We start from the raw sequence: 56,554 nt of genomic DNA, 5'->3' as shown, positions 1-56,554 counted from the left end.
TTCACCTCGAAGTCCGCTGGATGAGGAGTTGCCCTCTTACGGTCGCCCGGTTCCCACTGAGCGATCCCGGAGGTCCGCGTGTCCTCGTCCACCGATCGGGGCAGGCGCCTGTTGCCCCTGCTGCCCAACCACCCCCTCGGGCGGTCGGCGATCACCTGCAAGTACCGCTGTGGCGACGCGTGCGCGCACGAGGCGCCCAACACGTCCGCCAACTCCTACTTCGGTGACGTCGTCAGCGAGGTCGTGCGTCGGCGCGGCCTGCTCAAGGCGGGCGCCGTGCTCGCCGTCGCGGGCGCGGGTGTCGGGCTCGTCGGTGCCGGCACGGCCGCCGCCAAGCCCGCGGTCGAGATCGACGTCGACCTCGGCGGCGGCCGTCGCCGGGACGGCCTGAACTTCGCCGCCGTCGCGCCCAACACCGAGGACCGCCTGGTCGCGCCCGAGGGCTACGACCAGGGCGTCGTGCTGCGCTGGGGCGACCCGGTGGTGCCCGGCGCGCCCGCGTTCGACTTCGACCGGCAGACCGCGGCGGCGCAGGCGAAGCAGTTCGGCTACAACTGCGACTTCCTCGGCCTGGTGCCGCTCGGCGGCCACGACGAGTGGCTGCTCGTGGCCAACCACGAGTACACGACCGAGGAGTTCCTGTTCAAGGACTGGAACCCCGACAACCCCACCCGCGAGCAGGTCGAGATCGCGTGGGCCGCGCACGGCCTGTCCGTCGTGCGGGTGGAGCGCGACCGGCGCAGCGGCAAGCTGCAGCCGAAGCAGGACCGGCGCTACAACCGCCGCATCACGGCGACGTCGGAGTTCAAGGTCACCGGCCCGGCGGCGGGCTCGGACCTGCTCAAGACCTCCGCCGACCGCACCGGCACGCGGGTGCTCGGCACGCTCAACAACTGCGCGGGCGGCGTCACGCCGTGGGGCACGATCCTGTCCGGCGAGGAGAACTTCAACCAGTACTTCGCCAACGCGGGCTCGGTCACCGACCCGGTGGTGAAGGCGCGGCTGTCCCGCTACGGCCTGTCCGGCGCGGCGTCCACCCGCAAGTGGGAGCGGTTCGACAAGCGCTTCGACGTGGCGCAGGAGCCCAACGAGGTCAACCGGTTCGGTTGGGTCGTCGAGATCGACCCCCTCGACCCGGACTCGACCCCGGTCAAGCACACCGCGCTGGGCCGGTTCAAGCACGAGGGCGCGAACGTGATCGTCGCCCGCGACGGCCGCGTGGTCGCGTACATGGGCGACGACGAGCGCTTCGACTACATGTACAAGTTCGTGTCCGACGAGAAGGTCAAGCCGGGCAACAGCAAGCACGCGCGTGAGCACAACAAGAAGCTGCTCGACAAGGGCACGCTGTACGTCGCGCGCTTCACCGGCGACAGCCCGGCCGCCGAGATCGACGGCACCGGCACGCTGCCCGCCGACGGCGAGTTCGACGGCTCGGGCGAGTGGATCCCGCTGGCGAGCGGCAACCGGTCGTTCGTGCCCGGCTTCACCGCCGAGGAGGTCTACATCTTCACCCGGCTCGCGGCGGACAAGGTCGGCGCGACCAAGATGGACCGCCCGGAGGACGTCGAGCCGAACCCGCGCAACCGCCGGGTGTACGCGGCGCTGACCAACAACACCGACCGCGGCAAGGCGGGCAAGGAGGGCGCGACCGAGCCCAACCCGCGGCTGAACAACCGGCACGGGCACGTGCTGGAGCTGGAGGAGCGCCGCGGCGACAACACCGCCACGTCGTTCTCCTGGAAGCTGCTGCTGGTGTGCGGCGACCCGACGTCGCCCGACACGTACTTCGGCGGCTACGACAAGACCCAGGTCTCGCCGATCTCGTGCCCGGACAACGTGGCGTTCGACTCGCGGGGCAACCTGTGGATCTCCACCGACGGCAACGCGCTGAAGTCCAACGACGGCCTCTTCGCGGTGCCGGTCGAGGGGCCGTACCGCGGTCGGGTGAAGCAGTTCCTCACCGTGCCGCGGGGCGCGGAGACGTGCGGCCCGGTGATCGAGGACGACTTCGTGCTCGTGGCCGTGCAGCACCCCGGCGAGATCGACGGCGCGTCGGCCGCCAACCCGCTGTCGCACTGGCCGGACGGCGGCGCCTCCCAGCCGCGCCCGTCCGTCGTCGCGGTGTGGAAGAAGGACAAGGGCCGCATCTGCGGCTGACCCGAGGTGGAGGGCTCGCGCCACCGCCGAGCCCTCCACACCTCGTGAGTCCAACCTTCAGAACGCGAGAGTCCAACGTTCGGAGCGCGAGAGTCCAACGTTCGGAGACCCTGAGTTCAACGCTCACGGCGAGCGGCAGGTGCCTGAGCGTTGAACTCACAGGTCGTGGAGGTTGGACTCACGCGCCGTGGAGGTTGGACTCTCGCGGCTCCGGGGTTGGGCTCACGCGGCGTGGGGGTAGGGCTCACGGGGATAGGGTCGGGGTATGAGTCGACCCGTCGCCCTGGTCACCGGTGCCTCGCGCGGCATCGGCGCGGCCGTCGCACGTGCCCTCGCGCCGACGCACGACCTGCTGCTCGGCGGGCGGGACGAGGCCGCGCTGGCCGGGCTCGCCGAGTCGCTCGGCTCCGCCCGGCCCTGGCCGGTGGAGCTGACCGACACCACCGCCCTGGCCGCCGCCGCGGCCGACCTCACCCGCCTGGACGTGCTCGTGCACAGCGCGGGCATCGCCGAACTCGGCCCCCTCGCCGAAGCCGACGCCGACGTCTGGCGCCGCACGCTCGACCTCAACGTCGTCGCCGTCGCCGAGCTGACCCGCCTGACCCTGCCGCTGCTGCGCGCCGCCCGCGGCCACGTGGTGCTGATCAACTCGGGCGCGGGCCTGCGCGCGAACGCCGACTGGGGCGTCTACGCCGCGAGCAAGTTCGCCCTCCGCGCCTACGCCGACGTCCTGCGCGCCGAGGAAGAGGACCTGCGCGTCACGTCCGTCCACCCCGGACGCGTCGACACGGACATGCAGCGCGGCGTCCGCGCCCAGGAGAGCGGCGACTACCAGCCGCACCTCTACCTGACCGCGGACTCCGTCGCCCGCGCCGTCGCCACCGCCGTGCACGCCGACGACGACGCCCACGTCACCGAGGTCGTCGTGCGCCCGAGGCCCCGACCGGTCCCGTGAAGGTGAACCCCAACGGGTGACGCCGGCGCGCTACCGGAGCCGCGCCGCCGCCTCCCGGACCCCGGCCTGGGCCTCACGCCGGTCCACGTTCGTGGTCTCGCCGTCGGCCACGACCTGCCTGCCCGCCACCCACACGTCCTTGACCCGCCGCGTGCCCGACGCCCACACCAGGTTGGCCAGCACCTGCTCGTCCGGCGCGTCCAACCCGGTGGCGAACGCCGGGTCGTCCACGTCCACGTGCACCACGTCGGCCCACCGACCGGGCTCCAGCGCGCCCAGGTCGTCCCGGCCCAACGCCGCCGCACCGCCGCGCGTGGCCAGCAGCAGCGCGTCCGCCGCCCGCAGCGCGGTCGCGTCGCCCGAGGTCACCCGCGCGAGCAGGGCCGCCAACCGGGCCTCCTCGAACAGGTCCAGGTCGTCGTTGGACGCCGGGCCGTCCGTGCCCAACCCGACCCGCACGCCCGCGTCCAGGTAGGACCGCAGCGGCGCGATGCCGGAGGCCAGCTTGGTGTTCGAGCCGGGGCAGTGCGCCACACCGACGCCGTGCCGGGCGTAGATCGCCACGTCCTCGGGCGACAGGTGCACGGAGTGCGCGGACAGCACCCGACCGCCCAGCACACCGGCCCGCTCCAGCAGCTTCGGCACGGACCCGTGCGACGCGCGCTGCTCCAGGTCCTCCTCCGCCGACTCGGCGACGTGCACCTGCACCAACGCGCCCCGGTCCCGCGCCTCGCCCGCGACCTCGCCCAGCGCCTCCGGCGACAGGATGTACGCCGAGTGCGGCCCGTAGCCCAGCTCGACCCGCTCGTCCGGCCCGAACCGCAGCCCGTCGGCGTCGATCCACCGGGTGATCTCGTCGGTCATCGGCCGCCACGGCATGCCGGGCAGGTCCATGATCGCCGCGCCGAACAGCACCCGCGACCCGGCCGCCAGCACCGCGTCCGCGAGCTGCTCGCCGTGGAAGTACATCTCCGCGCTCGTGGTCACGCCGTTGCGCAGCATCTCCACCGCGCCGAGCAGCATGCCGACGCGGATGTCCTCGGGCTTCATCTTCGCCTCGGCGGGCCACATCGCCTCGCGCAGCCAGCGCAGCAGCGGCAGGTCGCCGCCCATGCCGCGCAGGAGCACCATCGGGCTGTGCGCGTGCGCGTTCACCAGACCGGGTAGCAGGATCCCGCTCAACCGGCGGACCTCGCCGGTGAACTCCGGCGCGTCGGCCGCCGGGCCGACGTGCGTCACGCGGCCGTCGACCACGTCGACCACGGCGTCGCGCAGGACGGCGCAGGTGGGATCGCAGGGCAGGACCACTGGGGCGTGCAGGCGGAGCGACATGGGCCCGATCCTGCCGCACTCGTTCGAGCTACACACAACGTGGCGGCACTCGCCTGGCGAGGTAACCCGAACAGTGGGTTTGACCTTTTCGGGCGGTGTTCACCCGCCGAACGGACGTAATCTCCGGAACGTTGGGAGAGGTGGTCGTCCCGCTGATCCGGCGAAGGAGTGACTGGTGGCTCGTAACGGTGGAAGTGGTGGTCAATCCGGCGAACGGCGCGGCAAGGGTCAGCCCGCGGTGGCGGTCCTGCGCTCCGAGGCGGATTTCTCCGATCCGGGCCTGTCCCGGCAACGTCGTTGGCTCGCCCTGTTCCTGCTGGTGCACCTGGTCGACGAGCACGGCCGGATGGGCACCGCGTACCGGCGGGTGCTGCGCCGGGCGGCCCGAACACCCGGGCACTGGGCGCACGGGCGCTCGCTCGGCGCGGTGCGCGCCGAGCTGAACCGGTGGATCGGCCAGCACGCCCGGACCGAGAGCGTGCCGCCGTGGGAGCGGATCGCCGACCTGGTCCACGACGCCGTGCACCCGAAGCACGCGGCGCAGGTGCTGGCCACGGCGCGCCACCTGCACGGCCTGGTCACCGGCGAGGAGACCGGCGAACCGGCCCCGGCCTGGCTCGACCCGTCGGTGGACGACATCACCACCACGATGATCGGCGGCCCGGAATGGGCCCGCGGGCACGGCCTGCCCGTCCCGGAGGACACCCCCGCGGCCGACGACGCGACGCCCGACGCCGACGAGCGCGACCCGGAGTCGAGCGCGTACGAGATGCTGTGGACGATCGTCCGGGTGCACCGCGACGCGGAGGCGCGGATCGCCGAGCTGGAGCACCAGGTCCGCGAGCTGCACGCGGAGAACGCGCGGCTCTCCGGCGACGTCACCACCTGGCTCGGCGACTACCGGCCGAGCATCCCGGACCAGGACCGGGGCGCGCGCCCCCGGCGGCCCGTGGCCGACCGCCACCTCGCGCTGGAGGACCCGGCGCAGGCCTTCACCTACCCGCTGCCCGCGGAGCTGCCCGCGGCACGGCCCACCACGGGCTGACGCGTCACCGCACCACGGGCAGGGCGGCGCGCACCTCCCAACCGCCGCCGGCCCGGGTGCCGGCGTGGAACTCGCCGCCGAGCAGCTCGACCCGCTCGCGCATGCCCACCAACCCGTACCCGCCGGACCCGCCGACCGGCGCGGCCCGCTGCCGCCCGTCGTCGGCCACCACGACGTGCACCACGCCGTCGGACACCGACACCGACACGTCCACCGAGGACACGCCCTCGGCGTGCTTCCGCGCGTTGGTCAACGACTCCTGCACCAGCCGGAGCACGGAACGGCCCAGCGACGGCGGCACGGGCGCGGGCAGGTCGACGTGCAGCCGCACGGGCTGACCGGACCGCTCGACCACGCCGCGGACGTCGTCGGCCAGGTCGCTGGACGCGGTCGGCGCGTCCGCCTCGGCGCCGCGCAGCGTGCCGACCAGGCGGCGCATCTCGGCCAACGCCTCGTTGCCGCTGCGCACGATGACCGGCAGCGCCTCGCCCGCCGCCGCGGGCACGGCCTGGGCCGCCTGCGCGTGCACCACCATCCCGGTCACGTAGTGCGCGATCACGTCGTGCAGCTCGCGCGCCAGCGCCATGCGCTCGGCGTGCTGCGCCGCCGCGACCTCCGCCCGCACGGCGGTCGCGCGTTCCCGGTCGCGGGCGCGGAAGTACAACCCGGTGCCGACCGACAGCGCCAGCAGCACCGACCCGCCGAGGGCCTGCTGCCACGGACCCGGCCCGTCGTAGGTCCCCGGCCAGTACCGCGACCAGTAGTCCGGGCGCACGGCCTGCGAGACCCCGGCCACCACGACGAGCACGACCACCGCCACCGCGGCGCGCACCAGCGGCGCCTGCCGCACCACCACCGCGACGACCGCCATCACGGCCGCCGTCTCGGAGATCACCAGGCCGCTGACCAGCGGCACCACCGGCGCGACGTCCACCACCCGCAGCACCACCGAACTCGCGGCCACCGCCGTGGCGGCGGTCAGCGCGGCGTCGAACGGGCGCCTGGGCGCGAGCACGGCCAGCGCGCACACGACGGCCGAGCCGGGGAGCTGCCACCAGCGGGCCTCATCGAGCAGCTCGCCGCCGAGGAGGAAGAGCAGGGCGCAGGCCAGCGGCCACTGGCGGCGGAGCAGGGGCCGCCAGCCGAGGTGAGTGCTGTCCACGGGACCTCACCGTAGGTGCTCGGTGCGGCGCGCGCGTCCGACCCCGGTCGGGTGGGAGGTCAACCGACAGGCTGACCCGAACGCCTACCGAAACACACCAGTGGCCGATGTCGGATGACGAATTCGCGGGTGACTCTGGAGTGGCGAGTCGGGGAACAGGAGGAACGCCATGTTCGGAGTGGTCGCGACGTGGGCGGGCGCGGTGCTGGGCCTGCTGGTGCTGGTTTTGATGGCGTTGGCGGGTGTGCTGGTGGATTCGCAGCGCTGATCGGGCGGTTCCGGTTCAGCGTTCGACGCCTTCGACGCGCCGCCGGAGCAGTTCGGCGAGCCGTCCGGGCGAATGGGGTTGCGTCGTTTCCCCGGGGCCGGGGGAAAAGCGGCCGGGGCCGCCCGCGCGGGCACGTCGGGCGGCCCCGGGATCGAGTCGGAACGCGGGTCGGTTGCCGGCGTGGCGTTGGCGCGAGCGCAGCCACGACAACCGGTGCAGCGATTCGGCGTGGTGGTCGGTGATGGTGACGGCGGCGCGGTCGAACGAGTGCAGCACGGCGCGGTTCAGCTCCACCACGGCGCGGTCGCGCCACAGCGAGCGCTCGGTGGACGTGTCCAGGCCCAGGGCCTCGGCGACGGGGCGGGCCGCGCCGTAGGCGTTCTCGTCGGCCAGGCTCCGCGCGCCGATCTCGGAGCCGACGAACCACGAGTTGAACGGCGCGGCGGGGTAGGTGACGCCGCCGATGACCAGCCGCATGTTCGTGATCACGGGCACCGCGTGCCAGCGCAGGCCCAGCTCGCCGAACCACGGCAGGTCCGGGTGCTCGAGGCGCACCTCCTGCACCACGTCCGGCGGCACGGTGAACAGCTTCACGCCCTCGTGCGCGGTCTCCACCACCAGCGGCAGCAGGTCGAAGCGGCCCGGCGGCGCGGGCGGGCGCCAGCCCATGCCGCGCACGGCCTCGGTGAACTCGCGGTAGCGGCGGTCGCCGGAGCCGTCGCCGTAGCCCGCGTACCGGACCAGCTGCTCGTTCCAGACGCACGGGCCGGGCGCGGTCGGGGTGTCCGGCGCGAACACCGTGACCAGCGGCCGGATCTCGCCGCCGTTGGTGGCGAGCCGCAGGTGCTCGACGCACTCGGCCGCCACCGCGGCCGCGTTGCGGAACCCGCGCAGGTCGCGCACCTTGAGCCGGCGCCACGGCACGCCGCTGGTGCACCAGCCGGAGTCCCGCAGCGCGATCCGCGCGCCGTAGGCCAGCTCCTCGGTGGTGTGGCGGTAGGCGCCGGTGTCGGCGATCTCCTCCCGGACCCGCGCCAGGCGCGGCCCGACCGGTCCCGCCTCGGGGTGGGCGATGTGGAACATGCGGAGGAAGCCCTCCGCCGCGTCCACGTCGAACGTTATCGTTCCGTTGTCGACAAGGGTCACGGGCGGCAACCGTAGTTGCGCACCCGCGTCACTCGTCACTGCCAGACGGGGCACATCGGGTGATCGACAAACTGCACTCGATCCGGTGACGAAACCACTGGCAGTCGCCGCGTCGTCCGCGCGGAGCCGCGACTTTATGCCACGGTCAGGTGAGGTCGATCCGCTCGAACATCAGGTCGTGGCTGACCCGGTCCTCCTCGACCGCCCGCTGCTCGAACTTGGTCACCGGCCGCCAGTCCGGGCGCGGCGCCCACCCGTCGTACCGGTTGCGGAGCAGGGGCTCGGCGGAGCACACGCGCAGCATCTGCTCGGCGTACTCCTCCCAGTCGGTCGCCAGGTGCAGCGTGCCGCCGGGGCGCAGGCGCGTCGCGACCAGCCGCACGAACTCCGGTTGCACGAGCCGCCGCTTGTGGTGCTTCTTCTTCGGCCACGGGTCCGGGAAGTAGATGCGGACCTCGGCCAGCGAGTCCGGCTCGACGTGCCCGGAGAGCAGGTCGACCGCGTCACCGCGCAGGACCCGCAGGTTGGTCACGTCGAGCGCCTCGGCGCGCAGCAGCAGCTGCGCCAGGCCGGGCTTGTAGACCTCGACGGCCACGTAGTTGACGTCGGGGGCGGCGGCCACCAGCTGCGAGGTGGTCTCGCCCATCCCGGAACCGATCTCCAGCACCACGGGGGCCTCGCGGCCGAACCACTCCGCGAAGTGCACGGGACCGGCCGGGAGCGCCTTGACCTCTTGGCCCAAGCGCTCCCAGTGGCGGTCCCATGCGCGCTGCTGACCCACGGTCATCCGTTCGCCGCGTTGCACGTAGCTGACGACGGAACGGTGGTGCGGCGGTCGCTGGTGGCTGGACGTCACGGGCGTACAGCCTAGGTGGTGGGCTAGGCGATGTTCTCCAGGTCCTCGATCTGCTCGCGCAGCTCGGCGGGGGTGAACTCGATGGGTTGGCGCAGGCCGGCGCCGCGGTGCGCGGGGAGCAGGTCCACGAACCCGGCGTGCCGGTCGGTGAACTGCACCGTGGTCGGCTCCGCGGGCCCGTACACGCCGCTCTCCGACGGCACGAACTCCCAGTAGCCGACCTCGCCCTCGGTCGCCCACGGGACGAAGACCCAGCCCGGGCGGCTGCCCAGCAGCCCGGTCACCTCGTCCTCCAGGGCGAACGCGTCCGCGCGCGAGGCGATCTTCCCCCGGTCCAGCGCCCTGAGCCACCAGGGCGCGGGAGCCTCGGGCCCCACCGCGCGGAACAGGGCGAGCACCTGTTGCTCGTCGGCCTTGTGGATCCAGGCCCGACGGGTCTGGGCGGGTGAGTCGGCGAGGCCGACCCCTCCCGCGGGTTCGATCGCGTGCGACCATTCCAACGCCAACATCGGTTCGACGCGAAGGGCGTGGTCGCGTTGCCTGGGCAGGATCTTCCTGGGCGGCTCCTTCGAACCGGTGGCCGAGTGGTCGGCGTTCAGGTCCGGATCAAGCACCGTCACGGGTTCACCTCCGGGGGGTTCCTTGACGGGGGGTATCCGAATTCGCGTGCGGGCAGGCGCCCACCTCACGATTCGCGCTTTCCATCTGACCCGTTTCAGAAGCGCTTGTCATGGGGCTGTGCCGGAGTTCACGACGTCTTAACGAACGTCTTACTCCGGTTGTCGGAATCCAGATCTGTGAAACATGATTGACTTGGAATATTTGTGATCCCGAACACAGGGGGGAATTGGGTGACGGGGAGAGCCGCGGTCGCCGCGGTCCTGATCGCGATGTTCCTGCCGGGCACCGCCCGCGCGCAGACGATCGAGGAGCAGCAGTGGCACCTGGCCGCCCTGGGCGTCCACGCCGCGCACGCCACCAGCCGGGGTGACGGCGTGGTGGTCGCGGTCGTCGACTCGGGCGTGGACGACACCCGACCGGACCTCGCCGGCGCGCTGCTGCCCGGCGCGGGGTTCGGCTCGGCGAGCGGGACCGACGGCACGGAGGACAACGACGGCCACGGCACCGCGATGGCGACGTTGATCGCCGGCCGGGCGGTGGACGGCGGCGCGCTCGGCGTGGCCCCGGCCGCGATGATCCTGCCGGTGTCCGTCGGCGCGGACGGCGACAAGTTCACCACCGCGTCCGTCGCCGAGGGCGTGACCTGGGCGGTCGACCAGGGCGCCGACGTCATCAACCTGTCCCTGACCTCGGTCGCGACGCTCACGCCGGACCTGCTGCGCGCGGTCAACTACGCGTTCGACAACGACGCCGTGGTGGTCGCCGGCACGGGCAACGACGGCGAGGAGCACGTGGGCGCGCCGGCCAACATCAAGGGCGTCATCGCGGTCTCCGGCACGGTGCCGGGCAACGGGCCGTGGCCGGAGTCGAACACGGGCCCGGAGACGGTGCTGGCCGCGCCCGCCCGGAAGATCGTCACCGCCGTGCCGGCCGCGGTCGTGGACACCGGCTACGCCGAGGTCGACGGCACGAGCGCGGCGACGGCGCTGGTCTCGGGCGTGGCGGCGCTGGTGCGGTCCCGCTTCCCGGACCTGGACGCGGGCAACGTGGTCAACCGGCTCGTCACCACCGCGACCGACCTGCTGGCGCCGGGCCGCGACCACGCGACCGGGTTCGGCCAGGTCGACGCGGTCGCCGCGCTGACCGCCGACGTGCCGCGGGTGGAGCGCAACCCGCTGGCGCCGCCCCCGCGCCCGTCGTCCACCGCGGCCACCACGTCGGTGGGGGCACTGCCCTCGCCGCCGCCGGTCGAGGCGGACCGCACCCGGATCGTGCTCGCGGTCGGCGGCCTGGTCCTGCTCGGGCTCCTGGTGGCGGTGGTCGTCCTGCTGCTGGTCCGGCGGGCCCGCGCGCGCCGCGCGCCGGCCCCGGTCGTGATGGAGATCCCGCCGCCGGACGACGACTTCTGGCGGACGGGCCGGTTGTGACCCGGGACGGGCGGGGGTCGAATGCGTATTCGATTCCCGCCCGCCGCGGCGGAGCGGCGGTCAGTCGGCCGCGTGGTATTCCACCGATTCCTTCGTGAGTTGCATGAACGCCTCCTCCAGCGAACCGAGTTGAGGGCTCAGCTCGTGCAGGGTGATCCCGTTCGACGCGGCCAGCTCACCGATGAACGCCGGTTCCACCCCGTGCACGACGAGCGCGCCGTCGGGCGCCGCGGCCTCGGTCACCCGGGCGCGCCCGGCGAGCAGCTCGCGCAGCCGGTCCAGGTGCGGCGAGCGGACCCGCACAGTGTCCTCGGTGGCGTCCTTGATGAACTGCTCGGTGCTGGTCTGGGCGATGAGCCGGCCCCGGCCGATCACGATGAGGTCCTGCGCGGTCTGGGCCATCTCCGACAGCAGGTGGCTCGACACGAACACGGTGCGGCCCTCGTCGGCGAGCCGGTGCATGAACTGCCGGATCCAGAGGATGCCCTCGGGGTCGAGGCCGTTGACCGGCTCGTCGAACATGAGGACCTTCGGGTCGCCCAGCAGCGCGCCCGCGATGCCGAGGCGCTGCGACATGCCGAGCGAGAAGCCGCCCGCGCGGCGCTTGGCGACCTGGGTCAGGCCGACCAGGTCGAGCACCTCGTCCACGCGCTTGTCCGGGATCCGGTTGGACCGGGCGAGCCACTGCAGGTGGGCGCGGGCGGAGCGGTTGGGGTGCACCCACTTGGCGTCCAGCAGCGCCCCGACGACGCGCAGCGGCTGCCGCAGCGACCGGTAGTCCCGGCCGTCGATGGTGACCCGGCCGCGGGTCGGGTTGTCCAGCCCCAGGACCATGCGCATGGTGGTGGACTTGCCCGCGCCGTTCGGGCCGAGGAAGCCGGTCACCCGGCCGGCGCGGACGGTGAACGACAGGTCGTCGACGGCCACCGTCCGGCCGTAGTGCTTGGTGAGGCCGGTCGCTTCGATCATGACTTCTCCCGTCCGATCAACGCTTGTGGCGAAACCTAGGGCAAACGAGCTCGGGCCACCCCCCGAAGGTGACCCGAGCTCCCCCTTTCCCCCGATGCCCGCGCGCCGGCCCCCGATGCCGGCGGCGCGGGCCTCCCCGCTACGCGTCCCGCCGCTTCACCACGACGAGCGAGATGATGTAGACGGCCAGCGCGATGCCGGCGAAGTACGCGAACGAGCCCCACGGGCTCAGCTCGCCGATCGCGGGCGGCCCGGCCCCCTCCGGGAGCGCGCTCGGGTCCGGGTCGCCGAAGATGAACTTGCTGGCCACGGTGAACGGCATCCACTTCTGGATGTCGTCGCCGATGTTCGGGATGAACCCGACCACGCTCTCCACCACCAGCGCGAACACCAGGATGATCGACACCGCGCCCGCGGTCTGCCGCACCAGCGCGCCGACGCCCAGGGCGAGCAGCGCGCCCGCCGCGAACACCAGGCCGACGCCCGCGACGTGCCGCCAGTCGTTGGCGGTGGTCAGCGCGAGGTCCGAGTTGTCCTCGGCCAGCACCCAGCTCAGGCCCCAGGAGCCGAACGCGGCGGCCAGGCCGACCAGGCCCGACAGCAGCACCACCACGACCGCCTTGGCGATCAGCGGCGAGATGCGGTCCGGCACCGCCTGGAACGTCGACTTGATGGTGCCGAAGCGGTACTCGGTGGTGACCGCCAGCGCGGCCATCACCATGATCACGTAGAGGCCGAACGTGTGGGTGAACACCGTGCCGAGCACGGGCATCGGGGAGCCGTCCCAGTTCGCCGCGATGATCGCGGTGATCCCGACGGTCAACCCGAGCGCGAGCAGCATGCACCACCACGGCGAGCGGGTGGAGAAGAGCTTGATCCGTTCAACGGCGAGCAGAGTCATCGGTGGTCACTTCCCCGTCTCGGCGAGTTCGGCGTGGTACTCGACGGAATCGCCCGTGAGCTGCATGAATGCCTGTTCGAGTGAACCGCGTTGCGGGCTCAGCTCGTGCAACACCACGCCGCTCGCCGCCGCGATGTCCCCGATCTCGTCGCTGAGCGCACCCGACACGGTGAGCGAGCCGTCCGAGTCCTCACGGACGGTGAAGCCCTTGTCGATCAGCATCGCCCCCAGCTTGTCCGCGTGCGGGCTGCGCACCCGGACGGTGTTCTCGGTCGACCGCTCCACGAACTCGGTGGTGGTGGACTGCGAGATGAGCTTGCCGCGCCCGATGACCACGAGGTCCTGGGCGGTCAGCGCCATCTCCGACAGCAGGTGGCTGGACACCAGCACGGTGCGGCCCTCGGCGGCCAGGCCCTGCATGAACTGGCGGATCCAGAGGATGCCCTCCGGGTCCAGGCCGTTGACCGGCTCGTCGAACAGCAGCACCTTCGGGTCGCCGAGCAGGGCGCCCGCGATGCCGAGCCGCTGCGACATGCCCAGGGAGAAGCCCCCGGCGCGGCGCTTGGCGACCTTGGTCAGGCCGACCAGGTCGAGCACCTCGTCCACCCGGCGGGCGGGCAGGCCGTTCGACTTGGCCAGCCACTGCAGGTGCGCCCGCGCGGAGCGGTTGGGGTGCACCCACTTGGCGTCGAGCAGCGCGCCGACGGTGCGCAGCGGGCGGTCGAGCCGCGCGTACGGCTTGCCGTCGATCAGGACCTTGCCCGCGCTCGGCCGGTCGAGGCCGAGGATCATGCGCATGGTGGTGGACTTGCCCGCGCCGTTGGGACCGAGGAACCCGGTGACCCGACCGGGCCGGACGGTGAACGACAGGTTGTCCACCGCCACCGTCTTCCCGTAGCGCTTGGTGAGGCCGACAGCCTCGATCATGGTTTCTCCCCTGGACGACACATCTCCCCCGGACCGCTGACAACCTTGCCGCAGCCGGGGAGCACGCACATCGGTCTGTAGTTGACTCGTCGGTGCGACTTCAGTCTTATCGTGACGGCTACCTCGGTTGTAGTAATCCGTGTTCACCCTGAGTTGTCCCCTAGGCGTTCACCGGGTCGTTCTCAGGGATGGGATGGCCCTACGGTGTGCGGTCATGGGTTACACCGACGCACCCGAGGGCTGGTGGCGGGAGTTCGTGGCGTCCGCGCCGGCCCGGACCGCGAAGCTCGCGATCGTCCGCGCCGACGGGTCGCCGCACGTCACGCCGATCTGGGTGGACCTCGACGGGGGCACGCTCGTGTTCACCACGTACCTGGACTCGATCAAGGGCAAGGCGATCCGGCGGGACGGCCGGGTGTCGATCTGCCTGGACGACGAGCGGCCGCCGTTCGCGTTCGTCACCGTGTCCGGCCGGGCCGAGATCGACGACGACCGCGAGCAGGTGCGCTACTGGGCGGGCCGCATCGGCGCCCGCTACATGGGCGCGGACCGGGCCGACGAGTTCGCCGAGCGCAACGGCAGGCCGGGCGAGGTGGTCGTCCGCGTCCGCGACGCCAAGGTCGTCGCCAAACAGGACATCACCGCCTGACCCGCGCGTGTCCTACGTCCAGAACGCGCGTGTCCTACGTTCGGAACGCGCGTGTCCTACGTTGAGGATCCCTGAGTTCAACGCTCAGGACGGTCGCTAAGCGCCGAAGTACCGGTCCAGCACGGCCGCCGCGCCGTCCTCGACCACCGTCCCGGTGACCTCGTCCGCCGCCTCCTGCACGACGACCGGCGCCTGCCCCATGGCCACGCCGCGGGCGGCCCACCGCAGCATCTCCACGTCGTTGGAGCCGTCGCCGATGGCCAGCGTGTCCTCCCGCGCCACGCCGAGCGCGGCCCGCAGCTCCTCCAGCGCCGCGCCCTTGGTCACGCCGGGCGGCGACAGCGTGAGCCACGGCTCGTTGTGGTCGCACGACGCCGTCACGCCGGGCAGCTCCACGTCCATCACCCGCAGCGCCAGCTCCTCGGGCGTGCGCCCCACCCAGCGCATGACCAGCCGGGACGTCGGCGTGCCCACCAGCTCCCGGTACCCGACCTCGCGCACCTCGCCCCACAGGTCGCCGTCGGGGAACCGGCCGAGCGACAGGTTCCCCACCCCGGTCAGCTCGACCGCGAACACCGCCCCGGGCAGCGCGGCGCGCAGGCGCTCGACCGCCGGGCCGGGATCGAATTCCACCTTCCGGGTGACGGCACGGGCGTCGGTGTCCCACCAGACCGCGCCGTTGGAGCAGAGCGCGGTGGTGCCGCGCAGGCCCAGGTCGTCCAGGACGGGCCGGGTGCCGACGAGGCTGCGGCCGGTGGAGAGCACCACGTGCGCCCCGTGGTCGACGGCCCGCCCGATGGCCGCCCGCACGGCCGGCGAGACGTCCTCGCGGCCCACGGGGGTGATCGTGCCGTCGATGTCCAGGGCGATGAGGCGAGGTCTCCAGGTCACTGTCGTCACCCTACTGGGCGATAGTTTCTGAACTGTGGTTCAATAACCGCGTGGCACGACCGAAGACGATCACGGACGAGCGGTTGCTGGCCGCGGCGGCGGAGGTGATCGGCCGCAAGGGGCCGGGGTTCACCGTCGCCGACGTGGCCGAGCGGGCGGGCGTCTCGGTGGGCACGGTGGCCGGTCGGTTCGGCTCGAAGAGCGGCCTGCTCCAGGCCCTGACCAGGCAGACCGCGGACGCGAACGTGCGGCGGATGCGGGAGGCGGCGGCCGCGGCGGCCGATCCGGCGGACGGGTTGCGGGCGGCCCTGCTGACCTGGTTCGAGGACGTCGTCGACCCGGCCGAGGCGCAGAACCACCTGGCCCAGCTCGGGGTCGACCTGATCGACCCGGAGCTGCGGGCGCTGCTCGCCGAGCTGTACGCGGTGACCGAGCGGACCCTGGCGGAACTCACCCGACGGGTGGACCTCCCGCACGGCCCGCCGCCCGACCACGCGGCCCGCGTGCTCACGGGGTTGCTCCACGGCGTGTCGATGGACTGGTCCGTCCGACCGCGCGGCGAGCTGGCCGACCGGCTGGCACAGGACGTCGACGCGGTGCTGGACGCGTGGAAGGGGAGACGATGAAGGCGTTGGACGGCAAGGTCGCGGCGGTCACGGGGGCGACGCGGGGCGCGGGGCGCGCCATCGCGGTGGAGCTCGGCGCGGCGGGCGCGACGGTGTTCGTCGGCGGTCGGTCGACGCGCGAGCGGAAGTCGCCGATCGGCCGGGACGAGACGATCGAGGAGACGGCGGAGCTGGTCACGGCGGCGGGCGGCCGGGGCGTCCCGGTGCGGTGCGACTTCACCGTGCAGTCCGACGTGGACGCGTTCCGCGACCGCATCGAGTCCGAAGTGGACGGCCGGCTGGACGTCCTGGTGGACGACGTGTGGGGCGGCGAGGCGGACACCGAGTTCAAGGTGTTCTGGGAGCAGGACCTGGACCGGCAGCTCCGGATGTGGCGCAACAGCCTGGAGGCGCACTTCGTCGCCCTGCACCGGCTGCTGCCGCTGCTGGTCCGGCGGCCGGGCGGGCTGCTGGTCGAGGTGACCGACGGCGACAGCGACGAGTTCTACAGCGGGTCGCTGGCCTACGACTCGGTGAAGGTCGCGATCCGCCGCATGGGCACGGTGATGGCGAAGGAGCTGGAGGCGTTCGGCGCCACGTCCGTCGCCGTCACCCCCGGCTTCCTGCGGTCGGAGCAGATGCTGGAGCACTTCGGCGTGACCGAGGAGAACTGGCGCGACGCGATCGCCAAGGAACCGCACTACGCGATGTCCGAGACGCCGCACTACGTGGGCCGCGGCGTGGCGGCGCTGGCCGCCGACCCGGACCGCCACCGGTTCACCGGCAAGGCGCTCGCGTCGTGGACGCTCATGCGCGAGTACGGCTTCACCGACCTGGACGGCTCGCGGCCGGACTGGGGCCGCTGGTACGAGGAGGTCTACAAGGCGGGCGTCGACCCGGCGACCGCGGACGCGTCGAAGTACCGCTGACGCGCGGCGAGTCCGGCCCGGTCAGACGTCGCCGGGCCGGACGAGCCCCGTCTCGTACGCCAGCACCACGGCCTGCACCCGGTCCCGCAGCTCCAGCTTGGCCAGGATGCGCCCCACGTGCGTCTTCACCGTCGCCTCGGACAGGAACAGCTTCCGCGCGATCTCCGTGTTCGACAGCCCCTTGGCGATCAGCACCAGCACCTCGCGCTCGCGCTCGGTCAGCGCCTCCAGCACCGCCGCGTCGCGCAGCTCGCCGCCGCCCTCGCCGAGGAACCGGCTCAGCAGCCGCTTGGTCACCGACGGCGACACCACCGCGTCGCCGCTGGCCACCGCGCGCAGCGCCGACACCAGGTCGCCCGGCGGCGTGTCCTTCAGCAGGAACCCGGACGCGCCGTTGCGCAACGCCGACAGCGCGTACTCGTCCAGGTCGAACGTGGTCATCACGAGCACCTTCGCGGTGCCCGCCTCGGCGATCCGCTTGGTCGCCTCGACCCCGTCGAGCACCGGCATGCGCACGTCCATCAGCACCACGTCCGGCCGCAGCCGGTCGGCCAGCTGCACGGCGTCGAGCCCGTTGGCCGCCTCGCCGACCACGTCGACGTCCTCCTGCGCGCCGAGCACCATCCGGAAGCCCATCCGCATGAGTTCCTGGTCGTCCACGAGAAGTACCCGGATCACACTGTCACCTTTCATAGGACGACCGGCACCCTATGACGGGACGAGCGGCAGCACGGCGCGGACCCGCCACCCACCGCCCGGGTTGGGGCCCGCCTCCAGCGTGCCGCCGAGCACGCCGGCGCGTTCGCGCATACCGATCAGGCCGTTGCCGCCGGACACCGCCACCAGGTCGTGCGGCGTGCCGAACCCGTCGTCGGCCACCAGCACCTCCACGTGATCACCCGCCTGGGTGACGCGGACGGTCGCCGACGCGCCCGAGCCCGCGTGCTTCAACGTGTTGGTCAACGCCTCCTGCACGATCCGGTAGATGCCGAGCCCGAGGCCCGCCGGCAGCGCATCCATGTCGCCCAGCGTCTCCAACCGCACCGGCAGCCCGGCGGCCCGGCACGTCTCGGCCAGCTCGTGCAGGTCGCCCGCGTCCGGCTGGGGCACCCACTGGGTGCCCGACTGGTCCTCCGACCGCAGCACGCCCAGCAGCCGCCGCAGCTCGGTCAACGCCTGCCTGCCGGTCTCGGCGATGGTGCGCACCGCGGCCTCGGCCAGCTCCGGGTTGGTCTTGATCGCGTAGCCCGCGCCGTCGGCCTGCACCACCATCACGCTCACCGCGTGCGCGACCACGTCGTGCAGCTCCCGCGCGATCCGCGACCGCTCCTCGCCCACCGCGATCCGGGCCTGCTGGTCGCGTTCGGTCTCCAGCAGCTTGAGCCGCTGCTCCAGCTCGCGGTGGTAGGCGCGGCGCGCCCCGACGAACTCGCCCATCGCCCAGCTGAACCCGAAGATCACCGCGATCACGAAGACGATGAACGCGGCCTCGACGCCCGCGCCCATGGGCCACACCGCCCACACGAACGTGCCCAGCGCCAGCCAGACCGCGTAGAGCAGCCCTTGCCGCCTGCCGACGTAGGCCACCATCGTGTAGAGCGCGATCGCGAGCGCGAAGTCGGCCAGCCGCACCGGCATCCCGGTGGCGAGGTCGCCGTGGGTGAGGAGCTGGACCGCGCCGCCGAACAGGATGACGTAGGACGAGCCGAGCGGGTGCTTGCGGCGGAACACCACCGGCACGACCAGGATCGCGCCGACGAACAGCAGCGTGGAGCCCGGCACCGTCGAGCGGTTGGCCCCCAGCACGCCGAGGTCGAAGACGGCGAGCAACCCGGCCATCAGGGAATCCCCGAAGACCGGGTGCGCTCGCATCCACAGGCTCAGCCGCCGCACGTGACCAGGTTAGGTACGGGCCGGCGCGACGCGCGTCGCGCCACGGGCTGACCCCCGCTAGTCCTCCAGGCGGATGGCCGCCGGCTCAGCGGACCGTCTTGATCTGGGTCGGGTCGAGCTTGTCCTCGACCCTCGGCGCGGGCGCGCCGGCCACCGGCTCCACCCGCGTCTGCGGCGGCACCGCCCGCTGCTGCTCGTACTGGCGGTGCTCCTCGGCCATCTCGTCGGCCAGCTGCTGCTGGAGCTGCCGGTCGCGGATGCGGCCCAGGATCATCATGGTCAACGCGTGGACCAGCGCCAGGACCAGGAGCATGACGCCGAGCTTGACCACGACGTCCTTGACCGGGTCGCCGGTGTTGACCGAGATGATCGACACGATGGCGAGCAGCCCGAGCACGACGAGGTGGAAGAGCACCGTCGCCAGGCGGGTCATCGACCTGGCCGCCTCCGGGTCGCCGTACGCGCGGCTCATGTACCCCTTGCCGCTGCGGTAGATCAGTTGGCCGTCGATGAGCACCAGCACCACGCCGAGCAGCAGGAACACCGTATATCCCTGTTCCATGGCGGACCTCCCTCGTCGGTCGCGGAAATACCCCGGTCGCCCCGTTCGCAAACCGCGCGTCACCCCCACGTGGCACGATCTCCGGCGTGACGACGCAGGCCAAGCAGCTCGCCGGTCCGCTCTCGGCGGCGGTCGCGAACCTGTGCGTCGGGCTCCAGCCGCAGGTGTCGCCCGCGACCGCGGCGGGGTTCCGGGAGGTGCTGCGCCGGCTGTCCGCGCCGCTGCAGGTCGCCGTCGCGGGCCGGATCAAGTCCGGCAAGTCGACGCTCGTCAACGCGTTGATCGGACGCCGGGTCGCGCCGACCGACGTGGGCGAGTGCACACGGCTCGTGACGCGGTTCCAGTACGGCACGGTGGACCGGGTCGAGGTGGTGTTCACCGACGGCCGCAAGCAGGTGCTGCCGTTCGAGGCGAACGGCTCCATCCCGCGCGACCTCGGCGTGGACGTCGACGAGGTGTCCCACATCGAGGCGTACCTGACCAACGCGGTGCTGCGGGACCTGACCGTGATCGACACCCCGGGCCTGGGGTCGCTCGACGCCGCGTCGGTGGCCCGCACCGAGTCGCTGCTGGGCGCGGGGATCGACCCCGACGGGCTCGACCCGGTGTCGCGCAACGCGGTGGCCGGCGCGGAGGCCGTGCTGTACGTCGTGACGCAGGGCGTGCGCGCGGACGACCAGCAGGCGTTGGCCGCGTTCACCGCGGCGACGGCGAGCCGCGAGGCGGGTCCGGTGAACGCGATCGCGGTGCTCAACAAGGCCGACACGATCGCCGCCGAGACCGTGGAGGGCTCCCACGGCGACACCTGGCAGGCGGCGGTGCTCCTCGCCGAACGGCAGGCGCTCACGCTCAAGCCGCGCGTCGCGGACGTGCTGCCGGTGATCGGCCTGGTCGCCGAGTCCACCGAGACCGGCGGCTTCACCTCGGCCGACGCGGACGCGCTGCGCAAGCTCGCCGAGCTGGACGAGGCCACCCGCGAGACCCTGCTCGTCTCGGCCGACCTGTTCGTGGGCTGGGAGTGCGACGTGCCGGTCGGCACCCGCACCCGGCTGCTGGAGAAGCTCGACCTGTACGGCGTCCGCAAGGCGCTGGAGGCCGTGGACGCCGAGCCGACCATCACGGCGGGCGCGCTGCGCCGCAAGCTGCTGGACGCCTCCGGCCTGCACGGCGTGCGCGCGAAGCTCAACGCGGTGTTCCGGTCCCGCGCGGACGGCATCAAGGCCGCCGCCGCGCTCGCCTCGGTGACGTCGCTGGCCGCCGCGTCGGGCGACCCGAACGAGCGGCAGCGCGTGCACGACGCCATCGAGGTCCTGCTGGCCAAGCCCGAGGCGCACCAGCTGAGGCTGCTGGAGGCGTTGACCCTGGTCGCGTCCGGGGCCGTGGCCATGCCGCACGACCTGGTCGAAGAGGTGCTGCGGTTCGGCAGCTCGCCCGACGTGTCCGAGCAGCTCGGGATGCGCGGCCGGCCGCCGCACGAGCTGATGGCCTACGCCCTGGAGCGGGCGGGCTGGTGGCGTTCGTTCGCGTCGTTCGGCGCGACACCGGCGCAGAGCCGGGTGGCCCACGTGGTGCACCGGGCGTACTTCCTGATCTGGCAACAACTGCGGGGACGGCGATGAGCGGAACGGAACGGGGCGGCGCGGCGTCCGAGCACGCTGTGGAGAGCACGCTGGGGACGACCATCGCCGACGAACTGCTCGACCAGGCGTTGGCGGAGCGGCGCGCGCTGGTGCAGCTGTGCCTGTACGCGCTGGACCGCGCCCGCAGCGCCGGGGTCGTGGAGCGGATCGAGGAGGGCCTCGCGGCCATCGGCGTGACCGCGCTGCGGCCCGACGGCGAGCGGTTCGACCCGTCGCGGCACGAGGCGGGCGGCACCGTGCCGACGCGGGACGCGTCGCTGGACGGCGTGGTGGCCGAGACCGAGGTGGTCGGCTTCGCCGATCGCGGCCGGACGCTGCGCGCCCCGATCGTCACCGTCTACACCGCCCGATGACCGGCCTGCCGCAGCTCGTCCGGCAGACCAGGGAGAAGCTGACGACCCTGGTCCGGTCGCTGGACCCGTCGGCCGCGTCGTTCGTGGAGACCCGCCGGTCCGGCCCGGCGTCGGTGGTGGTCGTCGGCGAGACGAACCGGGGCAAGAGCTCGCTGGTCAACGCCCTGCTGGCGACACCGGGCCTGTCGCCGGTGGACGCCGAGGTGGCGACCGCGACCTACCTGGTGTTCCGGCACGGGTCGGAGTGGTCGGCCCGCGCCTGCTACGCCGGGTCGATGTCGCCGGTGCCGTTCGACCGGTCGGAGATCGTGAACTGGGTGTCGGCGGCGCACGAGCTGCCGGAGGGCATGCTGCCGCCCCGGTACGTGGAGGTCGAAGCGCCGATCCCGCTGCTGGAGCGGCTGTCCGTGGTGGACACGCCGGGGGTCGGCGGGCTCGACTCGGTGCACGGCGAGCTGGCCGCCGAGGCCGCCGCGACCGCGACCGCGCTGCTGTTCGTGGTCGACGCCTCGGCCCCGTTCACGCGCGGTGAGCTGGACTTCCTCCGCACGGTCGGGGAACGCGTCGAGACCGTGGTGTTCGCGTTGACCAAGGTCGACCAGTACCGGGGCTGGCGGCAGGTGCTGGAGGCCGACCAGGCGCTGCTGGCCGAGCACGCGCCGAGGTTCCGCGGCGCGACGTTCCACCCGGTGTCGTCGCGGATGTTCGAGCTGGCGGCCAAGGCCCCGAACCCGGACGCGGCGGGGATGCTGCGCGAGCGGTCGGGGATCGGGGCGTTGCAGGAGGCGTTGCAGGAGCTGGTGGTCGGCCGGGCCGCGATGCTCGGCGAGGCCAACGGCCTGCGCGCGCTGGCGACCGTGCTGGACGAGCTGATCGCGCGCAACGAGGCGGACAAGCGCGCGCTGTCGTCGGGCGAGGAGGAGGCCGAGACGCTGCGCGCGCGGCGCGACGAGCTGAACTCGCAACGCCGCTCGTCGACGCGCAGCTGGCAGGTGCGGCTGCGCGGCGAGGTGCAGCGGGCCCGGGTGGAGGGATCGCACGAGGTCAGCAGGCAGATGCGGGACGTGCAGACGTGGTTCCGCACGGCGATCGACTCGGCCGACCGGGAGCGGCTGGCCGCGTTGCCGCAGGAGGTGGACACCGCGTTGCAGGTGGTGTCCGGCCGGATCAGCGCCGGCTTGGCCACGCGGCTGTCCCGCGTCGCCGACGCCGCGCTGGCCGACCTGTTCTCGCCCGAGGAGCTGGCCGTGATCCGGGGCCAGTTCGCCCGCGGCGCGACCCCGCCGGTGGTGCTGCGGCCGCCGGAGAAGCGCACGCCGACCGCCGAGGACAAGCTGCTCGTGTTCATGGGCGTGTCCGGCGGGTTGGGCGCGGGCCGGCTGGCCGCGTTGCCGCTGGCCGGGCTCGGGGTGGCGGCGCTGAACCCGATCGTGCTGCCGGTGACCATCGCGCTCGGGCTGGGCGCGGGCTGGTGGATGGCGCGGACCCGGAAGCACTCGGCCGACAAGCAGCACCTCAAGCAGTGGCTGTCGGACGCGATCGCGGACGCCCGGTCCACCGTCGACCAGCTCGTCGCGGAGCAGCTGATCGAGGCCGAGCAGCAGTTGTCGCTGGCGTTGGACGACGCGCTGGGCAAACGGGTCGACGCGATCGAGGCGGAGCTGCGCGAGGTCGACAAGGCCCTGCGGATGGAGGCGGGGGAACGCGCCAAGGCGCTGCAGTCCGTCACGCGCCGCCTGGCCGAGCTGACCGCCGGCCGCACGAAGGTGGACGACCTGCTGTCCCGCATCCGAGCCGTCCGCGACCGCGCCTGACCGGTGCGCCGGAACTTCCCCAACGGAACCGAACAGGCATAACGTGAGTCCAAGCGGTACAGGACGCAGGAGGGTGGGAAACGGTGTACATCGACGAAACAGGCGCGACCGACGGCGAGCTGAAGGTCACGGTCGGTGACGAGGAGTACACCGCCGAGGCGACCTACGACCTCGACCAGGACGGGGTCGACGAGAGCGCGGTCGTGGAGACCGGCGACGGTGGGCACCTCGCGTTCAGCGACACCGACGGCGACGGCGACGCCGACCTGATGAGCACGTTCGACGCCGACGGCGAGCTGACCGGCCAGGCCGAGTTCGACGAGGACTCCGGCGAGTGGATCGCCGTGGACCCCTCGGACGACGACAGCCGGCAGACCAACACCAACACCGGCCGGGACATCGTGGTGGACATGGAGGAGGGCGGCGACCAGAACGTCGGCCCCGCCACCGAGGACACCGACGGCGACGGCCGCGCCGACACCGCGGTCGTCAAGGACGAGGACGGCGACACCTGGCTGTTCACCGACGCCGACGGCGACGGCACCGCCGACCTGGCCACCGAGATCACCCAGGACGGCGAGGTCACGGTCTCCCGGCACACCGGCGAGGACGAGTGGACCGAGGTCGAGCACGGCCGCATCGGCGAGGACGGCAAGTACACGCCCGACAGCGACGAGGCGTGGTCCGGCGAGAAGGTCACGGTGTCCGGCGTGGTGCGCATCGACTCCGTCACCGGCCAGTGGATCAGCCCGAACTGACCCGCGACGCCGACGCGCCGCCCCGGGCGAGGCGGCGCGCCGGCCCGGCGGTCACGACCTGACGAAGCTCGCGATGTCGGACAGCACGAGCGTGTCGGCCAGGAAGCCGAGGTGCGTCTGGCACAGCACGTAGTTGTTCGTCGCCCCGCTCAGCGGGGTGCTGGTGTAGGGCAGGATCACCCCGTCGCACGGCGAGTACCACGTCGCGTAACGGGTGCTGCCGGGCGTCTCGTCGCCGCTGCTGATCTGGGCGATGAACGACGAGCCCGGGTACATCTGCTGGCACGTGACGAAGACCAGGCACGCCCCGGCCGCCGTGGTGCCGTGGTTCGCGCCCGCGATCGACGCGAGGTGGCTGACGCTGGTGTTGCCGCCCAGGACCTTCAGGTAGTACTGGCTGACCAGGCCGCCCATGGAGTGGTTGACGATCGCCACCTTCGACTGGCCGGTCTGCGACTTCACCCGCTCCACGAACGTGGCCAGGCCGCGGGCGTTGGCGACGTTGTCGCCGTAGGAGTTGTACTCGTAGGCGAACAGCCGGCTGCTCGACCACCCGGCGGCGCGGAACACCGACTGGGCCGTGACCCAGTTCGACGCGCTGCCGGTGTAGCCGTGGACGAAGACGACTGGGGTGCTGGTCGCGGCGTTCGCCGCGGGGACGGGCGCGAGCAGGGCCAAACCGAGTGCCGCCAAGACTCCGATGACTCGACGCACGTGGTCACCTCCGGTGCAGGGGAAATCCTCTGCGGAGGAGCTTGACGCGTTATCGACCGCCCGACATCGGTGTAATCACTTGTCGAGCGAGAGCAGGAACGCCCGCCAAGCGCCCTTCCGGACATTCAGGGCGGGACCGTCGGCGTTCTTCGAATCCCGGACGCCCACCGTCGCTTCGCGGAACCGCACTTCGACGCACGCATTGCTGCCGCCGGAACTGCGACTGCTCTTGACCCACCCCGTGTCGCGCGCGGTCACGTGCCCTCCTTGATCCGCTCGATCAGCAGCGCCCGGGTGTCCGCCCGGCTCAGCGCCAGTTCCCTGACCCGGTCGAAGATCCGCTGCATCGGCTCGACGTCCTCGGGTTGATCGTAGTAGGGCGCGGGACCGTGCAGGCTGGTCGCGAAGCTCACCGGTGTGGACTGGGCGAAGTCGAGGACCACCAAGCCGCCGCCCAACGCCGGGTTGTCCGCGGTGCCCGCCGGCACCACACCGATGTCGAGGTCGGGATAGCTCTCCAGGAGTTGGAGCAGGTGCAGAACCTGCCCGCGCATCACCGACCCGTCACCGATCACGTGGTCCAGCGAGTCCTCGGTGAAGACGATCTCGATCCGCTTCGGGGCACCGGTCTCGAACACCCGGCGCTGGTGGTCGAGGCGGAACGCGGTGCGCTCGGCGGTCTCCGTCTCCGAATCGGGCCAGTAGATCGAGTTGGACAACGCCATGATCGCCCGGACGTAGTCCTTGGACTGGACCAGGCCCGGAATCACCCCGCACTCGTACCAGCGGATCCCGGTGGCCGCAGCCTGCAACTCGGCCAAGCGCTGGAAGGGCTCCGGCAGGTTGTCGACATATCCCCGGCGTGGCGCTCGTCGCCTGGCAGCGGCACCGAGGGCGAGGATGGTCTCGCGCTCCCGGCCCTGCGCGCCGTAGAGGTCGAGGAGCTTGGTCAGCTCGTCGACGCCGAGCCCGCCCTTGCCGTTCTCGACCTGGCTGATCCTGCCCGCGGTGCGGCCGATCGCCGCGCCGGCCTCGCCCTGGGACCTCTTCGCCTGGGTGCGCAGCCGCGTGAGGGCAAGCCCCAGTTGGAGGCGCTCGATGGTCTGCCGCGCCAGCGCCATGTGTCCACTCCATCGGGTTATCGCTAACGGGCTATCGGAACCCTAATCTATAGGGGTTACTCGGGGTGTCCGGTGACATACAACCAGCTAGGAGGAGCGGTATGGCGCAGAGGGTGATCCGCAAGGACCGGGAGCGGCGGGAGTGGTTGCTCCGGTGCCAGGACGACCAGGGTGAAGCGGCCGTGTGCACGATCAACGTGAACAACGGCGTCCTGGAACTCCTCGGCCCTGGCGACGAGTTCTGCTTCCAGCTCGAAGACACCTCGATCGCGGACTTCCGGGCGGCCCTCGACGCGGCCATCGCCCGCGCCGAGGCGGACCTGACCGCGAACCCCGGTGCGGAGGTCCTGCCCCTGTCGCGGTGACGTCGTGCGCCGGGACGACGCGACAGCCGTGTGGGTGGTCGACCGGCCGGGCCGTATGCGGTCCGGGTCGGAACGGCGGGATCCACATGCTGGCCGTCGACACTGGAGCACCCGGCCGCGTTCGCCGAATCCCTTGTGGCACAGGCGGAAGAGTCGTGGAGCGCGCTGCCGGGAACGCCGGCGCGCCCGTTCCTGAAACGGTTGAGAAATCCGGTCATTTTGACGCGGCAATTTTTGCGTCACGCCATGAGAGCGCTCTCACCGTCACCTTGGTTCAGTCACTTGAACGTGTGGCGATCGACGCACCGGTCACCCCTTGCATTCCACCGACTAAAGCCCAGGTCACACCCGGATTTGTGGTGATCGGGTGCTGAATCGATTCCAGAATCGGTTTTGTGAGGCAGGCGACAGGTCGGATGTGCGTTACCCGGGATTAACCCGGCTAACCTCCGTCTATCCCTTAAACGGCACGCCCTCCACGGGGCGGGCGGAGCCATTCGCAGAGGACGTCCCACCGGGACAACGGCGTCCACCGTGGGCTGGCGCTCAGCTAGGAGACGAGACGAGATGACGGCAGTGACCATTCCCGGTCTCGACCAGGCACCCACCGACCACGCTCGCCTGCTGTCCTGGGTGCGCGAGGTCGCCGAGCTGACCTGCCCCGACGAAGTGGTGTGGGCGGACGGCTCGCAGGACGAGTGGAACCGGCTGACTGCCAAACTCGTGGACGCCGGCACCTTCGTTCCGCTGAAGAAGAAACCCAACTCGTTCTGGGCGGCCTCGGATCCGACCGACGTGGCGCGGGTCGAGGAGCGCACCTTCATCTGTTCGGTGGATCCGCAGGACGCGGGCCCGACGAACAACTGGATGGATCCCGCCGAGATGAAGGGGATCATGACCGAGCTGTACCGCGGGTGCATGCGCGGTCGGACGATGTACGTCATCCCCTTCTGCATGGGCCCGCTCGACGCCGAGAAGCCGATGCTGGGCGTGGAGATCACCGACTCCGAGTACGTCGTGGTCTCGATGCACATCATGACCCGCATGGGCACGAAGGCGTTGGCGCGATTCGGCGAGGACGCCGACTTCGTCCAGGCGTTGCACTCGATCGGCGCGCCGCTGGAGCCGGGCCAGGCCGACGTGCCGTGGCCGTGCAACGAGACGAAGTACATCACGCAGTTCCCCGAGGAGCGGATGATCTGGTCGTTCGGCTCCGGTTACGGCGGCAACGCGCTGCTCGGCAAGAAGTGCTACTCGCTGCGCATCGCCTCGGTGATGGCGCGCGACGAGGGCTGGCTGGCCGAGCACATGCTGATCCTCAAGCTCACCTCGCCCGAGCAGAAGGCCTACTACATCGCGGCCGCGTTCCCCAGCGCCTGCGGCAAGACCAACCTCGCCATGCTGGAGCCGACCATCCCCGGCTGGAAGGTCGAGACCCTGGGCGACGACATCGCGTGGATGCGGTTCGGCGACGACGGCCGGCTGTACGCGGTGAACCCGGAGAACGGCTTCTTCGGCGTCGCCCCCGGCACCGACTACCACACCAACCCCAACGCGATGCGCACCATCGAGAAGGGGAACTCGCTGTTCACCAACGTCGCGCTGACCGACGACGGCGACGTGTGGTGGGAGGGCATGGGCGAGCCGCCCGCGCACCTCACCTCGTGGAAGAAGCAGGACTGGACGCCCGACAGCGAGGAGCTGTCGTCGCACCCGAACTCCCGCTACTGCACGCCGATCGCCCAGTGCGACATCAAGGCCCCCGAGTGGGAGGACCCGAAGGGCGTGCCGATCTCGGCGATCTTCTTCGGCGGCCGGCGCGCCACCACGATCCCGCTGATCACCGAGTCGCGCGACTGGCAGCACGGCGTGTTCATGGGCGCGACGCTGTCCAGCGAGACGACCGCCGCGGCCGTCGGCAAGACCGGCGTCGTGCGCCGCGACCCGATGGCGATGCTGCCGTTCATCGGCTACCACGCCGGCGACTACTTCCAGCACTGGATCGACACCGGCAAGTCGGCCGACGCGGACAAGCTGCCCAAGATCTTCTACGTGAACTGGTTCCGCCGGGGCGAGGACAAGCGGTTCCTGTGGCCCGGGTTCGGCGAGAACTCGCGCGTGCTGAAGTGGGCCGTCGAGCGCATCGAGGGCAAGGCCGCCGCGGTGGAGACGCCGATCGGCCACGTCCCGACCGCGGCCGAGCTGGACCTGGAGGGCCTCGACGCGCCGCGCGAGGACGTCGAGGCGGCGCTCGCGTTCGACGCCGACGAGTGGCGGGCCGAGATCCCGATGATCGAGGAGTGGTTCGCCAAGATCGGTGACAAGGTGCCGACCTCGCTGCGCGACGAGCTGGAGGCGCTGAAGCTCCGCCTCGGCTGAGCCCGCACCCCCCGAGACGTTCCCGGCGCGAGACCCGGTGGCCAACGGCGTCCACCGGGTCTCTTTTTGATCACCCACCGTGATTTCCGGTTCGTCCGGAGGTACCAAGGAGGAGTGACCCAGCGGGACGATTTCCTGGGCGGACTGCACTTCGACCGGGTGCCGGAGGCGGAGGGCGGGCCGAGCTCGGGAGTCGTGCGGCGCCACCCGGTCGGGCCGCCCGCCCGGCCGCGGGTGTCGGCGTGGTGGCACGTGGCCGGCTTCGTGCTCGGGGCGTTCGCCGCCTGCCTCGGGGCGCTCGCGTGGGGCTATGCGCTGGACCAGTTCGACGAGGTGCGGTGGCGCGGGCTGGTGGCGTTGGGACTTGCGGGACTGCTGGTGGGGTTGGTGTCGCTGGGGAAGCTGTCCCCAGCCGCTCCACTGACGGTCGGGGTCGCCGCGTTGACGGGTTCGGTGCTGTTCGAACTGGGTACCCCTCCGTTCTTGCCCGTGTTCAGGCGCGTGTTCGAGGGTGGCGGCCCGATCTTGGTGGGCGTGTTGCTGGTGGTGCTGGCGTGGCGGCGGCGCTAGTTGTCCACAGGGTGTGGATGAAGCTGTGCACAGCCTGTGGGTCGGTGTGGATCAGCGGGGGAGCGGGTTCTTCCCCAGGCCCCACAGCCGCCCCGTGAACGGCCGGACCGCCTCGGCGTAGCAGACCGCCGACGTGTAGCCCTCGGACCACGCCTGGCTGCCGAACGCCCGCCACGACGCGAAGACGTCCTCGCGCGCCGCGCCGACGTAGTTCGTGACGGCTCGCGCGCAGTGCTCGGCCGCCTTGGCGTTCACCTGCTCCAGCGACGGCGCGGGCTCACGGTGGTCACCGAGCGCCAACACCCCCGGCACGGCCTCCGCCTTGTGCGGCTGGTCGCAGGTGGTGATCCCCGCGTCCTTCGCCTCACCCGGCGACGCCGTCGCGCACAGCTGCACGGTGCCGAACCCGGCCGCCTTGAGCAGGTCCTTGGCGGAGCCCTCGCGCCGCGCCCGGCTGCCGTCCGGCTTCAGCTCCACCACCGTGCACAGGCGCCAGCGGTCGCCCTTCGCCCAGCCGTCCCGGCTCGGCCACAGCGCGTGGGCCTGGAGGCGGGTGGCGTCGTGGTCGGCGCTGCCGAGGTACGCGGTGAGCGCGGCCCGGCACGCGGGCAGCACGGCCCGGCGCAGGTCGCGGTCGTTCGGGTACGCCTCGCCCAACCCGTCCAGCCGGCCGACCTCGGTCACCTCGGCCTCGTGCGCCGCGGCGCAGTCCAGGACCTCCAGACCGGTGTCGGTGCACTGGCCGACCTTGGGCAACTGGTCCACCGTCGGGGTGAGGGAGGGCCGGACGACCTCGGCGTCGGGCATCCCGGCGACCGGGCCCGTGCAGGCGGCCAGCGACACCACGGCCAGTACCGCCCCCACCGCCCGCCAGCCCTTCACGGCGGCCAGGTTACTGACCCCGACACCGTCCCCTCCCGCCGCTCGTGGAGTGGTCGGCGGCCACTCAGTGCTGGATCGTTCAACAATCCTTCAATACTTCATTCCTGTCGCAGGTCGTAGACTCCTGCACCATGACCACGGCCCAGGCGGACGGCTGGCTGGCCGCCCTCGCGAAGGAACGCGGCGACCTCGACCGCTCCAGCACCGCCGAGCGCGTGGCGGACAAGCTGCGCGCCGGCGTGCTCGAAGGCGACATCGCACCCGGCCGGCAGCTCAACGAGAAGGCCCTCGGCGACGCCCTCCGGATCTCGCGCAACACCCTGCGCGAGGCGTTCCGCCTGCTCACCCACGAGCGGCTGCTGGTGCACGAGTACAGCAAGGGCGTGTTCGTCCGCCGCCCGGACGTGGCCGACATCGTCGACATCTACGCCGCCCGCCGGGTCATCGAGTGCGGCGCGGTCCGGCGGTGGCCGCACGCCGCCGACGCGGCGAAGCAGGCCGTCCGCGACGCCGTCGCCCTCGGCCTGGCCTGCCGCGAGCGCGGCGACTGGACCGGCGTGGGCACCGCGAACGTCAGGTTCCACCAGGCCCTCACCGCGCTGGCCGGCAGCGCCCGCCTGGACGAGGAGATGGCGCGGCTGCTCGCCGAGGTGCGGCTGGCGTTCCACGTGATGGGCGACCCCGAGGAGTTCCACCGCGACTACCTGCCGCTGAACGAGGCGATCGTGACGCGTCTGGACGCGGGCGAGGTTCGGCAGGCCGAAGAGTCCTTGCTGACCTATTTCGACCGCGCGGAGGACCACTTGGTCACCGGCCTGCGGGCGAAGGGGTAGTTGGTCACGATCCAGCTACGTCATGCGTCGGTAACCCACCTGACATGGTGACGGCTGTCCAACCTCCGGCCTAACATGCGCGACACCGCGTTACCAGGCCGCCGTACGGAGGGGCACATGTCGTCTGCTCGAAAATCGAGCCTCCGCTGGAGCAACTGGAACCTGCTGCTGCTGGTTCCGCTCTTCATGCTCGTCACGCCCTGGTTCAACTCCGATGAGCCGAGGGTGCTGGGGCTGCCGTTCTTCTACTGGTACCAGTTCGCGTGGGTGCCGGTCGGCGTGCTCAGCGTGGGCCTGGTGTACGTGAAGACCAAGGACCAACCCGTCGTCAAGGGCAAGCCGGACCTGCTCGGCGTGGACGACCTGGACGAGGGGGCCAAGTAATGCAGTGGACCGAGTTGGTGGTGTTCAGCGCGCTGTTCCTGCTGGTCACCGTGCTGGGTTTCGTCGCGGCGAAGTGGAAGGCCGGCAGCACCCTCGACCACCTGGACGAGTGGGGCCTGGGCGGCCGGAAGTTCGGCTCCTGGATCACCTGGTTCCTGGTCGGCGGTGACCTCTACACCGCCTACACGTTCGTGGCCGTGCCCGCGCTGGTGTTCGGCGCCGGCGCGCTGGGCTTCTACGCGCTGCCTTACACGGTCGTGTTGTACCCGATCGTGTTCCTGCCGCTGGTCCGCATGTGGTCGGTGTCCCGCGTGCACGGGTACGTGACGCCGGCGGACTTCGTCCGCGGCCGCTACGGCTCCCACTGGCTGGCCCTGATCATCGCCATCACCGGCATCGTCGCCACCATGCCGTACATCGCGTTGCAGCTCGTCGGCCTGGAGGCCGTGCTGCGCACGATGGGCCTCAACGGCTCCGGCATCCTCGGCCACCTGCCGCTGTTCATCGCGTTCGTGATCCTGGCGCTCTACACCTACCAGTCGGGCCTGCGCGCGCCCGCGCTGATCGCGTTCGTCAAGGACACGCTGATCTACATCGTGATCCTGGTCGCGGTGATCTACCTGCCGTCGAAGTTCGGCGGCTGGGGCGCGATCTTCGACAGCGCGCAGGCGAAGTTCGCGGCCACCGAGAACAAGGCCGACGGCATCCTCCTGACCGGCAACAACCAGCTCCAGTACGCCACCCTGGCGCTGGGCTCGGCGCTGGCGCTGTTCCTGTACCCGCACTCGCTGACCGGCATCCTCGCCTCGCGCGGCCGGAACGTGATCAAGCGGAACATGGTCGCGCTGCCCGCGTACTCGCTGCTGCTCGGCCTGCTGGCCATGCTGGGCTTCGTCGCCATCAGCGCGGGGGCCAAGCCGATCACCAACCAGGCCACCGGCCGCCCCGACACCAACACGATCATCCCGGTGCTGTTCGGCCAGGAGTTCCCGAGCTGGTTCGCGGGCGTGGCGTTCGCGGCCATCGCGATCGGCGCGCTGGTGCCCGCGGCGATCATGTCGATCGCGGCGGCGAACCTGTGGACGCGCAACATCTACAAGGAGTACCTGAAGAAGGACGCCACGCCCGCCCAGGAGGCGAAGCAGGCCAAGCTGGCGTCGCTGGTGGTCAAGTTCGGCGCGGTCGCGTTCATCGTGTTCATCGACCCGCAGTTCTCGATCGACCTCCAGCTCATCGGCGGCGTGATGATCCTGCAGACGCTGCCCGCCGTGGCGATCGCGCTCTACACGCGGTGGTTCCACCTGTGGGGCCTCATCGCGGGCTGGGTCGTCGGCATGGGCTACGGCATGTGGCTGCTCTACAACATCGGCAACCCGGCCATCGGCAAGGCGCACTTCGCCGGGTCCGCGCTGCCGCTGGACAAGCTGTCGCTGTTCGGCTGGCACCCGTTCGCGGGCTCCGCGGTGCAGATCTACGTGGGCGCGGTCGCGGTCGTGGCGAACCTGCTGGTCGCCGTCATCGTGACGCTGATCGCGAAGCGGGCCCGGGTGTTCAACGGCACCGACGAGACGCAGGCCGACGACTACCACGTGGACGAGGACAGCGACCGGGTGAAGCCGGTCGCGGCCGTGCACTAGCCGGCCCGGCGCGTTCCGCCCGAGTCCCGCCCGGCCCCCCCGCCGGGCGGGACTCGCGTCGTTCCGGCCCACGCGCGCAGGCGAGGTCACCGCTTCAGCATCCGGGTCAGGCCGGCCGCGACCGTGGTCGCCAGCACCCACCCCATCACGATGAGCCCGGACGCGATCCACTGCGCCTCGTCCGGCGTGTTCCACCGGTTCTTGTTGCCGAAGTCGACGATCGGCACGACCAGGTCGATGGTGAACAGCCACGGGTTCCACGACAGGTGGTCGTCCTGGTTGATCTCCTCCAGCCTCGGCCCGGTCGCGAAGTAGACGCTGCCCAGCAGCCACGTCACCACCAGCCACGCCAACGCGCGCGCCGGGCGGTAGCCGTAGCCCACCATCGCGCGTTGCAGCCAGCTCCACAGCAGCACCGGCGACCGCAGCCACCGCCTGCCCTCCGCGACCGCCCGGTACCGCAGCCGCTGCTTCTCCACCAGCACGGTGGCCGCGTGCTCGTCGTTGCCGCCCGCCCGCAGCATCTCGGCGAACTGGTCGTACGGGCCCGGCCGGTACGTGCGCCGCATCGCCTGCCGCAGCCAGCGCAGCCGCCGCTCGACCTCGGCGTCGTCCCGCAGGTCGATCGGGTGCCGCAGCGAGTCGTAGCGGAACTCCTCCAGGTCGATCCGCCCGGTCGCGGCCCAGAAGTGCTCGTTGTCGTCCAGCACGGTGCACCGCACCTGCCGCAGCGTCACGTCGCCGCGCGGCGGGCTGATCGGGGTCAGCTCCAGCTCCGGCACCTGCAGGCCGAGCAGGTTCAACGGGTGCGCGTCCAGCTTGTCGCCGAGCACCGCGCCCGCGAACGTGGCGATCCGGCCCACCTGCGCCCGCCGCGCCCGCACGCCGCCGTGCGCGACGAACTCCTTCGCGCCGCGGGCGCAGATCAGGTCGCGCCCGACGACCGCGCCGCCGACGTCCAGCGACGGCTTGCCCGCGGGCTGGTGCCGGTACCGGCCGGGCCGGGTGATGCGGCTGCCGCGCAGGTCCAGGTTCGCGCCCACCTGCACGCCCCGCAGCTCCAGCCCGCCGGTCACCTCCACCTCGCGGGCGGCGAAGTTGCTGCCGATGCGCGACCGGTTGCCCAGCACGGCGTCCGCCCGCGGGTTCTCCAGCGTGGACCCGTCGAGGATGAGGCTGCCCCTGGCCTGGAGGTCGACCATGCGGAACTGGCCGCGCACGGTCGCCTGGCGGCCGATGATGTCGCCGCCGACGGTCGTGCCGTCCAGGTGCAGGGCCCGCCCGTACCCGGTCGGCTCGGCGGTGTCGGTGGCCAGCGCGCGGCCGTAGCCCGTGGGCTCGCCGTCGGTCCCGCCCAGCGCGTCGAACGAGCCGCCGGACAGCGACAGCGTGCCGCCGAGCGCGGCGTTGACCATGCGCACCGCGCCCGCGCTGGTGAAGCCCCGGTCGAGCTGCACGTCGCCGTCCACCGTGATGCGGTCGAACACGAGCGTGGCGTTCGGGTCGGAGTGCGGGTCCAGCGCGTCGTCGTCCGCGCGCCCGTCGGCTGCGGTCGCGCCGCGCAGCGTCAACGCCGACTCGACCCGCGCGCCCGCCAGCAGCACGGTGCCGTGCAGCGTGCAGCCGTTCATCAGGAAGTTGCCGCCGACGTGCAGCCCGGTGCCGTTGACCGAGTGGCCGCGCGGGTTCGCCAGCAGGCCGCCGCTGAAGTTGCAGTACCCGCCGACGTGCGCGCCGGCCATCCGCAGCTCGCCGGACACCCGCACCCGCTGCGCCAGCAACCCGCCCGCCAGCTTCATCCGGTCGGCGTGGAACGCGATCCCGTCCGGCGCCCGCAGCACGCTGTCGCGCAACGACAGGGACCCGGCCACGTCCGCGTCGACCAGGTCCACCAGGCCCTCGACCGTGCTGCCCGCCAGCGACACCTCGTTGGCGCAGCTCAGGTTGCGCGCCGACAGGCCGGGCAGCCGGCAGTCGGCGAACTCGATCCCGGCGAGCTTGCCCTGCCGCAGGTCCGGCGGCTCCTCGAACCGGCAGCGCACGAACTCCAGCAGGTAGGGGAACTCCACCGCCCGCAGGTCGAGCACCCCGGTCAGGAACCGGTCCGCCACCCGCACCACCGGCGGCATGCCGGCCCGCCGCCTCGGTAACCGCCAGGTCCCGTCCGCCTCGCCCACGCCGCGCAGCACCTCGGCCGCGGCCATCCGGGCGGAGCGCGGCGGGCTGGGGTCGAACACGTCCAGCCCCCGCGCCCCCGCATCGCTCATGCGATCGACAATAGAACCCGCCCCGGACCGCCGGGGCGGGTTCGGCTCACGCGCCGCGCGGCCCCTGGTGGGTCGGGTCGAGCACGCGAGCCAGGAACGACTGCGTCCGCTCGTGCCGCGGCGCGCCGATGACCTGCTCGGCCGGGCCCTCCTCGACGACGTACCCGCCGTCCATGAACAGCACCCGGTCGGCCACCTCGCGGGCGAACTGCATCTCGTGGGTCACCACGAGCATCGTCATGCCCTCGTCGGCGAGCTGGCGCATCACCCCGAGCACGTCGCCCACCAGCTCCGGGTCCAGCGCCGAGGTCGGCTCGTCGAACAGCATCACGTCCGGGTCCATCGACAGCGCCCGCGCGATCGCCACGCGCTGCTGCTGGCCGCCGGAGAGCTGCGCGGGCATGGCGTTGACCTTGTCCGACAGCCCCACCCGCTCCAGGTTGCGCAGCGCGACCTCCTGGGCCTGCTTCGCGTCCCGCTTGAGCACCTTGCGCTGCGCCACCGTGAGGTTGTTCAGCACGCTGAGGTGCGAGAACAGGTTGAACGACTGGAACACCATGCCGATCTTCGTGCGCGCGGCGTCGATGTCCACGTCCGGGTCGGTCAGCTCGACCCCGTTGACCACGATCTTCCCGCCGGTCGGCTCCTCCAGCAGGTTCACGCAGCGCAGCAGCGTGGACTTGCCCGAGCCGGACGGCCCGATGATGCACACGACGTCACCGCGGTCCACCCGGACGTCGATGCCCTTGAGCACGTCCAGGGAGCCGAACGACTTCTTCAACCCGGTGATCTCGACCGCGGGCTCGGTCACGCGGACACCCCCAACCCCGTCGATTCCGGCGTGCTGACCTTCTTGCCACCCGTGCGCCGCTCCAGGTACCGCGACAGGTGGCCCAGCGGCAGCGTGATCAGCAGGTAGCACAGGCCGACCACCAGGATCGGGGTCAGCGACGGCGACCGGCTCAGCGTCTCCCGGCCGAACTTCGTCAGCTCGTACTGGTCGCGGGCCAGGCCGATGATGTAGATCAGCGACGAGTCCTTGGTGAGCAGGATCAGCTCGTTGGTCAGCGGCGGCAGGATGATCCGGAACGCCTGCGGGATCACCACCGTGAGCAGCGTGCGCCCCTGCGACATGCCCAGCGACCGGGCCGCCTCGATCTGGCCCTTCGGCACCGCCTGGATGCCCGCGCGGATCGTCTCGGCCATGTACGCGGCCCCGACGATGCCCAGCGCCAGCATCACGGTGGAGTAGATGTCGAACTGGAGCCCGAACGCCAGCGGCACGCCGAAGCTCAGGGCGATGAACACCAGCAGCGCGGGCACGCCGCGGAAGAACTCGATGTAGATGGTGGCCAGCCACCGGTACGGCGCGACCGGCGACAGCTTCATGAGCGCCAGCACCAGCCCGAGGGCGAGGCCGAACGCGAAGCCGAGGGCCGTGTAGACGAGCGTGTTCTTCAACGCCACGGTGATGGCGTTCGGGAACATCTCGGCGGCGATGTCGAGGTTGAAGAAGCTGCGCTGGATCTCGCTCCAGTCGGCGACGACCGCCAGGATGCCGGCGACCACCACCAGCAACACGTACTGGCCGACGCGGAACGCCTTGGCCCGTTGTCGCTTGGAGAGTGCCATGTGGGGTTACCTCGTGGGTGGGGTGGACAAGGCGAGGGGCCGGTGCTCGGCGGCACCGGCCCCGCGGTCAGCCGGTTACTTCGACTCCGGCTTCTTGCCGAACCACTTCTCGTAGATGCGGTCGTACTCTCCGCTGTCCTTGGCCTTCTTCAGGACCTCGTCGACCTTGGCCTTCAGGGCGGTGTTGCCCTTCTTCATGCCGATGCCGTACTTCTCCTGCGTGTCGAACTCCGCCACCACGGCGGTGTCCGGGAACTCCTTGACGTAGTCCAGCAGCACGCCGTTGTCGTTGATCGCCGCGTCCACCGCGCCGGTGCGCACGGCGGTCTCCATCAGCGGCAGGTCCTCGAACTGGACGACGGTGTAGCCGTGCTTCGCCGCGTTCTCGTTGGCGTAGATCTCGCCCGTGGTCTCGAGCTGCACGCCGATCTTCTTGCCCTTGAGGTCGTCGAGGGACTTGACCGGCGAGTCCTTCTTGACCAGCAGCGCCTGCGAGGCGTCGAAGTAGGGCTCGGAGAAGTCGATGACCTCCGCGCGGTCCGGCTTGATGGTCATGCCGGCCGCGGCCAGGTCGCACTTGCCGGTGTTGAAGACCTCGCCGGAGGTGATGGTCTCGAACGGGGTGTCGAAGATCTCCTGAGTGACGTTCAGTTCCTTGGCCACCAGGTCCACCAGGTCGACGTCGAAGCCGACCGTCTTGTCGCCCTCGGAGAACTGGAAGGGCTTGTAGGACAGGTGGGTGCAGGTGACCAGCTTGCCGCTCTGGACCAGGGTGATGCCCGAGCCGCTGTCCTGCGAGCCGGTGTTCACCTTGGTCGCGCAGGCCGTCAACGTGAGCGCCAGGGCGAGCACGGGATACACGGCGAGCGCAGCGTGCCTGGTACGACGGGCCACGGCGTCACTCCTCGTAACTGTGTCGGTCGAGTGCCCGGCATACTGCCACTTGGGTGACTCCCTGCACAGCACGTGGGTGTTACAGAGCTTCGGTGCGCGTGAATCTGTGCGTCACAGCGCCCGAACGGCGGCAAATTGTTCAGCCACTTGGCGTTAATCACACAATTCATTCACCCTCAGCGCCCGTGTGACGACGATCCGTCAACAAGCTGGCGACCAGCGCCGTCCACCCCGTCTGGTGCGTCGCGCCCAGTCCCTCGCCCGTGTCGCCGTCGAAGTACTCGCTGAAGGTGACGTGCTCGCGCCACAAGGGTGAATCCGTGGACTCGATCCGCTTGCCGTCCGCGGGCCGGCGGCCGTCGTGGTCGGGCAGGAACAGCGACACCAGCCGCCTGACCAGCTCGTCCGCCGCCTGGCCCGCCGTGACGTGCCGCTGGCTGCGGGTGGGAAGTTCCACGTGGAACCGACCGCCGTGGAACTCCTCGACCGTGCGCAGGGCCTCCACGAGCAGCGCGTTGGTCGGGAACCACACCGGGCCGCGCCAGTTGGAGTTGCCGCCGAACATCGGCGTGCGCGACTCGCCCGGCTCGTAGCCCATCCGGTGCTCCTGGTCCGCGACCTGCACCTCCAGGCCCTCGCGGTGCGCCGCGGACAGGCTGCGGATGCCGTGCGGCGAGAGGAACTCGCCCTCGTCCAGCATCCGGCTCAGCACCCGCCGCAGCTTGCGCTCGTCCAGCAGGCTGAGCAGCGCGCCGCCGCCGCTGCGGCTGAGGAACTGCTGCAGCTCCGGCCGCTTCGACAGCAGGTGCTCCAGCCGCCGGGCGAAGTCGGGCAGCTCCTCGAACACCCACGGCTCCAGCACCGCGCAGGCCAGCACCGGGATCAGGCCGACCATCGACCGCACCCGCACCGGCTGGGACTCGATGTGCCCGTCCGGCAGCCGCCGCGACACCACGTCGTAGCAGAAGCCGTCGGTCTCGTCCCAGATGCCGCGCCCGCCGGAACCGAACTGGGTGGACGCCTCGGCGATGCCCAGGAAGTGCTCCACGAACTTGGTCGCCACGTCCTCGTACGACTCGTCGTGGCGGGCCAGCTCCAGCGCGATCTGCATCAGGTGCAGGCTGTAGGCCGCCATCCAGGACGTGGCGTCGGACTGCTCCAGCCGCCACTGGCCCAGCATCGGCTCCGACCGGTTGACCGGGCCGATGTTGTCCATGCCGAGGAAGCCGCCCTCGAACAGGTAGCTGCCGTCGGCGTCCTTGCGGTTGACCCACCACGAGAAGTTGAGCAGCAGCTTGTGGAAGATCTTGGCCAGGAACCTGCGGTCCTTGACCTCCTCGGACCGGTAGACCTGCAACGCCGCCCACGCGTGCACCGGCGGGTTGACGTCGCCGAACTCCCACTCGTAGGCCGGGAGCTGGCCGTTCGGGTGCATCAGCCACTCCCGGCACAGCAGGAGGAGCTGCTCCTTGGCGAACGCGGGGTCGACCTTCGCGAACGGCACGGTGTGGAACGCGAGGTCCCACGCGGCGAACCAGGGGTACTCCCACTCGTCCGGCATGGAGATCACGTCGGCCACGTCGAAGTGCCGCCAGTGCGCGTTGCGGGCGTGCATGTTCTTGCGCGACTTCGGCGCGGCGGGCTGCGCCGGGTCGCCGTCCAGCCACTCCGCGGTGCGCAGCCGGTAGTGCTGCTTGGTCCACATCAGGCCCGCCAGCGCCCGCCGCACGATCAGCGCCCGCTTCGGGTCGAGGTCGGTGTGGTGGAACTCGTCGGCCTCGGCCCGCCGCTGGTCGACGGTGTCCTGGAAGCTCGGGCCGAACGCGTCGAGGTGGCCGTCGCCGTCGACCAGGCGCAGCCGCACGGTGACGGACTCGCCCGGCTCGACCGGGTCGAACGAGTACCAGGCGGCGACCTTGGTGCCGGGCTCGCTGGTGTCGTCCGGGCCGATGACCTGGCACGCCGTCGCGTCGCGGCCGACGACGTACCGGTCGATGCCGTCCTTGGTGTAGCGGGTCGGGTTGCGCGCGGTGCCGAACAGCTCGACCTCGTTGGTCTCGTTGTCGGTGACCAGCAGCGTCGGCGTGCCCTCGACGTGCAGCGTGTAGCGGCCCAGCGCGCCGTGCTCGGCGGTGATCCGCCGCCAGCCGTCTCGGGTGCAGGCGCGCAGGCCCGGCTTGCGGTCGTCGCGGCCCCACGCCCACGTGTTGCGGAACCAGAACTGGGGCAGCAGGTGCAGCGGGGCCGGGTCGGGGCCGTGGTTGGTGGCGGTGATCTCGACGCAGATGTCCTTGGGGTGGGCCTTCGCGTAGCTGACCCGGACGTCGAAGAAGCGGTTCTCGTCCAGCGCGCCGGTGTCGGACAGCTCCGGCTCGCGGTCGGTGCGGCTCGCGCGCTTGGCCATCTCGCGCAGCTCGGCGTAGGGGAACTCGCGCTGCGGGTACCGGTAGACGACCTGCATCCACGAGTGCGTCGGCGTGCCGTCGGTCACCCACCAGTGCTCTTTGACGTCCTCGCCGTGGTTGCCCTCGTTGTTGGTGAGCCCGAAGTACCGCTCCTTGAGGATCGGGTCACGGCCGTTCCACAGCGCGACGCCCAGGTTGAGGAACCCGTGCACGTCGCAGATGCCCGCGATGCCGTCCTCGCCCCACCGGTAGGCCCGCGAGCGGGCGTGGTCGAAAGGGAAGGACGTCCACGCGTCACCGCCGGCCGAGTAGTCCTCGCGGACCGTTCCCCACTGGCGTCCGGCCAGGTAGGGGCCCCAAAGACGCCAGGGTGCGGTCGGTGAGTCGGCTTCCGCCAACCGCCTCCGCTCGGCCTGCCCGCTGTGCTCGTTCACTCGGCCAGTGTGCGGCATCGGTTCAGTAAACCGGTTACCGACGGGTTCAGGTCACAGCTGCGCGCCGTGTCGGCCAAGGCTCGCCCGGTGGTCTGAACGGCGCTCACCGGGCGCTGCCGAACGGCCGATCACGGACCGTTCGGCAGCACCCGGACGGGCGTGACGATCCCCTGTCCGCAGTAGCGGAGCCCCGGGGGTCGGGCGCGGGTCGTCCCGGTTCGGCCCGACGGCTGCCCCTAACGGCGGGCGTGCGCGTCCAGCACCACGGCCACCGCCTCGGTGATCCGGGCCGCGTGCCCCAGGTGCAGCCACTCGTCCGGCACGTGGCAGTTCGAGTCCGGCCCGACCGCGCCCGTGACCAGGAACTGCGCCTGCGGGTACGCCTCGTGCAGCAGCGCCATGAACGGGATCGAGCCGCCGAGCGCCACCGTCCGCCACGGCGCGTCGAACACCTCCTCGCCGACCCGGTCCAGGGTCGCGCGCAGCCACGGCGCGAGCGCCGGCGCGTTCCACCCGTCCGCGAACTCGATGCGGGACAGCTCCACGGTCGCCCCGTAGGGAACGTCCGTCGTCAGCGCCCGCTGCACGGCCTCGATGGACGCCTTGGAGTCGGCCGTCGGCGGCAGGCGGAAGCTCAGCACGAGCGTGGTGAACGGCCGCAGCACGTTGCCCGCGTCGTCCGGCTCGGGCAGCCCGGACGCGCCGGTCACCGACAGCGTGGGCCGCCACCCGGCGTTGAGGGCCAGCTCCACCTCTTCTCCGGTCACCGGCCGGGTCCCCGCGGCCCACGGCACGCTGTCGACCAGCACGCCGGGCGCGGCGGACACCGCTTCGCGCACCTCCGCCACCCGGTCCGCCGGGATGTCCACGTGCATCTCGCGCACCAGCACCTCGCCGGTCGCGGAGTCCTCCAACCGGTCGAGGAGCTGCCGGGCGATCCGGAACGACGACGGCACGATCCCGCTCGCCATGCCCGAGTGCAGGCCGCTCTCCAGCACCCGGACGGTGACCGTGACCTGCGCCAACCCGCGCAGCGACGTGGTCAGCCACATCCGGTCGTAGTCGTTGCCGCCCGAGTCCAGGCACACCACGAGCGACACGTCGCCGAGCCGCGGCCGCAGGTGGTCCAGGTACGCGGGCAGGTCCGGGCTGCCGGACTCCTCGCCGGTCTCCAGCAGCACGACGCAGCGCGCGTGCGCGCCGCCCGCCCGCCGGACGCCCTCGATCGCGGCGATCGCCGCGTACCCCGAGTAGCCGTCGTCGGCCGCGCCGCGCCCGTACAGCCGGCCGTCGCGCACGACCGGCGTCCACGGCCCGAGGCCCTCGCCCCAGCCGCCGACCGGCGGCTGCTTGTCCAGGTGGCCGTACAGCAGCACGGTGTCGGACGTCTCCGCCGTGCCGGGCACGTCCACCAGCAGCACGGGGGTGCGGTCGGGCAGTTGGACGACCTCGACCCGCGCGCCCGGCAGGTCGCGGTCGGCGAGCCAGGCGCGCACGTGCTCCACCGCGGCGGCCAGGTGGCCGTGCTCGGCCCACGCCGGGTCGAAGATCGGGGAGATCGCGGGCACCGCGACCAAGGCGGACAGGCTCGGGAGGATTTCGTCGTCCCAGAGCCCGCGAACGGTACGGGTCAGCGCTGAACGGTCCACGTGCCGAATCCTGTCACGGCGCACCGGCCCGGGGCCGGTTTCGCGTCGTGGAAATGGTCGGTCCGGCCGAAGGTCGGTAGTCCATCCACCGCGAGGGTGCCTACGTGGCGGTTCGCGGCGGACGCGGCGTGTCCGGAACGGCACGCATCGTGGTTAACGATCGGTAACCGGGACACGGGTGTTCGACCACCGAACGTTCTACTCGGACGGCCGAAGATTGGCCGTCCTACCGTTCCCGCACGTCAGACCGCTGTACCGGAGATTACGAAGTGGGACGGGGCTCACCATGTCGAGTGAGGCCATGTCAGGATGTGGATGAGAACACCGTCAGCGCCGACGGTTGCCCGACCCCCACACCCCGGGGGCGACGGCGACTGGCGGTGCAGCCGCGCAGGATCGCCACAAGCGACCGGGCGGCCTCGTAGACGAGGAGACAAGGCGCATGTCGTCCCCCGAGAAATGGACGCACCCAGGGCCGGATGCCGCGCCGGCCACTGCTGCCAAACCGACGGCTGAACAGGTGATCGCAGGCTTGCGAGCGACAGACGAGGGCGGCGCCGACCTGGTGCAGCTGCTCACCCCCGAGGGCGAGCGCGTCCGGCACCCGGATTTCGACATCGACATCACGGCCGAGGAGCTGCGCGGGTTGTACCGCGACATGGTCCTGGTCCGGCGGGTCGACCGCGAGGCGAACGCGCTGCAGCGCAAGGGCGAGCTGGGCATCTGGGTGCCGCTGCTCGGCCAGGAGGCCGCCCAGATCGGCGCGGGCCGGGCGCTGCGGCCGGAGGACATGGCGTTCCCCAGCTACCGGGAGCACGGCATCGCGTGGACGCGCGGGATCAAGCCGACCGACCTGCTCGGCATCTTCCGCGGCACCGACAACGGCACGTGGGACCCGGTCGAGCACCGCTTCCACCCCTACACGATCGTCATCGGCAACCAGGTGCTCAACGCCGCCGGGTACGCCATGGGGCAGAAGTTCGACGGCAAGGTCGGCGACTCCGACGGCGAGGCCACCATCTGCTTCTTCGGCGACGGCGCGACCAGCCAGGGCGACGTGCACGAGGGCTTCGTGTGGGCCGCGGTGTACGACGCGCCGCTGGTCTTCTTCTGCCAGAACAACCAGTGGGCCATCTCCGAGCCGACCGAGCGCCAGTCCCGCCTCCCGCTGTACCAGCGGGCCCGCGGCTACGGCTTCCCCGGCATCCGGGTCGACGGCAACGACGTGCTGGCCACGCTCGCCGTCACCCGCTGGGCGCTGGAGGAGTGCCGCCAGGGCAACGGCCCGATCCTGATCGAGGCGTTCACCTACCGGATGGACGCGCACACCACCTCCGACGACCCGTCGCGCTACCGGCTGTCCGACGAGCTGGAGCTGTGGAAGCTCAAGGACCCGATCGAGCGGGTCAAGGTGCACCTGGTCAAGCAGCAGTGGGCCGACCAGGCGTTCTTCGAGTCGATCGAGGCCGAGGCCGAGCAGATCGCGATCGAGCTGCGCGACTACTGCGTCAACCTGCCCGACCCGCCGCCCGGTCGGATCTTCAGCGAGGTCTACGCCGAGGGCAACCCCGTCCTGGAGGCGCAACGCGACGAGTTCCTGGCCTACCACGCCGGGTTCGCGGGAGGTGAGCACTGATGGCCGCTCCGACGATGGACCGCCCCACCGCCGACAGCACCGGCGCGCCCGCGGTGCAGACGTTGACCATCGCGAAGGCGTTGAACAACGGGCTGCGCGCGGCGATGGAGGCCAACCCCAAGGTCATCGTGATGGGCGAGGACGTCGGCAAGCTCGGCGGCGTCTTCCGGATCACCGACGGCCTGCAGAAGGACTTCGGCGAGCAGCGCGTGCTGGACACCCCGCTGGCCGAGTCCGGCATCATCGGCACCGCCGTCGGCCTCGCGATCCGCGGCTACCGGCCGGTGTGCGAGATCCAGTTCGAGGGCTTCATCTTCCCCGGCTTCGACCAGATCGTGTCCCAGGTCGCCAAGCTGCACTTCCGCACCCAGGGCCGGATCAAGGTCCCCATGGTGATCCGGGTGCCGTTCGGCGGCGGCATCGGCGCGGTCGAGCACCACTCCGAGTCGCCCGAGTCGTACTTCGCGCACACCGCCGGCCTCAAGGTCGTGTCGTGCTCGAACCCGGCCGACGCCTACTGGATGATCCAGCAGGCCATCGACTGCGACGACCCGGTGCTGTTCTTCGAGCCGAAGCGGCGCTACTACGAGAAGGGCCAGGTCGACACGACCGCCGCGCCCGGACCGCTGTTCGAGTCGCGGACGCTGCGCGCGGGCACCGACGTCACGGTGGTGGCCTACGGGCCGATGGTGCGCACGTCGCTCGACGCCGCCGCGGCGGCCGAGGAGGAGGGGCGTTCGCTGGAGGTCATCGACCTGCGCACGCTGTCCCCGCTCGACCTCGCGCCGGTGTACGAGTCGGTGCGGCGCACGGGCCGCCTGGTCGTGGTGACCGAGGCGCCGAGCGAGTCCTCCATCTCCAGCGAGATCGCGGCGAAGGTGCAGCAGGAGTGCTTCTACTCGCTGCAGGCGCCGGTGCTGCGGGTGACCGGGTTCGACACCCCGTACCCGCCGTCGAAGCTGGAGGAGGAGTTCCTCCCCGACCTCGACCGGGTGCTGCACGCCGTCGACCGCTCGCTGGCCTGGTAGGGGGAGAACTGTGCCGCAGTACAAGCAGTTCGCCATGCCCGACACGGCGGAGGGGCTGACCGAGGCCGAGATCCTCACCTGGCACGTCAAGCCGGGCGACGCGGTGAAGGTCAACCAGATCATCGTCGAGATCGAGACGGCCAAGGCGGCCGTCGAGCTGCCGTGCCCGTGGGACGGCGTGGTGACCGAGCTGCTGGCCGAGGTGGGCCAGACGGTCGAGGTGGGCGTCCCGATCATCACCATCGACGTGGACCCGTCCGGCGCGGCGCCCGCGCCGGCGCCGGTCGCGGGTTCGGCTCCGGCGTCGGCCGGGTCCAACGGCAAGATCGGCGAGGAGATGCCGGGCGGCCGGATCGCCACGCTGGTCGGCTACGGCCCGCGGGCGGGTTCGGCCAAGCGCCGTCCCCGCAAGGACGCGCCCGTGCCGGTCGCCGCCACCCCGGCGGTCACCCCGCCTCCGCCTCCGCCTCCGCCTCCGCCTCCGCCGGCCGCGCCCAAGCCCGCGCCCGCCCCGGTGGTCGCGGAACCGGTGGCCCCGGGCGGTTACGTGCCGCTGGCCAAGCCGCCGGTGCGCAAGCTGGCCAAGGACCTGGGCGTCGACCTGCGCGCGCTGGCGGGCTCCGGCCCGGGTGGCGTGATCACGCGGGAGGACGTCGAGCAGGCCGTCGCGCCCGCGCCCGCCGCGCCGGCCGCCGCGGACCGGGGCGCCCGGGAGCGGCGCGTGCCGATCAAGGGCGTCCGCAGGGCGACCGCGCAGGCGATGGTGGACAGCGCGTTCACCGCGCCGCACGTCACGGAGTTCCTGGCCGTCGACGTGACCCCGATGATGGAGCTGCGTGCCCGGTTGAAGGACCGGCCGGAGTTCCGGGGCGTCAAGCTCACCCCGCTCGCGTTCGCGGCCAAGGCGGTCACCCTGGCCGTCCGCCGCACGCCCGACGTCAACGCGACGTGGGACGAGGCGGCGCAGGAGATCGTCTACAAGGACTACGTGCACCTGGGCATCGCCGCCGCCACGCCGCGCGGCCTGGTGGTGCCGAAGGTCCGCGACGCCGACCGGATGTCGCTGCGCGAGCTGGCCGTGGCCCTGGAGTCGCTCGCCACGACCGCCCGCGAGGGCAAGACGCCGCCCGCGGACATGGTGAACGGCACCATCACCATCACCAACGTCGGCGTCTTCGGCGTCGACACCGGCACCCCGATCATCAACCCCGGCGAGTCGGCCATCCTGGCCCTGGGCGCGATCCGGGACATGCCGTGGGTGGTGGACGGCCAGGTCGTGCCGCGCAAGGTGTGCCAGCTCTCGCTCAGCTTCGACCACCGCGTGGTCGACGGCCAGCAGGGCTCGCAGTTCCTGGCCGACGTGGGCGCGCTCCTCGCCGACCCCGGCGTGGCGATGACCTACTGATCCACCCGTTCCGCTGAACGCGACAGGGCCGGCGTCCACCTCGGGCGCCGGCCCCGTCGCGTTAAATCGCTGGAAGTTCCAGCGGCTGGAAAGTCCAAGGTGGTCCCCGTGACGCACTACTCGATCGGCGAACTAGCGCGGATGACCGGGCTGTCCACGCGGACGATCCGGTTCTACTCCGACACCGGCGTGATCCCCGTGGCGGGGCGCACGGCGGGCGGGTTCCGCACCTACGACGTCGACGGGCTGGCGCGGCTCAAGCTCGTGCGGACCCTGCGCGACCTGGGCGTGGACCTGCCCACCGCGCAGCGGGTGCTGGCACGGGAGGTGTCCGTCGCCGAGGTGGCGCGGACTCACGCGGAAGCCATCGACGCGCAGATGCGCACGCTCCGGTTGCGCCGGGCCGTGCTGCGGGTCGTGGCGCGGAACGGGGAGGTGGAGATGGTGCACGAACTGGCGCGGCTGTCCGAGGAGGAGCGGCAGGCGATCCTGGACGACTTCTTCGAGGAGGTGTTCGGCGGGCTCGACCTGGAGCCGACGTTCGAGCAGCGGATGAGGTCGGTCCGGGTCGAGCTGCCGGACGACCCGACGGCGGAGCAGCTGGAGGCGTGGATCGAGCTGGCGAACCTGGTGCGCGACCCGGACTTCCGGGCGTCGATCCGGCGGATGTCGGAGAGGCACCAGGAGATGCGGGCGCAGGGCGCGGACCTGTCGCCGAGCTCGCCGGCGCAGCTGGAGGCGTTCCAGTACGCGATCGCGCAGGCGCGCGAGGCGCTGGACGCGGGCGTCGACCCGCGCTCGCCCGGGGCGGCCGCCGTCGTGGCCCGGATCAACGAGAAGTGGTCGTCCGCGATGGACGTGCCGGTGGGCCCCGAGCTGTCCCGCCGGCTGGAGGAGTTCGGCGACCCGAGGGCCGAGCGCTACTGGCAGCTGATCGCCAAGGTCAACGGCTGGGAGACGCAGGTGCCCGACACCATCGCCGAACGGGCGTGGCTGGTCGAAGCGAGCCGCTGACTACTCCCGGACCAGGCAGAACGGGTGACCCGCCGGATCGGCGAACACCCACCACACCTCGCGGGAGTCGTCCAACAACCGCCCGCCCGACCTGAGGACCTCGGCCTTGGCCACGCCGAGGTCCTCCACCCCGATGTCCAGGTGGAACTGCTGCGGCTTGCGCGGATCGGGCCACTCCGGCGCGACGTACTCCCGCACCCGCTGGAACCCGAGCACCACCGACTCCGTGTGCAACGTGGACCAGTCCTCGTCCACGCTCCACCGCCGATCGGGCCGGTCGACCTCACCACCGAGGAGTCCCCGGTAGAACCAGGCGAGCGCCCGCGGTTCGGGGCAGTCGAGCACGACGCACTGCAACATCCCCACCATGCCCCGAACCTACCCACGCGCCGGGACGACGGCGGGCGGGGTCTCCCGCGTCCGGAGACCCCGCCCACTTCCCGGGCGGCCCGACGGCGGCCCGGGGAGATCAACTCACTTGATCTGCATCCCCGAGATGGCCCGCGACACGACCAGTCGCTGGATCTCCGACGTCCCCTCGAAGATGGTGAAGATCTTCGCGTCGCGGTGCATGCGCTCCACCGGGTGCTCGCGCGTGTACCCCGCCCCGCCCAGGATGTGGATCGCGCGCTCCGTCGCCCACACGGACACCTCGCCCGCCTTGAGCTTCGACATCGACCCCTCGCCCGCCGTGAACGGGACCTGGTTGCGGCCCATCCAGGCCGCCCGCCAGACCAGCAGCCGGGCCGCGTCGATCTCCATCCGCATGTTCGCCAGGTCGAACGCGATCGACTGGTTCTCGATGATCTTCCGGCCGAACGCCTCGCGGTCCTTCGCGTACTCCAGCGCGTACTCGTACGCCGCACGCGCGACGCCCACCGCCATCGCGCCGACGGTCGGCCGGGTCGTCTCGAACGTGGCCATCGCCGCCTGGCCGCCGGCCTTCTGCCCCTCCCGGGCCCGCGCCAGCCTGGCCTCCAACCGCTCCCTGCCGCCCAGCAGGCACCGGCCGGGCACGCGCACGTCGTCCAGGAACACGTCGGCCGTGTGCGAGGCGCGCATCCCGTGCTTCTTGATCTTCCCCGGCGACGACAGCCCGCGCGTGCCGGGCGGCACGACGAAGCCCGCCTGGCCGCGCGCGCCCAGCGCCGGGTCCACGACCGCCGTCACGACGTGCACGTTGGCGATCCCGCCGTTGGTCGCCCACGCCTTCTGCCCGTTGAGCACCCACTCGTCGGCGGCCTCGTCGTACACCGCCCGCGTCCGGTAACCGGCCACGTCGGACCCGGCCTGCGGCTCGGACGCGCAGAACGCGGCCAGCTTCGGGTCGTCCTCGGTGCCGAAGCACTCGGGCACCCACTCCGCCAGCTGCTCGGGCTCGCCGGAGGCGAAGATCCCCGCCGCCGCCAGCCCGGTGCCCATCAGGGCCAGCGCGATGCCGGCGTCACCCCAGAACAGCTCCTCGGTGGCGATGGGCAGCGACAGCCCGATCGGGTCGGCGAACCACGTGGCCAGCGACTCGAACCCGTACAGGCCGATCTTGGCGGCCTCCTGGATCACCGGCCACGGCGTCTCCTCGCGCTCGTCCCACTCCGCCGCGGCGGGCCGGATCACGTCCTTCGCGAAGCCGTGCACCCACTCGCGCAGGTCGACCTGGTCCTCGTTCAGCTCCAGCGAAAAACCGCCCATGGTCCCCTCACGCCTTCGGAATGTTGAACAGGCTCATGAACCCCGCCGCGAAGCCGAGGTCGCCCTTGACCTTGAGCTTGCCGGTCATGAACAGCACCGGGGCCGACGCGTTGCCGGTGGCGAGCTTCAGGAACTCCACCGGTCCCAACGTCACCGTGGCCCGGGGGTCACGGGTCGCGCCCTTGTTGATCGCGCACTCGGCGTTCTCGATGATCACCTCGTACACGTCGTCGTCCGGCGTCCCGCCGGTCAGGTGGAAGTGCACGACGGCGCGCGTGGCGCCCGCGCGGTCGGCGCGGAAGTGGACCTCCATCCGCCGGAACACCTCGTCCAGCACGCGTGCGCGCAGCCCCGGCCGGGACGTCACGGCGTCGATCTGGCCCTTGGACGCCCGCGAGATGATCCGCGCGAAGTTCTGCGCGTCCATCCTCGCCAGGTCGAGGTCCGCGCCGCCGTCGGCCAGCGCCCCCAAGGCGTCCAGCAGGTCGGCGAACTCGTCCTCGCCGAGCTTCTTCGGGTCGATCCCGCGCGCGATGACGTCGATGTCGACGCCCGCGAGCGCCGGGTCGCCCGGGTCGACCTGCCTGAGCGTTGAGATCAGCTCCCGCGGGCTGAGCTTCGCGATCGCCTCGGTGGTGAGGTCGATGGTCATGTGGCACCTCCGCTACCTACTGGCAGGTAAATCTACTGGCGAGTAGGTAAGGCGGCAAGGGGCGCGGAGTAATCTTGTCGCAGCCATCCAGGGGGTGCGATGCACGCAGAGCAACCGGTTCGGTCGGGTCGGGCCAAGAGGCTGCCACGCGCGGTGCGCGAGCGGCAGATCATGGACGCCGCGGTCGACGTCTTCTCGCGCTTGGGGTTCCACGCCGCGTCGATGGACGAGATCTCCGAGGTCGCCGGCATCTCCAAGCCCATGCTGTACGCCTACCTGGGTTCCAAGGAGGAGCTGTTCGCCACCTGCATCCGCCGCGAGGCGACCCGGATGATGGAGGCGATCGCCCACGGCGTCGAGGCCGAGGAGCCGCCGGACGTCCAGCTGTGGAGCGGCCTGCGGGCGTTCTTCGGGTTCGTCGGGGAGAACCGGGCGAGCTGGCAGGTGCTGCACCGGCAGGCGTCCTCGCAGGGCGGGCCGTTCGCGGAGGAGCTGGCGGACATGCGCGGCCGGGCGATCAGCCTGGTGGCGGCCCTGCTCGTGCACTCGTCGGACTTCGCCAACGTGCCGCGGGCGGGCGACAAGGAGGCCGAGTCGCTGGCCGCAGCCCTGGTCGGGGCGGGCGAGTCGCTGGCCGACTGGTGGCTCGACAACCCCGAGGAGCCGGCCGGCGTCGTCGCCGCCCGGCTCATGAACCTGGTCTGGATGGGGTTCGGGGACCTCGTGGCGGGCGACGTGTGGCACCCGCCGTCGCGGCGGTCCGTCGCGGACGGCAGCGCCTAGGCCAGCGCGCCCTTCAGCACGGCCGCCGCCTGGTTGATGGCGGCTTCGGCGGCGGGGGTCCCGCGCAACGCGTTGAGCATCACGAAGTCGTGGATCACGCCCTGGTAGCGCACCGCGGTCACGGGCACGCCGGCCTCGCGCAGCTTGTTCGCGTACGCCTCGCCCTCGTCGCGCAGCACGTCGGCCTCGGCGGTGATCACCAGCGCCGGCGGCAGCCCGGCCAGCTCCTCCAGCGACGCCCGCAGCGGTGACGCGGTGATCTCCGCCCGCTGCGCCTCGTCGGTCGTGTACTGGTCCCAGAACCACTGCATGCCGTCGCGCCGCAGGAAGTACCCCTCGGCGAACTCGTGGTACGACGGCGTGTCGAACGACGCGTCCGTCACCGGGTAGAACAGCACCTGCTGCCGGAACACCACGTCACCGCGCCGCTTGGCGAGCAGGGTCAGCGCCGCGGACAGGTTGCCGCCGACCGAGTCGCCCGCCACGGCCAGGCGCGACGCGTCCAGCCCGTGCGCGGCGCCCTCGGTGGTGATCCAGCGCGCGACGGCGTAGCTCTCCTCCAGCGCGACCGGGTAGCGGGCCTCGGGCGAGAGGCTGTAGTCGGGGAAGACCACGGCCGCGCCCGCGCCGACGGCCAGCTCGCGGACCAGCCGGTCGTGCGTCCGGGCATTGCCGAACACCCAGCCCGCGCCGTGGATGTAGAGGACGACGGGCAGCGTGCCGGTGGCGCCGGCCGGGCGGACGACGCGCACGGGCACCTCGCCGACGCTCACCCACTCCTCGTCCACCTCGGGCTTGGCCACCTCGCCGGACTGGACCTCGTCCACCGCCTTGCGGCCCTCGACCGGGCCGAGGTCGAACAGGTACGGCGGGGTGGCGGTCGCGGCGGCGAACGCGGCGGCGGCCGGTTCCAGGACGGTCATCTCGGGCTCCTCGGGTCGTGCGGTCGAACCTGACACCACGAAACATAGGCCGCGATTACATCGTGCGCAATCTAAATGGGCACAGGTGTATCGTGGCTCCTGTCACAAGTGGAGGGACGACGGACATGCGGGACTTCAGCCTGGAGCTGGACGACCAGCTCTGCTTCGCGCTCTACGCCGCCTCGCGCGCCGTCACCGCGCGGTACCGGCCGCTGCTGGACGACCTCGGCCTCACCTACCCGCAGTACCTGGTGCTGCTCGTGCTCTGGGAACGCGGCCCGGTGCCGGTCAAGGACGTCGCCGCCGCGCTCCAGCTCGACTACGGCACGCTGTCGCCGCTGCTCAAGCGGCTGGAGGCGGCGGGCCTCATCCGCCGCGAGCGCCGGCCGGACGACGAGCGCTCGGTCCGGCTCGTGCTCACGGAGGAGGGCGACGCGCTGCGCGAGCGCGCCAAGGACGTGCCGCCCGCGATGGGCGCGGCGATGAACCTCGGCGAAGCCGACACCGAGCGGTTGCGCGCCCTGCTGCGCACGCTGGCCGACAACGTCAGCCGCTGATCACGCCCTCCACGTGCGGCCGGTCCGACCACAGCGCGAACCGCCACCCGTCGCCCGTCGGCGCGGCCGAGAAGTCGACCGCGCCCGGCAGCAGGACCGGCGCCTTGAACCGCACGTCGACCTCGTAGGCGTCGGGCAGCCTGCCCTCGAACGCCGCGACGCACCGCGCCTTGGACCACATGCCGTGCGCGATGGCGCGCGGGAAGCCGAACGCCCGGGCGGTCAGCTTGCGCAGGTGGATCGGGTTGCGGTCGCCGGACACGTCCGCGTACCGCCGGCCGAGGTCGGCGGGCAGCCGCCACCGGGCCGTGGGCGCGGGCGGTTCGGCGCGCGGCGACGGCTCCTTCGCGGTCCCGCCCTCCCGGCGCAGATATGTCGACACATCGACCCACACCTCCTCGCCGTCCACCGACACCGTCGTGACGACGTCGAACTGCCGGCCGCGCTCGTGCGGCCGCAGGTCCGCCAACGCCACGTGCAGCGACAGCGGTTCGGCGGCGCGCAGCGGCCGGTGCTGCCGGATCCGGTTGGCGACGTGCACCAGGCCGGGCAGCGGGAACGGGAAGCCGGGACCGGTCATCAGCCGGACCTGGAGCCCGAAGCCCAGCACGTGCGGGTAGGTGATCGGCAGCTCGTCGCGCACGCCGAACCCGCACACCCGGCCGTACCGGGCGAGGTGCTCCGGGTCGACGGTCACCTCGGCGTCCAGCGAGGCGTCGGGCAGCTCGTCGCCGCGCCGGGTGAACCCCGTCAGCGCGGCCTTGGCGTAGAGGAAGGTCAGGTTCGCCATCACGCCCCCAGCAGGCTCTGGCCGCACACCCGCACGACGTTGCCGTTCACCCCGGCCGACGCCGGGTGCGCGAACCACGCGATCGCCTCGGCGACGTCCACCGGCAGGCCGCCCTGGGACAGGCTGTTCATCCGCCGCCCGGCCTCCCGGATGACCAGCGGCACCGCGGCCGTCATCCTGGTCTCGATGAACCCCGGCGCGACCGCGTTCACCGTGGCGCGGCCCTCGACCCGCCGCGACAGGGAGTCGACCATGCCGATCACGCCCGCCTTGGTGGTGGCGTAGTTGGTCTGGCCGACGTTCCCGGCGATGCCGGCGATGGACGACACGCCGACGATCCGGCCGTTGGGCCGCAGGGCGTCGGCGGCGAGCAGCGCCTCGTTGACCCGCAGCTGCGAGGCGAGGTTCACCGCGACCACCGCGTCCCACCGGTCGGCGTCCATCCGCCCGAGCGTGCGGTCGCGGGTGATGCCCGCGTTGTGGACCACGACGTCCACGCCGCCGTGCCGCTGCGAGAGGTGGTCCACGATCCGCGCGGGCGCGTCCGCCGCGGTGATGTCGAGCTGGAGCGCCGTCCCGCCCACCCGGTTGGCCACCGCGGACAGCTCGTCGCCCTGCGCGGGCACGTCCAGGCACACGACGGTCGCGCCGTCCCGCGCCAGCACCTCGGCGATCGCCGCGCCGATGCCCCGCGCCGCGCCGGTGACCAGCGCGACCTTCCCGGCCAGCGGCCGGTCCCAGTCCGCCGGGGCCGCCACGTCGGCCGGACCGATGCGCACCACCTGGCCGGACACGTACGCCGACCGCCCGGAGAGCAGGAACCGCAGCGTCGACTCGACCGCGCCCTCCGCGCCCGGCGCGACGTGCACCAGCTGGGCCGTGGCGCCCCGCTTCAGCTCCTTGCCGACGCTGCGCGTGAACCCTTCCAGCGCGCGCTGCGCGACCTGCGACTCCGCCTGCTCGGGCGGTGTGCCGAGCACGACCACCCGGCCGCACGGCGCGAGCGACCGGATCACCGGGTGGAAGAACCCGTGCAGCTCGCGCAACCGCTCGACCGAGTCGATGCCGGACGCGTCGAACACCAGCGCGCCGTACCGGACCCCGTCGGCCGGGGCGGTCAGCACGTCCAGACCCATCGACTTCGCCACCCCGCCCGCGGCGTCGGCGAGCCGGCCGCCGTCGCCACCGCCGAGCAGCACGGGACCGTCGAGCGGGGGCTTGCCGGGCGAGTGGCGGCGCAGCGGGTGCGGATCGGGCAGGCCGAGCCTGCCGACGACGAACCGCCCGATGCCGGACCTGGCGAACGACTGGTATCGATCCATGCGGACATCACACTCCCTACTCGGTAGTAAGTCTACTGATGAGTAGCTAACATTGACCCCGACCCCGGCCACCACCCTGGAGGACGACATGGCCCGAGTAGCCATCCTCGGCGGCAACCGCATCCCGTTCGCCCGCTCGAACGGCCCCTACGCCACGGCGTCGAACCAGGACATGCTCACCGCCACGCTCGACGGCCTGGTGAGCCGGTTCGGCCTGCAGGGCGAACGGCTCGGCGAGGTGGTCGCGGGGGCGGTGCTCAAGCACAGCCGCGACTTCAACCTGGTGCGCGAGGCCGTGCTGGGCAGCAGGCTGTCCGCCGAAACGCCCGCGTACGACGTGCAGCAGGCGTGCGGCACCGGCCTGCAGGCCGTGATCGCGGTGGCGAACAAGATCGCGCTCGGCCAGATCGAGGTCGGCGTCGCGGGCGGCGTGGACACCACGAGCGACGCGCCGATCGGCGTGAACGAGGACCTGCGCGGCGTGCTGCTGGAGTTCAACCGGGCCCGCACCGCGGGCGCGAGGCTCAAGGCGGCGCTGAAGCTGCGGCCCAAGCACGTCGTGCCGGACGTCCCGCGCAACGGCGAGCCGCGCACCGGCCTGTCGATGGGCGAGCACGCGGCGATCACCGCCCGCGAGTGGGGCATCGGGCGCGAGGAGCAGGACGAGCTGGCCGCCGCCAGCCACCGCAACCTCGCCGCCGCCTACGAGCGCGGGTTCTTCGACGACCTGGTCACGCCGTACCTGGGGCTGACCCGCGACCAGAACCTGCGGCCGGACTCGTCGGTGGAGAAGCTGGCGCGGTTGAAGCCGGTGTTCGGCCGGGGCGAGGGCGCGACCATGACGGCGGGCAACTCCACGCCGCTCAGCGACGGCGCGTCGGCCGTGCTGCTGGCGTCGGAGGAGTGGGCGGCGGCGCGGAACCTGCCCGTGCTGGCCTACCTCACGTTCACCGAGACCGCGGCGGTCGACTACGTGCACGGCGGCGAGGGGCTGCTGATGGCCCCCGCGTACGCGGTGCCGCGGATGCTCGCGCGAGCCGGGCTGACGCTGCAGGACTTCGACTTCTACGAGATCCACGAGGCGTTCGCGTCGCAGGTGCTGGCGACGTTGAAGGCGTGGGAGGACGCGGACTTCTGCAAGGGCCGGCTGGGGCTCGACGCGCCGCTGGGCGCGATCGACCGGTCGAAGCTGAACGTCAACGGCTCGTCGCTGGCCGCCGGGCACCCGTTCGCCGCCACCGGCGCGCGGATCGTGGCGACGCTGGCGAAGCTGCTGGCGGAGCGCGGCTCGGGCCGGGGGCTCATCTCGATCTGTGCGGCGGGTGGTCAGGGGGTTACGGCGATCGTGGAGCGTTAGCACGCTTGTTACTCCGAACGGGTGTTAGAGGTAACACAACGCGTTCCCGTTTCGCTTCCTAGGCATGAACCACTCACGGCTCTTCGCCGCAGTCGTGCTGGTGGCGGCGTCCTGTGCTGCCTGCGGGGATTCGCCTCGTGAAGCCACCACCGTCCGCATCGGCGTCACCGCGTCGGCCAACGAGCCCCGGGTCGCGCTCACCAAGACGGTCGTCGACCGGTTGGCCGAAGCCGTCGACCGGGGCGTGACCCGGGTCGTGGTGTACCGGCAGGGTGACGCCTCCGGCAGCGCGTACTCCGACGAGGACTTCACCGTCCGCGACGGCAACGACCTGGAGACCGACGCGGCGGCGCGCGAGCTGGGCTTCGAGCAGAACCTGAACCGGCTCGCCGGCCGGCTCAGCGAGCTGGGTGGCACCAGCGAGGACCTCGACCCGCTGTCCGTGCTCGCGGACATGGCCACCGCCGCCGGCCCGGCCGTGCTGGTGCTGCAGAGCAGCGGGCTGCAGACGACCGACCCGATCGACCTGACCCGGCTGGGGCTCGACTTCGACATCGCGTCGGTGGTGGCGTCGGTGCCGGACGACGCGCTGCCCGAGCTGACCGGCAAGGACGTCATCTTCTCCGGGCTCGGCCAGGCGGTGGGCGACCAGCCGCCGCTGCCGCCCGCCGCGCGCGACGCGCTGGTCGAGCTGTGGCTCGGCATCTGCGCCAAGTTCGGCGCCAAGAGCTGCACGAACGACCCCGAGCCGGTGCCCGGCGGCGCGTCGATCGGCCGCGCCGACGTGCCGGTGGTGGACATCGGCGAGGTCGTGCACCAGGACGCGTTGGTGCACCTGCCCAACTCCGTGCTGTTCAAGGCGGGCAGCGACGAACTCGCGGCGGGCGCGCGCGAGGTGCTGGAGGAGGTGGCGCGGAAGTTCGACAACCGCACCACCGCGCGGGTCATCGCCCGCACGGCCAGCTCGGCGTCGCCGGAGGCCGCGATCGACCTGACCCAGCGGCGCGGCCGGCGGGTCGTGTCGGCGCTGACCGAGCTGGGCGTGAGCCGGGCGGCGTTCACCGAGGTCGTGGGCGCGGGCTTCACCTCGCCGCTGGCCGTGGACCTCGACCGCGCCGGCGACCTGATCCCGGCCGCCGCCGCCCGCAACCGCTCCGTCGTGGTCGAACTGGTCGAACCGAAAACCAGCAGCTGACCCGCGTGTCCTACATCCAGAACGCGCGTGTCCTACATCCAGAACGCGCGTGTCCTACATCCAGAACGCGTGAGTCCTAGAGCGTTATTCAGAAGGTTGATCTTGGGGTGGCAGCGCAACAGCCCCGTCTGGGTAGGGTCGGTTTCCTCTCACAGAAGCTCGACCAACCACAGG

Annotated in this window: 54 protein-coding genes; 26 read left to right on the top strand and 28 right to left on the bottom strand. The window is 71.8% G+C overall.

Going from position 1 to position 56,554, the window contains the following annotated elements; genetic code table 11:
- Positions 1–78 precede the first annotated feature (78 nt).
- Positions 79–2,160 carry a PhoX family protein gene (locus tag ACWEFJ_RS07045; protein ID WP_449713199.1) on the top strand — a complete coding sequence of 694 codons (2,082 nt, stop codon included), beginning with the start codon at positions 79–81 and terminating at the stop codon, positions 2,158–2,160.
- A 265-nt stretch (positions 2,161–2,425) separates the two neighbouring features.
- Complete coding sequence (locus tag ACWEFJ_RS07040) at positions 2,426–3,115, top strand: SDR family oxidoreductase (RefSeq protein WP_449713198.1); 690 nt, start codon at positions 2,426–2,428, stop codon at positions 3,113–3,115.
- 30 nt (positions 3,116–3,145) lie between these two features.
- On the opposite strand, the gene ACWEFJ_RS07035 is transcribed toward ACWEFJ_RS07040, so the two are convergent.
- On the bottom strand, positions 3,146–4,447 hold the full coding sequence (locus tag ACWEFJ_RS07035; protein WP_378098135.1) for an amidohydrolase family protein: 1,302 nt from the start codon (positions 4,445–4,447) through the stop codon (positions 3,146–3,148).
- 175 nt (positions 4,448–4,622) lie between these two features.
- Between ACWEFJ_RS07035 and ACWEFJ_RS07030 the strand changes: the two genes are divergently transcribed.
- Positions 4,623–5,492 carry a hypothetical protein gene (locus ACWEFJ_RS07030; protein WP_378098132.1) on the top strand — a complete coding sequence of 290 codons (870 nt, stop codon included), beginning with the start codon at positions 4,623–4,625 and terminating at the stop codon, positions 5,490–5,492.
- Positions 5,493–5,496: 4 nt separating this feature from the next.
- On the opposite strand, the gene ACWEFJ_RS07025 is transcribed toward ACWEFJ_RS07030, so the two are convergent.
- From ACWEFJ_RS07025 to ACWEFJ_RS07010, 4 genes are all read right to left on the bottom strand, one after another.
- Positions 5,497–6,654, bottom strand: coding sequence for a sensor histidine kinase (locus ACWEFJ_RS07025; RefSeq protein WP_449713197.1), 1,158 nt, complete (start codon positions 6,652–6,654; stop codon positions 5,497–5,499).
- A gap of 283 nt (positions 6,655–6,937) precedes the next feature.
- A complete protein-coding gene (locus ACWEFJ_RS07020) occupies positions 6,938–8,068 on the bottom strand; it encodes a nitric oxide synthase oxygenase (protein ID WP_449713196.1) in 1,131 nt (376 codons plus the stop codon).
- Positions 8,069–8,213: 145 nt separating this feature from the next.
- Positions 8,214–8,855 carry a tRNA (guanosine(46)-N7)-methyltransferase TrmB gene (gene trmB, locus ACWEFJ_RS07015; protein ID WP_378084008.1) on the bottom strand — a complete coding sequence of 214 codons (642 nt, stop codon included), beginning with the start codon at positions 8,853–8,855 and terminating at the stop codon, positions 8,214–8,216.
- A 92-nt stretch (positions 8,856–8,947) separates the two neighbouring features.
- Positions 8,948–9,544, bottom strand: coding sequence for a hypothetical protein (locus ACWEFJ_RS07010; protein ID WP_378083822.1), 597 nt, complete (start codon positions 9,542–9,544; stop codon positions 8,948–8,950).
- Positions 9,545–9,775: 231 nt separating this feature from the next.
- Between ACWEFJ_RS07010 and ACWEFJ_RS07005 the strand changes: the two genes are divergently transcribed.
- Positions 9,776–10,972 carry a S8 family serine peptidase gene (locus ACWEFJ_RS07005; protein WP_449713195.1) on the top strand — a complete coding sequence of 399 codons (1,197 nt, stop codon included), beginning with the start codon at positions 9,776–9,778 and terminating at the stop codon, positions 10,970–10,972.
- Between the two features lie 60 nt (positions 10,973–11,032).
- Here the strand turns inward: ACWEFJ_RS07005 and ACWEFJ_RS07000 are convergent, their stop codons facing one another.
- The 3 genes from ACWEFJ_RS07000 to ACWEFJ_RS06990 form a co-directional block, all read right to left on the bottom strand.
- A complete protein-coding gene (locus ACWEFJ_RS07000) occupies positions 11,033–11,941 on the bottom strand; it encodes an ABC transporter ATP-binding protein (protein WP_378083826.1) in 909 nt (302 codons plus the stop codon).
- A gap of 139 nt (positions 11,942–12,080) precedes the next feature.
- On the bottom strand, positions 12,081–12,842 hold the full coding sequence (locus tag ACWEFJ_RS06995; RefSeq protein ID WP_378083828.1) for a hypothetical protein: 762 nt from the start codon (positions 12,840–12,842) through the stop codon (positions 12,081–12,083).
- 6 nt (positions 12,843–12,848) lie between these two features.
- A complete protein-coding gene (locus ACWEFJ_RS06990) occupies positions 12,849–13,769 on the bottom strand; it encodes an ABC transporter ATP-binding protein (protein WP_449713194.1) in 921 nt (306 codons plus the stop codon).
- A gap of 214 nt (positions 13,770–13,983) precedes the next feature.
- On the opposite strand from ACWEFJ_RS06990, the gene ACWEFJ_RS06985 reads away from it, so the two are divergent.
- On the top strand, positions 13,984–14,418 hold the full coding sequence (locus ACWEFJ_RS06985; RefSeq protein WP_378083831.1) for a PPOX class F420-dependent oxidoreductase: 435 nt from the start codon (positions 13,984–13,986) through the stop codon (positions 14,416–14,418).
- A 96-nt stretch (positions 14,419–14,514) separates the two neighbouring features.
- On the opposite strand, the gene ACWEFJ_RS06980 is transcribed toward ACWEFJ_RS06985, so the two are convergent.
- Positions 14,515–15,309, bottom strand: coding sequence for an HAD family hydrolase (locus ACWEFJ_RS06980; RefSeq protein ID WP_449713193.1), 795 nt, complete (start codon positions 15,307–15,309; stop codon positions 14,515–14,517).
- A gap of 50 nt (positions 15,310–15,359) precedes the next feature.
- Here ACWEFJ_RS06980 and ACWEFJ_RS06975 point away from each other — a divergent pair, with 50 nt between their 5' ends.
- The gene (locus ACWEFJ_RS06975) at positions 15,360–15,935 is read left to right on the top strand and encodes a TetR/AcrR family transcriptional regulator (RefSeq protein WP_378083836.1); all 576 of its coding nucleotides are present in this window, start codon (positions 15,360–15,362) and stop codon (positions 15,933–15,935) included.
- 5 nt (positions 15,936–15,940) lie between these two features.
- Complete coding sequence (locus ACWEFJ_RS06970; protein ID WP_449713264.1) at positions 15,941–16,843, top strand: SDR family oxidoreductase; 903 nt, start codon at positions 15,941–15,943, stop codon at positions 16,841–16,843.
- Between the two features lie 21 nt (positions 16,844–16,864).
- Here the strand turns inward: ACWEFJ_RS06970 and ACWEFJ_RS06965 are convergent, their stop codons facing one another.
- The 3 genes from ACWEFJ_RS06965 to ACWEFJ_RS06955 form a co-directional block, all read right to left on the bottom strand.
- Positions 16,865–17,521 (bottom strand): response regulator, encoded by a 657-nt coding sequence (locus tag ACWEFJ_RS06965; protein WP_106616155.1) that lies wholly within the window; start codon positions 17,519–17,521, stop codon positions 16,865–16,867.
- Positions 17,522–17,551: 30 nt separating this feature from the next.
- Positions 17,552–18,715: a sensor histidine kinase gene (locus ACWEFJ_RS06960; protein WP_378084012.1), complete on the bottom strand. Its 1,164-nt coding sequence runs from the start codon at positions 18,713–18,715 to the stop codon at positions 17,552–17,554.
- Between the two features lie 106 nt (positions 18,716–18,821).
- Complete coding sequence (locus ACWEFJ_RS06955) at positions 18,822–19,298, bottom strand: hypothetical protein (RefSeq protein ID WP_378083838.1); 477 nt, start codon at positions 19,296–19,298, stop codon at positions 18,822–18,824.
- An 86-nt stretch (positions 19,299–19,384) separates the two neighbouring features.
- On the opposite strand from ACWEFJ_RS06955, the gene ACWEFJ_RS06950 reads away from it, so the two are divergent.
- The 4 genes from ACWEFJ_RS06950 to ACWEFJ_RS06935 all read left to right on the top strand — a co-directional run bounded on the left by ACWEFJ_RS06950 (position 19,385) and on the right by ACWEFJ_RS06935 (position 23,863).
- Positions 19,385–20,917 (top strand): dynamin family protein, encoded by a 1,533-nt coding sequence (locus ACWEFJ_RS06950; protein WP_378083839.1) that lies wholly within the window; start codon positions 19,385–19,387, stop codon positions 20,915–20,917.
- Positions 20,914–21,291 (top strand): nucleotide exchange factor GrpE, encoded by a 378-nt coding sequence (gene grpE, locus ACWEFJ_RS06945; RefSeq protein ID WP_378083841.1) that lies wholly within the window; start codon positions 20,914–20,916, stop codon positions 21,289–21,291. Before ACWEFJ_RS06950 ends, grpE begins: the two co-directional genes overlap by 4 nt.
- Complete coding sequence (locus tag ACWEFJ_RS06940; protein ID WP_449713192.1) at positions 21,288–23,105, top strand: dynamin family protein; 1,818 nt, start codon at positions 21,288–21,290, stop codon at positions 23,103–23,105. The genes grpE and ACWEFJ_RS06940 overlap by 4 nt, the downstream gene beginning before the upstream one ends.
- Before the next feature lie 83 nt (positions 23,106–23,188).
- Positions 23,189–23,863 (top strand): hypothetical protein, encoded by a 675-nt coding sequence (locus ACWEFJ_RS06935; RefSeq protein WP_378083846.1) that lies wholly within the window; start codon positions 23,189–23,191, stop codon positions 23,861–23,863.
- 51 nt (positions 23,864–23,914) lie between these two features.
- Here ACWEFJ_RS06935 and ACWEFJ_RS06930 read toward each other — a convergent pair whose 3' ends face one another.
- The 3 genes from ACWEFJ_RS06930 to ACWEFJ_RS06920 form a co-directional block, all read right to left on the bottom strand.
- Positions 23,915–24,556 (bottom strand): esterase/lipase family protein, encoded by a 642-nt coding sequence (locus tag ACWEFJ_RS06930; RefSeq protein ID WP_449713191.1) that lies wholly within the window; start codon positions 24,554–24,556, stop codon positions 23,915–23,917.
- 96 nt (positions 24,557–24,652) lie between these two features.
- On the bottom strand, positions 24,653–24,835 hold the full coding sequence (locus ACWEFJ_RS06925; protein WP_378083850.1) for a DUF397 domain-containing protein: 183 nt from the start codon (positions 24,833–24,835) through the stop codon (positions 24,653–24,655).
- Positions 24,832–25,698, bottom strand: coding sequence for a helix-turn-helix domain-containing protein (locus ACWEFJ_RS06920; RefSeq protein WP_378083851.1), 867 nt, complete (start codon positions 25,696–25,698; stop codon positions 24,832–24,834). Before ACWEFJ_RS06920 ends, ACWEFJ_RS06925 begins: the two co-directional genes overlap by 4 nt.
- Before the next feature lie 101 nt (positions 25,699–25,799).
- Between ACWEFJ_RS06920 and ACWEFJ_RS06915 the strand changes: the two genes are divergently transcribed.
- The 4 genes from ACWEFJ_RS06915 (at position 25,800) to ACWEFJ_RS06900 (ending at position 29,012) form a co-directional block, all read left to right on the top strand.
- Complete coding sequence (locus ACWEFJ_RS06915; protein ID WP_378083852.1) at positions 25,800–26,063, top strand: hypothetical protein; 264 nt, start codon at positions 25,800–25,802, stop codon at positions 26,061–26,063.
- Between the two features lie 155 nt (positions 26,064–26,218).
- Positions 26,219–26,437, top strand: coding sequence for a hypothetical protein (locus ACWEFJ_RS06910; protein WP_449713190.1), 219 nt, complete (start codon positions 26,219–26,221; stop codon positions 26,435–26,437).
- A 193-nt stretch (positions 26,438–26,630) separates the two neighbouring features.
- A complete protein-coding gene (locus tag ACWEFJ_RS06905) occupies positions 26,631–28,442 on the top strand; it encodes a phosphoenolpyruvate carboxykinase (GTP) (protein WP_378083855.1) in 1,812 nt (603 codons plus the stop codon).
- A gap of 114 nt (positions 28,443–28,556) precedes the next feature.
- A complete protein-coding gene (locus ACWEFJ_RS06900) occupies positions 28,557–29,012 on the top strand; it encodes a hypothetical protein (protein WP_449713189.1) in 456 nt (151 codons plus the stop codon).
- A gap of 51 nt (positions 29,013–29,063) precedes the next feature.
- Here ACWEFJ_RS06900 and ACWEFJ_RS06895 read toward each other — a convergent pair whose 3' ends face one another.
- Positions 29,064–29,894, bottom strand: coding sequence for a septum formation family protein (locus tag ACWEFJ_RS06895; RefSeq protein ID WP_449713188.1), 831 nt, complete (start codon positions 29,892–29,894; stop codon positions 29,064–29,066).
- A 131-nt stretch (positions 29,895–30,025) separates the two neighbouring features.
- Between ACWEFJ_RS06895 and ACWEFJ_RS06890 the strand changes: the two genes are divergently transcribed.
- The 3 genes from ACWEFJ_RS06890 to mctP all read left to right on the top strand — a co-directional run bounded on the left by ACWEFJ_RS06890 (position 30,026) and on the right by mctP (position 32,748).
- Positions 30,026–30,727 (top strand): GntR family transcriptional regulator, encoded by a 702-nt coding sequence (locus tag ACWEFJ_RS06890; RefSeq protein WP_449713187.1) that lies wholly within the window; start codon positions 30,026–30,028, stop codon positions 30,725–30,727.
- A 117-nt stretch (positions 30,728–30,844) separates the two neighbouring features.
- Positions 30,845–31,111 (top strand): DUF3311 domain-containing protein, encoded by a 267-nt coding sequence (locus ACWEFJ_RS06885; RefSeq protein WP_378083874.1) that lies wholly within the window; start codon positions 30,845–30,847, stop codon positions 31,109–31,111.
- Positions 31,111–32,748, top strand: a complete 1,638-nt coding sequence (gene mctP, locus ACWEFJ_RS06880; protein ID WP_449713186.1) for a monocarboxylate uptake permease MctP — start codon at positions 31,111–31,113, stop codon at positions 32,746–32,748. The genes ACWEFJ_RS06885 and mctP overlap by 1 nt, the downstream gene beginning before the upstream one ends.
- 86 nt (positions 32,749–32,834) lie before the next feature.
- On the opposite strand, the gene ACWEFJ_RS06875 is transcribed toward mctP, so the two are convergent.
- The 6 genes from ACWEFJ_RS06875 to ACWEFJ_RS06850 form a co-directional block, all read right to left on the bottom strand.
- Positions 32,835–35,015 (bottom strand): hypothetical protein, encoded by a 2,181-nt coding sequence (locus tag ACWEFJ_RS06875; protein WP_378083878.1) that lies wholly within the window; start codon positions 35,013–35,015, stop codon positions 32,835–32,837.
- Between the two features lie 46 nt (positions 35,016–35,061).
- Complete coding sequence (locus ACWEFJ_RS06870) at positions 35,062–35,826, bottom strand: amino acid ABC transporter ATP-binding protein (RefSeq protein WP_449713185.1); 765 nt, start codon at positions 35,824–35,826, stop codon at positions 35,062–35,064.
- Entirely contained in the window at positions 35,823–36,647 is an 825-nt protein-coding gene (locus ACWEFJ_RS06865; protein ID WP_378083881.1) for an amino acid ABC transporter permease, read from the bottom strand. The genes ACWEFJ_RS06870 and ACWEFJ_RS06865 overlap by 4 nt, the downstream gene beginning before the upstream one ends.
- Before the next feature lie 75 nt (positions 36,648–36,722).
- Positions 36,723–37,541 carry a transporter substrate-binding domain-containing protein gene (locus ACWEFJ_RS06860; protein ID WP_378083882.1) on the bottom strand — a complete coding sequence of 273 codons (819 nt, stop codon included), beginning with the start codon at positions 37,539–37,541 and terminating at the stop codon, positions 36,723–36,725.
- Between the two features lie 166 nt (positions 37,542–37,707).
- Positions 37,708–40,380, bottom strand: a complete 2,673-nt coding sequence (locus tag ACWEFJ_RS06855; RefSeq protein ID WP_378083885.1) for an MGH1-like glycoside hydrolase domain-containing protein — start codon at positions 40,378–40,380, stop codon at positions 37,708–37,710.
- Between the two features lie 236 nt (positions 40,381–40,616).
- Positions 40,617–42,029 (bottom strand): M20/M25/M40 family metallo-hydrolase, encoded by a 1,413-nt coding sequence (locus ACWEFJ_RS06850; protein WP_449713184.1) that lies wholly within the window; start codon positions 42,027–42,029, stop codon positions 40,617–40,619.
- A gap of 442 nt (positions 42,030–42,471) precedes the next feature.
- Between ACWEFJ_RS06850 and pdhA the strand changes: the two genes are divergently transcribed.
- From pdhA to ACWEFJ_RS06830, 4 genes are all read left to right on the top strand, one after another.
- Positions 42,472–43,665: a pyruvate dehydrogenase (acetyl-transferring) E1 component subunit alpha gene (gene pdhA, locus ACWEFJ_RS06845; RefSeq protein ID WP_378083888.1), complete on the top strand. Its 1,194-nt coding sequence runs from the start codon at positions 42,472–42,474 to the stop codon at positions 43,663–43,665.
- On the top strand, positions 43,665–44,693 hold the full coding sequence (locus ACWEFJ_RS06840) for an alpha-ketoacid dehydrogenase subunit beta (RefSeq protein WP_378083889.1): 1,029 nt from the start codon (positions 43,665–43,667) through the stop codon (positions 44,691–44,693). Before pdhA ends, ACWEFJ_RS06840 begins: the two co-directional genes overlap by 1 nt.
- A gap of 10 nt (positions 44,694–44,703) precedes the next feature.
- Positions 44,704–46,098 (top strand): dihydrolipoamide acetyltransferase family protein, encoded by a 1,395-nt coding sequence (locus tag ACWEFJ_RS06835; RefSeq protein ID WP_449713183.1) that lies wholly within the window; start codon positions 44,704–44,706, stop codon positions 46,096–46,098.
- 108 nt (positions 46,099–46,206) lie between these two features.
- Positions 46,207–47,112, top strand: coding sequence for a helix-turn-helix domain-containing protein (locus ACWEFJ_RS06830; protein ID WP_449713182.1), 906 nt, complete (start codon positions 46,207–46,209; stop codon positions 47,110–47,112).
- On the opposite strand, the gene ACWEFJ_RS06825 is transcribed toward ACWEFJ_RS06830, so the two are convergent.
- From ACWEFJ_RS06825 to ACWEFJ_RS06815, 3 genes are all read right to left on the bottom strand, one after another.
- On the bottom strand, positions 47,113–47,481 hold the full coding sequence (locus ACWEFJ_RS06825) for a VOC family protein (protein WP_449713181.1): 369 nt from the start codon (positions 47,479–47,481) through the stop codon (positions 47,113–47,115).
- 105 nt (positions 47,482–47,586) lie between these two features.
- On the bottom strand, positions 47,587–48,801 hold the full coding sequence (locus tag ACWEFJ_RS06820) for an acyl-CoA dehydrogenase family protein (RefSeq protein ID WP_449713180.1): 1,215 nt from the start codon (positions 48,799–48,801) through the stop codon (positions 47,587–47,589).
- Positions 48,802–48,808: 7 nt separating this feature from the next.
- Positions 48,809–49,453, bottom strand: coding sequence for an SCP2 sterol-binding domain-containing protein (locus ACWEFJ_RS06815; protein WP_378083900.1), 645 nt, complete (start codon positions 49,451–49,453; stop codon positions 48,809–48,811).
- Between the two features lie 99 nt (positions 49,454–49,552).
- On the opposite strand from ACWEFJ_RS06815, the gene ACWEFJ_RS06810 reads away from it, so the two are divergent.
- Positions 49,553–50,236: a TetR/AcrR family transcriptional regulator gene (locus ACWEFJ_RS06810; protein ID WP_449713179.1), complete on the top strand. Its 684-nt coding sequence runs from the start codon at positions 49,553–49,555 to the stop codon at positions 50,234–50,236.
- Here the strand turns inward: ACWEFJ_RS06810 and ACWEFJ_RS06805 are convergent.
- Positions 50,233–51,159, bottom strand: a complete 927-nt coding sequence (locus ACWEFJ_RS06805) for an alpha/beta hydrolase (RefSeq protein ID WP_449713178.1) — start codon at positions 51,157–51,159, stop codon at positions 50,233–50,235. The two genes, ACWEFJ_RS06810 and ACWEFJ_RS06805, sit on opposite strands and share 4 nt — an antisense overlap.
- A gap of 125 nt (positions 51,160–51,284) precedes the next feature.
- Here ACWEFJ_RS06805 and ACWEFJ_RS06800 point away from each other — a divergent pair, with 125 nt between their 5' ends.
- Positions 51,285–51,716 (top strand): MarR family winged helix-turn-helix transcriptional regulator, encoded by a 432-nt coding sequence (locus tag ACWEFJ_RS06800; protein ID WP_378083908.1) that lies wholly within the window; start codon positions 51,285–51,287, stop codon positions 51,714–51,716.
- On the opposite strand, the gene ACWEFJ_RS06795 is transcribed toward ACWEFJ_RS06800, so the two are convergent.
- Positions 51,706–52,506, bottom strand: coding sequence for a MaoC family dehydratase (locus ACWEFJ_RS06795; RefSeq protein WP_449713177.1), 801 nt, complete (start codon positions 52,504–52,506; stop codon positions 51,706–51,708). The genes ACWEFJ_RS06800 and ACWEFJ_RS06795 overlap by 11 nt on opposite strands.
- On the bottom strand, positions 52,506–53,828 hold the full coding sequence (locus ACWEFJ_RS06790) for a 3-oxoacyl-ACP reductase (protein ID WP_449713176.1): 1,323 nt from the start codon (positions 53,826–53,828) through the stop codon (positions 52,506–52,508). Before ACWEFJ_RS06790 ends, ACWEFJ_RS06795 begins: the two co-directional genes overlap by 1 nt.
- Before the next feature lie 88 nt (positions 53,829–53,916).
- Here ACWEFJ_RS06790 and ACWEFJ_RS06785 point away from each other — a divergent pair, with 88 nt between their 5' ends.
- Positions 53,917–55,185 carry an acetyl-CoA C-acetyltransferase gene (locus ACWEFJ_RS06785; protein WP_449713263.1) on the top strand — a complete coding sequence of 423 codons (1,269 nt, stop codon included), beginning with the start codon at positions 53,917–53,919 and terminating at the stop codon, positions 55,183–55,185.
- 64 nt (positions 55,186–55,249) lie between these two features.
- Positions 55,250–56,380 (top strand): OmpA family protein, encoded by a 1,131-nt coding sequence (locus ACWEFJ_RS06780; RefSeq protein WP_449713175.1) that lies wholly within the window; start codon positions 55,250–55,252, stop codon positions 56,378–56,380.
- Positions 56,381–56,554 lie beyond the last annotated feature (174 nt).

It is taken from the genome of Actinosynnema sp. NPDC004786, from assembly GCF_053601135.1.
Note: the sequence above shows the minus strand (reverse complement) of the source record. Positions and strands in the feature narration are given on the sequence as shown.

Bases quoted from the DNA above. Each gene is read 5' to 3' on its own strand.
- ACWEFJ_RS06955 (WP_378083838.1), bottom strand. From the start codon at position 19,298: ATGGAACAGGGATATACGGTGTTCCTGCTGCTCGGCGTGGTGCTGGTG.
- ACWEFJ_RS06890 (WP_449713187.1), top strand. From the start codon at position 30,026: ATGACCACGGCCCAGGCGGACGGCTGGCTGGCCGCCCTCGCGAAGGAA.
- ACWEFJ_RS06865 (WP_378083881.1), bottom strand. From the start codon at position 36,647: ATGGCACTCTCCAAGCGACAACGGGCCAAGGCGTTCCGCGTCGGCCAG.
- ACWEFJ_RS06995 (WP_378083828.1), bottom strand. From the start codon at position 12,842: ATGACTCTGCTCGCCGTTGAACGGATCAAGCTCTTCTCCACCCGCTCG.
- ACWEFJ_RS06790 (WP_449713176.1), bottom strand. From the start codon at position 53,828: ATGGATCGATACCAGTCGTTCGCCAGGTCCGGCATCGGGCGGTTCGTC.
- ACWEFJ_RS06815 (WP_378083900.1), bottom strand. From the start codon at position 49,453: ATGACCATCGACCTCACCACCGAGGCGATCGCGAAGCTCAGCCCGCGG.
- ACWEFJ_RS06840 (WP_378083889.1), top strand. From the start codon at position 43,665: ATGGCCGCTCCGACGATGGACCGCCCCACCGCCGACAGCACCGGCGCG.
- ACWEFJ_RS06800 (WP_378083908.1), top strand. From the start codon at position 51,285: ATGCGGGACTTCAGCCTGGAGCTGGACGACCAGCTCTGCTTCGCGCTC.
- ACWEFJ_RS06920 (WP_378083851.1), bottom strand. From the start codon at position 25,698: ATGGCGCTGGCGCGGCAGACCATCGAGCGCCTCCAACTGGGGCTTGCC.
- ACWEFJ_RS06825 (WP_449713181.1), bottom strand. From the start codon at position 47,481: ATGGTGGGGATGTTGCAGTGCGTCGTGCTCGACTGCCCCGAACCGCGG.
- ACWEFJ_RS06915 (WP_378083852.1), top strand. From the start codon at position 25,800: ATGGCGCAGAGGGTGATCCGCAAGGACCGGGAGCGGCGGGAGTGGTTG.
- ACWEFJ_RS06905 (WP_378083855.1), top strand. From the start codon at position 26,631: ATGACGGCAGTGACCATTCCCGGTCTCGACCAGGCACCCACCGACCAC.
- ACWEFJ_RS06820 (WP_449713180.1), bottom strand. From the start codon at position 48,801: ATGGGCGGTTTTTCGCTGGAGCTGAACGAGGACCAGGTCGACCTGCGC.
- ACWEFJ_RS06875 (WP_378083878.1), bottom strand. From the start codon at position 35,015: ATGAGCGATGCGGGGGCGCGGGGGCTGGACGTGTTCGACCCCAGCCCG.
- ACWEFJ_RS06990 (WP_449713194.1), bottom strand. From the start codon at position 13,769: ATGATCGAGGCTGTCGGCCTCACCAAGCGCTACGGGAAGACGGTGGCG.
- ACWEFJ_RS06780 (WP_449713175.1), top strand. From the start codon at position 55,250: ATGAACCACTCACGGCTCTTCGCCGCAGTCGTGCTGGTGGCGGCGTCC.
- ACWEFJ_RS06960 (WP_378084012.1), bottom strand. From the start codon at position 18,715: ATGCGAGCGCACCCGGTCTTCGGGGATTCCCTGATGGCCGGGTTGCTC.
- ACWEFJ_RS06810 (WP_449713179.1), top strand. From the start codon at position 49,553: ATGCACGCAGAGCAACCGGTTCGGTCGGGTCGGGCCAAGAGGCTGCCA.
- ACWEFJ_RS07035 (WP_378098135.1), bottom strand. From the start codon at position 4,447: ATGTCGCTCCGCCTGCACGCCCCAGTGGTCCTGCCCTGCGATCCCACC.
- pdhA (WP_378083888.1), top strand. From the start codon at position 42,472: ATGTCGTCCCCCGAGAAATGGACGCACCCAGGGCCGGATGCCGCGCCG.
- ACWEFJ_RS07040 (WP_449713198.1), top strand. From the start codon at position 2,426: ATGAGTCGACCCGTCGCCCTGGTCACCGGTGCCTCGCGCGGCATCGGC.
- ACWEFJ_RS06985 (WP_378083831.1), top strand. From the start codon at position 13,984: ATGGGTTACACCGACGCACCCGAGGGCTGGTGGCGGGAGTTCGTGGCG.
- ACWEFJ_RS06785 (WP_449713263.1), top strand. From the start codon at position 53,917: ATGGCCCGAGTAGCCATCCTCGGCGGCAACCGCATCCCGTTCGCCCGC.
- ACWEFJ_RS07000 (WP_378083826.1), bottom strand. From the start codon at position 11,941: ATGATCGAAGCGACCGGCCTCACCAAGCACTACGGCCGGACGGTGGCC.
- ACWEFJ_RS06795 (WP_449713177.1), bottom strand. From the start codon at position 52,506: ATGGCGAACCTGACCTTCCTCTACGCCAAGGCCGCGCTGACGGGGTTC.
- ACWEFJ_RS06885 (WP_378083874.1), top strand. From the start codon at position 30,845: ATGTCGTCTGCTCGAAAATCGAGCCTCCGCTGGAGCAACTGGAACCTG.
- mctP (WP_449713186.1), top strand. From the start codon at position 31,111: ATGCAGTGGACCGAGTTGGTGGTGTTCAGCGCGCTGTTCCTGCTGGTC.
- trmB (WP_378084008.1), bottom strand. From the start codon at position 8,855: ATGACCGTGGGTCAGCAGCGCGCATGGGACCGCCACTGGGAGCGCTTG.
- ACWEFJ_RS06805 (WP_449713178.1), bottom strand. From the start codon at position 51,159: ATGACCGTCCTGGAACCGGCCGCCGCCGCGTTCGCCGCCGCGACCGCC.
- grpE (WP_378083841.1), top strand. From the start codon at position 20,914: ATGAGCGGAACGGAACGGGGCGGCGCGGCGTCCGAGCACGCTGTGGAG.
- ACWEFJ_RS06940 (WP_449713192.1), top strand. From the start codon at position 21,288: ATGACCGGCCTGCCGCAGCTCGTCCGGCAGACCAGGGAGAAGCTGACG.